The following is a 49,389-nucleotide window of genomic DNA, read 5'->3' as shown; positions in this document are numbered from 1 at the left end:
CACTGACGGGGTCATCTTCCCGGACTCGACGCGGGAGATCGTGGACACGTTGAACCCGGCGAGTGTGGCGAGACTGCGGGCGCTCAGTCCCTTTTCTTTGCGATACGAGGCGACCTCTTCACCGATCGCCCTGGTTGCGGCGTTGCCGCTGTTGCCTGCCATGCAACACATCATAGTCACATGACCCTCGCATTCGCTACCCGCGTTGCCGCCGTTGCACAGCATCGGTATATTGTTGCGCAACGGGTTTGAACTGGGAGAACGAGGGGGTTCCTCATGTTTCCTGCCGCCTGCATTTTCATATGCGTGCTAGGTGTTGCATGGTCCGCTCAACAGCTCTACTGGGCGGTGTCACGGTGACTGCCCTCAAAGGCACCCTCAAAGGCGCCGTCTGGGCGGGCCTGCTGCGCCCCGGCTACTCGCACATCCATGACCCGCAGTACCGGGCGCTTGACGTCGCGCGCTGCGGCGCCGTGCTTCGGCCTGCCGACGACGGCGAGCGGCTCCAGCCGTGCCCCGCCTGCCACGGGGGCGAGTCATGAAGCCGTGGATGCACAGGCGCGACGACGAAACCGAGCAGGACCGCAGCAAGCGGCTGACGCGCACCTGCTGTTGGTGCGGCCGGGAGGACGAGGACTTCCCCGCCTCCGACGCACACGAGATGCGCTGCACGCACCAGCCCAGCCCCGGACGACGAACCGCCACCCCTGCCGCGAAGGAGAACCAGCCGTGAGCTGCCGAATCCGAATCCTCGCCGACCTCGACGGAACCCTCGTCGACCCGCAAGGGTCAGTCTTCGACTGCTACGCAGCTGCGTTCGCGAAGAAGCGGCACAGGAAGTACCCCGCTCTGAAGCTGCCCACCGGAATCACCGCATGGGACCGACTGCGGCGGAACCTCATCGCAGCCGAAGACGAACACGACGACGACACGGTGAAGGACTCAGTCCGGGCGATCGCCGCCTTGGCCAGCCAACGTCGCCGATCATGGATGCCCCTCATCCAGCCGCGACAAGGAGCAATGGAGTTCCTCCGCCAGGCATACATCAGCTCTCACTTTGACGTATCGATCGTCAGCGCGAACATGCTGCTGCCGGGGATAGACAAGCTGGCCGCGATCGGAGCGGAAGGCTTCGTCGATGTGGAGGCGTCCGCGTGGGGCGACGAAGCATGGGTGCGCGGCGATACAGCGCTGCTGTCGCTCGAGCGTTCTGGCACCGATCCCCGTGACGCAGTGGTGTTCGGCGACACCGTGGAAGACATCCGGGCCGGGCGTCACGCTGGCACCCGTGTGGTGGTGGTCTGCGGCGGTGCGGACCCGCGGGAGGACCTGGAGGCAGCCGGTCCGGACGCGATCCTCGATGACCTCAAGGACACCGACCTCCTGATGGACGCACTCCTCGGCCACGCCCCGTCGAGAGCGCTGGTCGCCGCGTGACCGCCGTGATGCCCCGCCGCTGGCCGACGCCCACCGAGGCCCGCGTCCTCGCGAGGCTGGCCCGGGGGATGGCCCCGGCGGCGATCGCGGACGACCTCGGGATGCCAACGCGAACGGTCGAGAGCCACCTCCGCCACGCGCGCGAGCGGCTTGGTCTGGACCGCCGCGCCGAACTCCGCACCTGGGCGGCAGCCCACGCCCCCGAGCTGCCGGACGCCTGATCCCACGTCCGGCACCACGGCCCCGCCTGATCCCCCGCAGGCGGGGCCGTGGCACGTCCGGGGATCGCGTCTTGGCTCCGCCGGTTCGCCCGGCGCGAGAGTCCCGCGTTCGCTGCTTCAGCACCCGGCCCAGCGCTGGACGTCCGCAGCCGACCGCGCCCGCTCCTGCTCGACCACCTCGGGGTGTGCACGGTCAAAGTCGCCGAGGGCGCGGTGCGCCGCAGCGATGGCGAGGTCGTTCTGCGCCTTCCGTCCGCGGTAATACCCGGCAGGGTTTCCCGCGTCGTGGGCGCGTGCCCGGTCGTCGCTGTCCGCATCGATCGCGCTGGTGATGCGGCGGACCAGCGCCTCCCTCTGGTCCACCAGGGGCATCTCCGGAGCGAGCCGAGGCTGCGCCGCCAGCCTCTCCGCCTCTGCCGCCTCCGACGTGGTGAGCCCGAGTCGCCCGAGTCGGTGGGTGATCTCGGGGGCCGGTGGGCGCGGGTGCCGCTCGAGGACGCCGCGGGCGAGAGTGCTGCCGTCGGCGAGTTTCGCGGCGAGGACTCCTCGGTGGTCTCGCACGATCGTGACGGTGCGTCCGTCGCGGAGGGTTTTCTTCAGCATCTCAACTCCAAGTTTGTCTACACCTTGTGCGACAAACTCTAGTTGATGTACGGTCGGTACGTCAACACAAAGTGCGACAAACCGAAGGGTTGATCATGACCTACACCGCAGGCGCCAGCTGGCACATGACCCGCCTCGACGACGCCACCATCACCTGGGTCACCGTCACCGGCCGCAAGGGCGACTCCGCCCCGAAAAACGCCCGCGTCCACGCCGTCGTCACCGGAGACGACACCCCCGCACGCCGCATCCTCAAGGACGGCACCGTGCTGCCGATCGGCGATGGCGGGCAGCGCGGTCTCACAGTGTTCGGCTGGGACGTCTGGAGTCGACCCGCGCCCGACCGCGTCACCGAACTCGTCCCGGAGTTCGCGCCCTACATGGCGGCACTCCTGGCCGGGCGGGGGACCACCCTGCATCGGTTCACGTCGGGCGACAACACGATTCTGTCGCCGCGCGAGGTCGCGGCCCGGATCGGCGTGCAGCCCCGCACCATCCACCGATACCGGGCACGAGGGGAAATGCCCGCCCCCGACACCACCGACGGCGGGGCAGCGTGGAAGCCCTCGACCATCGACGCCTGGATCGAGGGCCGACCAGGTCGCGGAAAGCGGAAGTCGGCGCCCTGATATGCTGTGTGCGCGGCTTCGGCCGCTGGCTCCACCAGGCTGGCCTGGTGTGAGAGTCCCGAGAGATCGGGGCGCGGATCGAAACGTCTACCGTCGTGTGTCTGCGACGATCGGACATTGCGCCACGTGGGCTTGCCCGGGTGGCGAGTACCGGCCCAGGCCGGGCGGATCTCAATACTCCATTTTGCAGGGCGAAGCCCGCAAGAGAGAAGACCCCGAACCGGACCGGTTCGGGGTCTTCTTCGTTTCGGCCTTGATCGCGTCGGCCCTGTTGCCGATACACAGGGGCATGGATATCGACACCGTGGGCGAGCAGCTGCTCGCCCAACAGATCACCACCACCTATGTCGGCGGCCCCGTGGACGGGGCGACGCGGGAGATTCCGCTCGACGAGGCGTTGGCGCTCGCTGCGGCGCAGGCAGTCGACGACGTCAACCGGCACCCCGAGACGCGAGAGCGGGTTCGACCGTCGGCTCCCTACCGGATGGTGATCGACGCGGCTCGACAGGACGAGGGCGTGTCGCTGGACCCGGAGGAACACCGACCGCCTCGAGCGCTGTGGGTCTACGCGGGGCCGCTGGAGACCATCCTCTGACGAATCCTCCCCGCCCGTGCGGGGGTGATCAGTACGACCGCCGTCCGAGGACGCTGCCGCTGCACGGCGGGTGATGCCAGGTGTCCCGGCCCGCTCCGGCGTCCAGGCAGCGGACGCAGGTCACGGTGCGATGCCCGAGGAGTCCGGGGGTGCAGTCGCAGGGATGCCAGCCGACAAGAAGCCAGCCGGGGACGAGCGGGTGGCCACGGTCGCAGCGGGTCGGGTAGGCGGGCTCGGTCACCGGGACAGCGTGTGACCTGCGGGGATGTGATCGCCATGAGGGCGACATCACCTGATCCCGAACTGTCCGACCCGCCTGAGATGCTACGCAGAGATACAGATCGTTACTCCCCGCCAGGAGGAATTGATGCTAGTCCTCGACGAGATCAACGAACTCCGCTCCCGGCCCGACTCGATCCGCGACGCCGAGGGGACCGGAGAAGCGCTCATCGGACGCATCCCCGATCCCGACCCAGGTCCCTACCCGTACCCCGGCGACACGGTGTGGCTCGTCGGGACCTCCACCCGAGCGTGGTGGACGCGCTGCGAGCACTGCGCGAGGTGCCTGGTCGACGAGCTGACCGACACCGACGAGGAGGAGCGCGCGTGACCACCCGCCGAGATGTCACCTACGTGACGTGGCACGACCTCACCGGGGACGACGGAGAGCACATCACCTGGGCGCGAACTATCGATGAGGTCGGCGACGTCGACGTGGATGTTAAGAGGATGGCGCTGGGCTTGGCCGGGCAGCGCCTGGCCGAGACGATGACTGAGCATGGATACCGCGTCCGCTGGGTGCGTAATGAGATCGGCGCCGACGTCGACAACGGCACGCACGACACCGAATGGCACCGGGCACGCATCCGCGCACTCGTTCCTGATGTGGACAGGTGGGCGGTCGACGCCATCCCGCAAGCACGGAAGTTGCTGGCTGAGATCACCGCCGAAGTAGACGCCGAGGCGAAGCGGGAAGCGGCGGCAGAGAAGCGCGCGGCGGCACGGGCGCGGCGTGGCCACTGCCAGAACGACTACTGCGACGACGACTCGCGAAAGGTCGCGCTCAAGGAGATCATCGACGGCACCGGGCGGACCGGTTACGTCTGCGCGGCCTGCGCCGCCATGCCCGAGAGCTGCGAGGTCAGCCCCCCGCTCGAGTGAGGGCGAACATGCCGAAACGCCCCGCACCACCAGACGGTGATGCGGGGCGTTCGCATGTCGACCCCCGCGCCAGCGGGGAGAGTCGCTGTACTGGCCCGACGCGAAGTGTCAAGTGGGGCCACCCCCACCGGGGTGGGGACGATGCGGCCAGGCTACTCCACCGGCTCGACGTCCTCGACCGACAGCACCCGTGGCGTGTGCCGCGCCGTCCAGCCCGCCGCGAACGTGACCAGGCCGGACACGCCGCCGCCAACGAGGGCGGTCACGGCAGTCACGATGGCCTCGGGCGCGGGCCCGCCGAGGTACGTGGTGATCAGGCCGAGGACGAGGCCGGTCAGCGTCGCCGCGATGGTCGCCGACTTCACCTTCGCCTCTACAGGCGCGGCCGGGGGTGCGTGCGTCATGCTGCTCCTTCTGTGGTCAGTCGGATCTCCACCGACTCGATTGCGTCCTTGATCCGCTCGATCAGCTCGTCCGCATCGACCGGACCAGAAGCAGCGAGCGCCGCCACCGTCGCAGTGAGCGCGGCGACCTCGGTGCGCAGGCGATGAACCTCCAGGTACATCTCTCCGGGGAGCTTCTGGTTCGCCTTCCCAGGGGTGAGCGCTGCGAGCACCGCGCTGCTCGTCTTCCGCAGTTCGGTGAGTGCCAGCCAGATGTCGCCGGGCGGGTGCGAGTTGGACAGGCCCTGGCGCAGGGTGTCGCGGATCTCGAACAGGGCGGTGCGCTCGTCGGGAGTCATGTCGTCGTCCTCCAGGTCGTCGTCTGATGCGGCGAGCCGGTTGATCTCGCCGATGCGTGCCTGCGCGTGGCGTCCGGGACAGGCGGTGGAGGCGCCGGGCGCGTCCCGGTGCCCGCCGTTCAGCTGGTTGGCCCGCCACCAGCCATGGGCCGCGCCGTGGCGGAGCAGCCAGGCGACGGCGCGGATCTGCTGGTCGGTCATCTGCTGGGTCTCGTAGTTGCCGATCAGGCAGATCGCTCTTGAGATGTCGTTGCGGCCCCCGGTGTGCGCCCCCTGACGGCCCACGGAGTGGCCCTCGTAGATCCGGCCTGCCGAGTCCACGACGAAGGTGTAGCTGATGCCGCCCGCGAACCGGGACTGGCCGACGGCCTCCAGCGTCCGCACCGCTGCGGCGCCGGACCCCGAGGTGACGCTGTGATGCAGCCACACCTCGCGGGCAGGGATCGGTGCAGCCCGAAAACCGTCCGGGAAGCGGGCGCCCCACGAGGCGCGGCTAATGATCTGCACGGTCACTCCTCCCGATCAGAGAGAGCGGCATCGACGCGATGCACGGCATCCTTGATGCTCGAGCCGCCGTTGTGCTTCAACTCCCGCGTCCGCTCCTCCACTACCCCCAGGCGGTCCTCGAGGGTGCCGACCCGCTGCATCAGACCAGGCCGTGCGGGGTGCCCCGGTCTTGCGGGTTCGCCGCTGAGGTCGTCGATCAGGTGACCGAGACGTCGTAATCGCGGGCCCGCCCAGCGGACTGCCCGCGCGAGGACGGTGACGACCACGCTTACGGCGGCCAGCCACCCGGCGGCCTGAGCGATGGTGAGATCGGAGAGCCAGTCAGGCATGTGTGTGCTCCGTGCTGTTGGGCAGCCTCCCCCGAGCACTGCTGTTGATCAGATCAGGTTCGCGGGATCAGCGACGTCGTCGCGCTACACATCGGGTCCCACACCGCCAGCGCCGCGTCATACAGCTCCTCATCGGTGGACTCAGCGGTCACCGCACCGGCCCCACCGACGTCGCCGACGGCCAGCGCCCACCCCATCGGCGTGATCCACGAATCGGGATGCTGAAGGATTTGTTTCGACAGGTCGCGCTGCATGTAATCGGCGTGCGGGTTGGCGATGACCGCGACATGACGAGCGGCGCGGATGATCGCGACACCAACGCGCTGCCGCCACGCCGGGTCCTGCACGAGGTCGGCTGGCGGCATCGGCTCGGTCTCGTCGGGAGGGTCCACGGGGGGATCTAACGGTGGGTCCACAGGTTCGGTCATGACGTTCCTTCCGGTTCAGGCAACTCTGCCGAGGACCAGCCACGCCCCCGGTGCGGCCAGGATGATGACGACGTGCCCGACGGTGGGCGTGTAGGTAACAAGCCGTGGCAGAGTCATTGCTGTCCCTGCGACCGTGACGACGAGCTGGGTGCCCGAGGTTCCGGTGACCACCCCGGTTCGCACGAGACCCGATGTGGCGTCGGCAAACCGCTGTTCAATGGCATCGGCAGGGTCGGTCATGAGCCCTCCATGGGCAGGTCGAGCGAGCGGGTGGCGAGCTGCTGAAGCCCGACTCCCAGCGGCGTGACGACGCGATCGAGGATGTGCACCTGCGGGGTTCTTCCTCCGGCGAGTCGTACAACGTCGCCCGGCTCCAGGCCGGGATTAGTGATGGCGCGCAGCGTGACCTGCGCGGCGACACCTCGTGCGGTCTCGAGGATTGAGGCGGCTGCGGCTTGGGCCTGCGCGGTCGAGGCGAGCAGAGGAGAGCTGTAGAAGCGCGGCTTCCTGCCGAGCGGGCCGTTGTACCGGGTCGGCGACGCCGGGTCAGTGTCCGTCGCCGTGCCGACCACCGGCGTCGACCCGTCCGTGCGTTCGCCGGTCGCGATCACGCGGTTGTAGACGCGGTCGCGGGTCAGCTCTTCCTCCGCCTCGACGAGAGTCCCCCCTTCGCCTTCGGTGATCGTCCATGCCGCCGGGTCCGACACCTGCGGCACGCGGCGGATTGTGAAGCGCCCAAGCTGGTCGGCGCACACGTCGAGGGACGCGGACTTGGCAACCGCTTCGATGCCGTCGGCCCACCGCTCCCGCTCGATCTCGATTCGCGGCACCGTCACCGTCGACCCGGATAGGTCGATCACCTCAGCCTGCGGCAGTGTCTGCCGGATCAGCCTCGTGATTTCCGAGACCGCCGTGACCCCGGAGAGGGTCTGCGTTGGAGACTCGAACCGGTCCTGTGCGACGAGGTCGGACCGGTCGACCAGCTCGATGCGGACAGGTCCGGACGTCTGCGGCCTGCGACGGTGACCGGAGGACAGCACGCCGGTGATCAGCGGAACCCACTCGATGTCCCCGCCCCCCACGTGCACGCCGTACTCGACGAGCATCTCCGATCCGAGGGGCGAGAGGACGGCTCTAGGGTGGTCCGGCCACAGTGATGGGTCAGCCAGTTCGACGCGGGCCGTCCGCCGCACCTGCGATCCCGCGTCTGCCACGACGTCGCCGCCGGATACCGGAAGGTCGGACAGGATGCCGTACTCGGGCGAGGACACGGTGGCGCGAACCGTCACCTGGTGCGAGTGCGCGAGTCGTTGAGCCATGCGCGTCGGCAGAGGCCACACGCGAACCTCCTCAGGCGACAACCGCAGGTGCGTCGACCTGCGCCCACGGGGCCGACAGCATCCGGTAAATGTGCTGGACGATGTGGCCGCGCGGGTCCTCGGTGAGGTCCCCGAGGCTGATCCACAGGTAGGTGCCCGGCCGGTAGCCGTGCGGCGTCCGCCAGAGCACCGGGGACAGGTCGTCCAGCATGGACAGCAGCGCGTCGTAGGTGGCGCGGTCGAAACACGGGACAGCGATCGACCCGGCCATGCCGCGCCTTCGCCCGTCCGACACCACCACCGGCAGTCTGCGGCCGATCACATCCCACGCGGCCTGCCGTGCCCCGCGCTCGACAACCGGGGCCGCCGACGGCAGCACCGCGATCGGACGAGACGGGAAGTCCGGGTGCGTCAGCCACGACCGGCCCTCGGACGGCAGCAACACGGACTCGGAGCGCATCCGACCGCCGTAGACGCTGGTCGGCGAGTACACCTCGTACCTGACCAGCTCGTCCAGCGGCGCCTCGCCGTCGTCGATGACGACCACGTCAGCCAGGATGGACGGGGACAGGTGGTCGACGCCGAGCCACTGTCCGCCCAGCGTGGAGCCGTCGAAGAACCCGCCTCCGGGTGCCTCCTCGATCAGGATGGCCGTCACATCCGCGTATCCGCCGGGGATGCCGAGGATCTCGATGTCGATCGTCGCCCGCACGCCGGTCGGGGACTGTGGCGGTTGGAACTCCTGCCGCGCCCACTGGCCGACGCTGCGCGCCACCTCGTCGGACGGCAGGCGGTCGACCCTCGTTGCGACGAGCGTGCCCGCCGCGTTGTGCCAGCGGGCTCGGACCTGCACGCCGAACGCCGGGTCAGCTGGCCACTGGCTGAGCCGCAGATGAAACGACACGTTCCACGGTCCCTCCATCCAGCCGGGTGTGATCACGACCGCATCGCCAAGGGTGCTGCTCGGCGAGGGGGTCATGCGCACGGCGGTGGTCACGCCGGGCAGTCCGACATCGTCGACCGCGACCCGTTCCAGGGCGGTGTCGTCAACCGGCGCGAACCCAGCGAGGGAAATGGCGGCCGTAGGGTTACCGGCAGCGTTGAGCCGGGTCGTCCCCGGTGTAGCCGGGTACGCACCGCGAACTGGGGTACGGGAACCGTCCGCCCCGATCCGCAGGATCTGCACGGTCTCAGCCCATGGCCACCACGCCCACACCCGCATCACGCCCGCATCGGAGATGGGCGCGGCCAGCACACCGCCACCCGGATACGGGTCCGGCAAGCGCAGCCCGCCGAGTGTCCGCAGGCCGAGTGGGGCCGGTCCGATCACCCTGTCGTACGTCCACCGCCTCGTCCCGCCCGGCAGCGGCGGCGGCTTCGTGTGGTCGATCGGCGGCATTCGACCGGAGACGTCGCCGTGCCCGTACGCGCCTGTACCGAGCGGTGCAGTCACCCGACCTCACCACCCGGTCGCGATATATCCAATGCCGAACGCCTGGTTCGGCGCAGCGGAACCGGGCGCGGCGATAGCCCGCACCGTGAACCCGGTCGCACTCTCGGCGTGGGCGACGAAGTGGCCCGAGAAGGCGGCGAGGTTGGAGTTCGTACACACGGCTACGTTGGTGTTCGTTCGGAATGGGACCCGGTACGTCACTACGAAGTCGCCGCTGGCGTTGGTCGTCCCCGCGACCTGGCCGCTGCGGATCTGCTGGATCGACGTGTCCGGCGGGACAGCCCCGCCCCGCCGGGGGCCGATCTCATGGTTCGGGCTGGCGAAGTTCGTTGGAGTCACCCAGGCTGGCCCAACCCGTTCGAAGACCTTCCCATCCACCCCGGACAGCGCACGCATCCCGGTGTGCGGGTCAGCTGGCAACGACGCCCGGTCCGGCACGCCGACGATGAGGTCACGGCGCAGCGGCGCGCACAGGACCTCCGTCCCGGCAGGCCACGCCTGCGCCGACGTCTCCTCCCTGCCCCGGATCACCGTGACCGCCGATGATCCCGCCTCGTGGCCGGTCACCCAGACCACCTCGGCGCGGCCTTCGGCAGGCAGATGGAGGGTGAGCGGGATGTACGTCGAGGCGTTGTAGGCGCTCCCCAGGGCCGCGAACGCATCGCTCGTGATCGTAGTATCGGACAGCGCCACCGGGGTGAGGATCGTCCCGATGGTGAAATCCCTGGTCAGCCTGTTCTCGTAGGCCATCGTTCACACCCTCCTTCGGCGCGCGATGGCGCTGCCGGTCGCTCGATTCGATGACTGGATCTCGCCGCGCACGACGCCGAGGAACTCGCCGGAGTCGAGGTAGAGGGACCCCACGAGTTGCGACGGACCCGCTGGAACCGGGTCCGGCAGGCGGGACGCTCCGCCCGTGCTGGCGATTCCGCCGGTCGCGTAGCGGCGGAGGATCTGATAGCCCATCCGAGAGGCGGTCTCGGCGAGGATCGCGGCGGACCGCGCCGAGGAGTTGATCGGGATGAAAGACTCGTCTCCGTGCATCCGATCGCCCACGATGCGCCAGGTGTTCGGCGGGACGATCTCGGCGACCGAGCTGGACATCGGGGCGCCGTATGTTCCGAGGATGCCGCCGCGTGCCTGCGTTCGACCTGGTCCGGACGGGTACGAGTACGTCGGCACGCCACCGGGGCCGATACCGACGGTCGCTACGGTGAGCGTGATCGTCCGGCCGTCGTTCCTTCGGATCAGATCAGCGATGCTGCCGTCGGCCGGGCCGGTGTTCGCGAACACCTCGATTGAACCGTCCGGGAGCGTCCGCACCCGGTAGCCGAGGTCGATCAGGTCGTTCCGCTGCTGCTCGGTCGGCACGTCGATGCGAACGAACTCGCCCTCCGGGAGGTCGGCGAGGCGCTGCCGAAGGTCAGACGTCCGTGCCAGCGAGTCCAGCATCCCCGGCTGCTCGATCGCCGTGAGCACCATCTCGGGCGTCAGGCTGAGCGTGTCGATGTACTGCTCTGCCTGGTCTCGGGTGGCGCCGAGCTGGACCATCTCCCCGATCAGGGTTTCCCTCGTCCGGTCGACTTGCCCCGTCAGATACTCAGCGGCTGCCGCCTGCCCTTCCCGTGCCGCGATGTCCTCGTATGCCACGGTCGTGTGTGTCAGCAGGGCATCCCGCGACCGGAACACCGAGTCCTGAAACCGCCGTCCGGCCTCGGTGGTGACGTCGAGGCGACCCGCCTGGTTGAGCAGTGCGCCACCGCTCTCCTCCAGCGACTCCCCGAGCGATCTCGATGCCGTCCCGACGTTGCCGAGAGCCGCCTCGAGATCAGCGAGGCTCTCATCGAAGTCCCGCTGCCCGCCGGACAGCGCATCCAGCGCCGTGCCGAGCGCGTCGATACGCTGCTCCGACGTGGACGCCGCAGAGCCGAGCGCCTCGATCGCGGACTCCAGCTCCCGCGACGACGAGGTGTTCTCGCCCATCGCGGTGGCGGACTCCCGCACTCGATCGGCCGCCTGGTCCAGCTCGGAACGAGTCGACCCAAGAGCGGCGGCCAGCTCGTGCGCCGGTCCGATGCCGCTGCGGACGTTGTCGATGAGTCCCTGCATGGCAGAGGTGTTGACGGGCCCGTTGACCAAGCTCATGATCTGGTCGTAGGCATCGACGTTGCCGAGAGCGGCCTCGCGTAGCTGCTCCCAGGTTCCGCCGTACTGCTCGACGCCACGCACCCAGCTGCCGTAGCGCTCATCGGCTTCGGACGTCGCGTCCGCCTGAGACCGGATCGCCGAGTTCACCCGAGCAATAGCGGCCTCGTTGCCGAGCATGGCCTCGGTGACCATGCTGCTGGACAACCCGAGGGACCGAGCCGCGTCATCGAGACCGGTTTCCGCTACCTCGGCGGCCAGCATCTCCCGAGTGGCGCGGGTGACCGCGCCGGTTTGTTGGTCCAGGGTGGACGCCAGTGTCTCGATCCTCGCCCGGTGCTCCTCCGCAGCCTGCGCGGCCTGCCGCTGGCTGTCCGCCAGCATCCCGAGACCGATCGCCGCCGCGCCGATCGCCAGACCCCACGGCCCGCCGAGCGCGGACACGAGTCCGCCGACGCCGGTTCGGAGCAGGGACAGCCCGCCTGCGGCGACGCCCGCAGCCTGCGAACCGACGGCCTGCACCGCCGGGGTCAGGCCCTGACGGAGCGACCCGGTGAGTCGATCTGACTCCGCCACGAGCTGCTGCTGACGACCGAGCCAGACGGCTGCTCCATCGCGGGCCGCCGTGTACGCCGTTGCCATCCGGCCGATCGCCGGAACCTGCGAACCGATCGCACCGATCGAGTCGTAAGACTCGCGCTGAACCTGGTTGTGCACCCGTGCCACGCCCGTCGTCGCGTCAATCTGATCGCGGACGCTGGCGAAACCGGTTGCGCTGTCCCGAAGGCTCGCTCGCTCCATTGCGGCGAGGGACTGCTGGAGGCGCATCTCCTCCTGGAGGCGGGTGTACGCCGTGGACAAGCGATCACGAACCGACGACGCGAGTCCGTCCACCTGCGGTCGGACGAGACGCAGCAGCAGCATCGCCGCGACCGCGCTCTGCACCGGACCGGGGAGCGCCGCGAACCCCGCGACGAGCGATGCGGCGATGTCCACGATCGGCCCGAGGGCCGTCACGGTCACCGTCGCCGCGTCGGCGGCGAGACCGAGTCCCGCACCGAACGCCGTCAGCGGCGCACCGCTCTCGGTGAGCGCACCGACGAGTTCACCGGTCGCCTGTGCCAGGGGCTCCAGCTCGTCAACGGCCGCGCCTGCGACCTCGGTAAACCCATCCCAGGCGGTGATGCCAATGTTGAGCGCCTCGTTGAGCAGGGGCCCGATCTGATCAGCGATCGGCCCGAGGAGCCGATCGAGCGCGTCCTCGACTGCGTCGCCCCGCTCCGACAGTGCGTCGGCGAGCTGGGGGCCGAACGTCTCGGCAACCAACAGGCCGGTCTCGATGCCTTCGGCGATGGACTCCCCGAGGGGCTCCATCCGCTGGGCCGCCGACCGGACGAGCGCCTCCAGCGGCTCGTCGATCGCGTCATAGATCCGCAGGCCCGCGCTCTCCGCCTGCGATGCGAACTGCTCCATAGCGCCAGGCAGACCGAGCATCTGAGCTGCGGCGACTTCGGCAGCGCCGCCCTGGCGGCCGACGGCCTCCGCCATGGCATCAAAGGACGCGGCGCCCTCCGTCGCCAGAGCGTTGACGGCAGCTAGCGGTTCGCGGCCGAAGGCGGTCGCAGCCGCGCCCGCGAACTGCTCGTCAGTGAGCCTCGCTTGCGCATCGGCGAGCTGGCCGATGACCTCCTGGAATCCGACGAAGCGACCTTCTGCGTCGAACGCCGTGAGCCCCAACGTCTCGATGGCGCCCGCAGCTTCGTTGCTCGGCGCGGCGAGCGAGACGAGGATTCCACGAAGGGCTGTACCAGCGGTTTCACCGGAGAATCCGGCGTTGGACAGCTGCGCGATCGCCGCCGCCGTGTCCTCGATGGAGATGCCGAGGGACTGTGCGACGGGGCCGACGTACCGCAGTGCGTACGCCATGTCGGTGATGCTTCCGGCGCTCGCGTTCGCCGAGTTGGCAAGCACGTCCGCGACCCTCGACGCCTCGCTTGCGTCGAGCTGGAACTGACTGAGGGCCGCTGCTTGGATCTCGGCGGCCGTGGCTGCGTCTACCTGCGCCGCCGCAGCGAGCTGGATCGTGCCCCGCGCGGCCTCCATTGCCTCTTCGACGGTGAGTCCACCACGGGCGAGTTCGAGCATGGCCGCAGCCGCGTCCGCCGCGCTCGTCGCCGGGAGGGTGAGGTCAGACCCCAGTTCCTCGGCTCGGGCGCGGACGGACTCCATCTGCTCGCCGGTCGCCTGGCTGACGGCCTGGAGAGTGTTCAGATTCGAGGTCAGCTCATTGCCGAGCGAGATGATCGACCGAAACGCGACCCCTGCGCCGACGACTCCAGCAGTGATCGCCACACCGATGCCACGCGCGACAGCACCAGCGGCAGATCGGGTGCGCTCCAGGCCAGACCTGAGGTCCTGCGGGAAACGACGGAGATCGGGCACGACCTCGATCTCGATCTGACCACCGGCCATCGTTCGACCTCCGATCAGACGTGCTCGATCTCGATCCCGAGACGACGTGCCCACTCATCGGGGGCCAGGGATTCGCGGGTCCGCTCGATGGCGGGCGCGGTGTGCTTTTCGACGGCCTGCTTGTACTGAGACCAGTGCGACTCGGCGATGTCCGCCGGGCGTAGGCCGATGGGCGGGATGATCGGGTGTTTCGGCGGACGCACCCCGGACCGTCGAGCCTCGGCGCGCTCCCGGCGAACCTCGGGGTCTTCCGGGTCGGTCGTCGACCGCACCCAGTCCGTGTCCAGCCAGTGATGCATCGCCTCGTACAGCCGGGCGGTGTTCTCCTCGTGGTGGGACCACGGAGCGGGGAGCTGCCGCACGAGCGCCACGAGATCCTGTGCGGGCAGCGCGGTCAGGCAGTCCCGGAGGTCGAGTCCGTAGTGTCGGCGGAATCCTGCGAGGCAGGCGTCCCAGCCGGGGCCGACGACCCAGGCGAGGACGCCTCGGATTCCCCCAGGTCGATTCCCTTCAACAGGTGCTCGACCACGGCGTTCTTGAATTGTCGGTTGGTCTCAAGCTCAGCTGGTTCTCGGTAGGCCGCGTGCAGATCCTCGGCACGGTCACGATCGAGAAGCGAGTACGTGAGCAACCCAAGCAGGTCGCCCTTCCTCATAATCTGGTCGACCTCGATGACCTCGTCAGCCGAATACACGGCACGGAAACGGAACGACCGGCCACCGATCTTCAGCCGCCGGTCGTTCAACTTCCGCTTCGAGAACCACTCGTCCAAGTCGAGGACTTCGTTCGGGGCGCCTTGCATCATCTACTCCTCGTCAGCCCAGCTCGACCGTGGCGGTTGGTGGGGTCACGGACAGGGACTCCGCTTCCGCAGCGGGGACGGTCACCGCGCACGTCCCGGACTGGCCGGAGTGCGCAGCCGTGATCGTGGCCGCGCCCTCGGCGACGGCGGTCACGAGTCCGCCGGTCGACACGGTGGCCACCTCGTCATCGGACGACGTCCACGTCGCGGTCGAAGTAACGGTCTGGGTGCTGCCGTCGCTCATGTTGAGCGTCGCGGCAAGCTGCTGCGTTGCCATTTATCGCCTCTCTCGTGGGGGTTTCGGTGACGCCTAGCCGAGCGGAAGCACGACTGCTGAGGGCGCCACCGTCAGGGAGAAGGGACCGGGGGAACCGACGCCAGCGGGTCCTCGGTCGTGAACACACGGATCGCCCGTCCACCGCCGTCCGGCACGAGTGGAGTGATCTCCAGGTCCCATCCCTGTACGTCATCGGCGTTCAGTGCCTCGGTGGGCCTGTTCGCCAGCTCACCGTTCTCGACGTAGTACGCCTTCGCGGTGTCACCGTCGACCACGCGCAGAATCAGGGCGAAGCGCTCGTCGTCGCCCTCAACCCACTCGAATCCGCCAGCGCCTTCCTCGGTGGTTCCACCCGTGAGCAGCGTCATGGCCGTGGCGATACTGAAGTCCACCGGCCGGAGTCGGATCACCGGTTCCTCGTTACCCCTGGTCTGGCGGTAGGTGCCGCGCGAGTTCCAGATCGTGTGCCGGGTGACCTCGGTGGTGCGTTCGACCTCGAAGCCAGCCTTGATGCCGCCGAAGGCATCCCAACCGTCCAATGCCTCGGCGAAGATGTCGTCAGGAAGTGCGGTTCCAGCGGGCGCCCGGAATGCGTCGCCGTCGAGCCAGACCCGCGTAAGCGCTGGGTCCGCGTACTGAGACATGGTCTCCTCCTGCTTCCCCGCGAACGCGGGCAGGCGGGCGCCTTGCATGGAGGTGGTTCGGGCGCCTTGCGGTGGTGCGAAGTCATTGGGGTCCGGCCTGCCTGGCAAGGCGCCCGCGAAGCAGGCAGGCCGGAGTTAGAGTTTCGTCATGTGACGAAAGTCGTCGAGGGTGGTTATACCGGGGAGATTCGGACGTGAACCGTCAGCTCGGCCCGGATAACGGCCCGATACACGGGCAGCGACGGCCCACGGGACACGTCCGGGGACAGCTCCATCGGCCCGTCGGTGATCCGCGCCGTGAAGTGAAGGTCCCCCCATGCCGCGTTCCGCGCCGTACTCAGCACCCGAGCCGCCTCCGCAGCCACCCGCCACGCGAGCGGCTGCGGGGATGCTGACGTCCCGCCGCACCAACCGTCGATCTGGATCAGCGGACGGAACACCGTCGATGACTGGTCCATCTGGTAGTTGCCCGCCGCCTGTACCGTCGCGTACGGCCGGGTCACGTCCGAAGGAGCCCGAGGAGTCACCCCGCCGGGGCACGCCTCGACGAACACGGGGTCAGCGAGCAGCAGGGCTCGGATCGCGCCCGGAATCCACGGCAGCGTCACCTCGGCGTCCAACCCGTGTACCGACCGAACCTGCGGGCGGAGTCCGTCAGCGAAGCGTGCGCCGGGGTGTCGCTGGTCCCGTACTCCTTGTAGATCGCCTCGTCGTCGGTGTCCTCCGCGAACACCCGATCGCCCTCCTGTCGAACGCCCATGCCATCCCGGTACTCGCCGGTCAGCACAGGAGCGTCCGATCGTCCACCGGCCACGACGGCCTCGGCGATCGTCCGTCGAGGTGGCGTCGAGCTGCGATACGCCTCCCGTCGAGACTGCTCCGGATACACCGTGATCCTCATGCGTCCGGGCATCACGTCACCCCCTGCATGTCGGAGATCCAGCGGACGGCGCAGGAAGTGAAGTTGTGCTCGCCTGCGAGGTTCCGCCGGATCGCGGGCTTGCCGACGACCTTGTGCCGCGAACCGTCGCGCGGGTCGATCACCGTGGAACCCGCCGTGATCGCAACCTCGGGCGGGACCATCACGGTCGAGAGTGACTGCACCGTCTGCTGGGTGGCCAGCATCTCCGTTTGCCAGCCCACCTGAGCTACGGGGGCTGCCTCGATGTAGCCCCGGTCGGTCATCTCGATCGTCGGCGGACCGTCAACGGCGTCCCCGGTCAGCGGGTCCGTGATCCGAGTCGGGGTCTCGACGATCAGCGGAATCCTCATGAACGTCGGGAACATCGCCTCACCCCGGAATGATGGAGAACGCCCGCTCGGCGTCCTCTTGCGGAGTGATATCGGCGAGTTCCGCCGTCATGATGTACAGACCGTTCGCGGCAGCCGTGGTCAGCGCGTACGAGTGCTCCGGGACGGTCTCCGATTGGAGCCCGAGCCGGGTCTCCGCCGCCGTCGCCGCACGCGCCACCATCTGAATCACGACTGCGCGAACCGCGCCCGCCCGGACACGGTCGGACGCGATCCACTCGTCGATTCTCGGACGCCGCGCCCGGATCAGCTCGGATGCGTCATCCAGGAGCGCGGCGATCCGCTCGTCAGAGAGCCCCGAGCTGTACCGCGCCCGGAACTCTTCGACCGTGGCGAACGGCTCGTCCATCACGCCTCCTTGATGACTCCGCGCTCGACCAGCTCGGCCATCAGCTCGTCACGACTGAGCCCGGCGCCGTCGACACCGTGCTGCGCGGCGAAAGCCCGCCACGCTGCACCGCCGGAGCCAGCGCCCGATCGGGGAGGCGGGCTGGCAGCAGAAGGCACGGGCGGCGCTGTCTGCTGCGGGGCAGGCTTACCGCCGGTTGCCCACGCCCGAGGATTTCGGATCTTCACCGCCGCCCATTCCGGTGGCGGCGAACCCGGGCCGAACCGATGAGGCCTACCCCGTTCATCGGTCACCCACACTGTCCGTGCGAGTTCAGGCATCTGACCTGCTCCTCTCGGTGACTCCCACCCCTATCCCAGAGGGATCGAGGCGCTCGACGGGGTCACCGTCAGGGAGAAGGGTCCGGCTCCGGGTCGTCGCTCAGCACCGACGCCACGAACGACAGGTCGGGGTTCGGCAGGATCGGCAGGACGATCGCCGCTGCCTTGGTCCACAGTGACACCGGGTCGGGCTTGCGGTAACTACCTGCGACAATGCCCGGCTGACCGCCCTCGGCGAGACCGAACGATGGCTCGGTGGCCTCGGCGGTCGTGCCCCATAGGGTCGTACCCAGCCGGTCGTTGCCAGGCAGGAGGATTACCAGGTCCTCGGGGATCACCTGCGTCGCCGTGCCGTCGACTTCGACCTGAGCCTCGTAGATCTCCATGCGTGGCAGGCCGTACGCCACGAGCGTCGACTGCATGGCCTCCTGCGACACGATGTTTGGCGTCCCACCAACCGCCGTCGCAGCGAGTTGCCGGAACTCCTCATTACGCATGAGGGACTGCACAACGCGATCAGACGTGAGGATCACGCCCGGCAGCCGGCCATTGTGCTGCCGGTACGACGCCTTCCACGCCAACAGATCCGTCAGTGGGGTCGACGCCGGGTCCGACCACGGGACCGCCGCCACGACCGTATGGTCGGCCCGGCGTCCGAAGTCGATCGTGGACACGACGCCGTTCTCGTCGAGGACGATCCGGCCCGTCGCTAGTGCCTCACCTCGAGCCAGCTCAACTCGCGCCGAGATCGCCAGCACCAGCTCGTAGGTGTCGTTGTAGATCGAGGCGATGATCGGGTCGTTGCTGGTGAGACGGCGCAGCTTGATTCGTTCGTACTCGCCGAGCATTCTCTTCTCGGAGATCGGGGGCAGTTCGCCCATGATCCGCTGGATGCCCCGACGACCGGAGATGGGCGACTCGGCGTCGTAGGCCCGGTACTTCGCCGTCTTCGCGAGTCCCGCCTGGTCTCGGTTGACGCGGAAGTCGATGTCGTCGATGGTCCGGTTACTGAGGAACCGGGACAGGGTGAATTGGTTCTGCTGGAGGTCGCGAAGGGCCTCACGAGCGAACCCGGTGAGAGTCACCGGATCGATATAGTCCTTGATCAGGTCCATGGTTCACCTCCTCACATGAAGACGATCTGGCCGTGCAGGTCTTCTTGCGCGGCTTCGGGCAGCTCCACGGGCAGCTTCGACACGATCACACGGCCGTGCTCGTACATCGCGCCCTGCACATCGACGTCGCGACCCTGAGATGGGGCGGGGACGGCCATGAAGAGGAACCCGATTAGAGTTCCGTCCGTCGCATACGGCCCGTACAGGCCGCTGGGAAGCTGCTGAAGGGGAAGCCCGGAGAGGAAGAACCCCTCCGGGAAGTGAGTGGCTGCGGCGAACGCCGAGGTGTCGAGGGTGATGGAGCGAGTCATGCTCGTCCCGTGCTCGGAGCCCAGCCACGACTGGTCACCGACCCCGAACGACTCGCCGCGGATGCTGAGATCCATGGTCGTCCTTACTTGTTGGTTCCGAACCGATCGGCGTAGGCCGCGGCGCCGCCTTCCAGTGTCGGCGTCGAGGACTCTGCGGACCTCTTGCCCTGCGCGGGATTCGCGGCGAACTGCGGGGCGGCCTTGAGCGCGACCAGCTCGGATACGGTCTTGGCCTGCGCCGTCAGCTCCTCTTCGGAGCTCGCGGTCAGCAGGTGGTGGTAGTCCCGCGGGATGTCGTGCTCGGCGGCGACGGACAGCCGCAGGCGCGTCGCGCGCTCCGTGGCCAGCTCCGCCTGGAGCCGTTCCCGCTCGGCGGAGGCGCGCTCCAGATCGGACTTGTCGCGGTCCTCGAACTCGCGGACGCGGGATTCGAACTCCTTGAGCTTCCGCTCAGCCTCGTTCGCCCGCTTCCGTTCGGCGGACAGTGCCGCCTTTCCGGGGTCTCCCAGGGACTCCGTGACCGCCGTCGCGGCGGCCTCGGTGGTGCCGGACTCGTCCGGCGTAGGTGCATCGGTATCCGGCATCGCGCCGTCCTCCACAGTGGATCTGGACCGACCATCGCGGCAGGTCAGATGATGTATCCGAAGCGAAAGAGCTGCCGTAAAACTTCGTCTCGGCTCCAGCCCTCCAGCTCGGCGGCTTGGTAGATCTCGTCCGGCATCAGCCGGGGAGTACGGGCACGGCGGTTACGACCATCGCGGTCGGTGCCCGCTTCCTCGGCGAGGCGCTGACCGGCAGTGCCCCGCGTTGTCGTGCCCGTTGTTGTGGCTTGCACGGTCCGGCCGTACGCCGTCACCGTGGTGATGCCGGATCTCGCGTTGACGACCTGCGAAATATCAGCGCCGTCTCGGATCGCCTGCGCTCCTGCGGAGGTGAAGATGCGGTCCTGCTCGGCATCGCTCAGCGACCGGAAGTAGGTCGCGGGGTCCGTCGACCAGTCGTCTCCGCTGTCTTCGGCCTGGGGAACGTGGCGGCAGTCGCACCTCGGGTGCCGCCGGAACGCCGTCACCCGCCGGTACACGCGGCCAGCGAGGATTGCGCATCGCGCACAGCTCGGCGGCACGAGCATCCGCACGTAGCCCGTTGCTGCACGTCGGGACCACATCGCCGCCGATACCGCCGACCGTCCCACGTCCTGCATCCCGGTCAGGGCGATCGACTGCGCCACCCATCGGGCACGATCGATGCCGTCCTCGATGCGAGCGACCGACGTCGGGGCGTAGACGAGCAGTCGAAGCCACGATCCGCCGCCGTCGGTGAGGTCGGCGAACGCGGACGGGTCGACTTCGCCATCCGAGCGCGGGTCCGCGCCCTGCATGTCGAGCACGTCGGACAGGTAAGCGTCGGCCAGTGCCGCAGCAAGGACCTGGAGCCGAAGGAGTTCGTCGCCGATCAGGCGGACCCGGTCCAACCATGCGTCCGGGTCGCCCGACCACCCGTCCATCGCCTCCAGGACCAGCGACAGCGCGTCAGCTTGGTACGCCTGCTGCTGGCTGGCGTGGGACTGGGCCACCTGCGCCACCGAGGATGGAAGCGGCATCCGGAACCCCCGTCACATCCAAAGCGCGGACGTCATCGGAGATTCTGTTTCGGTTCTCCGCTGCTCGACGGCGCATTGCACGACGTTGTTCGGCGGTGTAGCCCGCATCCTCCCGCGCCTGTTCGTCGTCGGCGAGGCCGGATTGCAGCGCCTTCGTGGCTGCGTCGATCCGAGCCGCACGAGTCGGAGTGGCAGGGTCGCGCCACACCGTTTCGAGCCGGGTTGCTGCGGCCGGGCCTTCGCCGCGCATCTCCCACGCGATTCGCATTGCCCGTTCCCACGTTCCGCCGAACCGGATTTGTCGTCGCTCGGCGCGCTTGATCAGCCGGGCCTCGGCGGCGCGGATCGAATCGGCGGAAGCGGGGTTGTCAGCAACGAATCCCATGTAGCTCTGCGGAAGTCCGTAAAGGCTGGCCGCAGTCTGGGCCATGAGCTTGATCGTCTCGATGAAGTTCCGCAGATCAGAAGCCGGGAACTGCCCCAACTCGATCTGCGGAGGAGTCTCGCCGCGCTGCGCTGGCCGTCCGGGAACTGCCCACACGGCTCCCGTGCCGACCTTCCACGTCGGAAGTTGCCGACCTTCCTCGTCGACGAAGTCTTTCTTGCTGACTCCGATGGCGTACTTCCTCGGAAGGGCATGGTGCTCGACGGCAGCCAGCAGATTGGTCGCAGTTTGGTTTGCGGCGTCAACCAACGGACGCATTGCAACGAGATCTGATCGGCCCTTGCTTTTTCGCGCTCGATTGAGCATCGGAAGCAAGGGGACCAACGGACTGGCCTGCGGGCTCTCCGCCGCCGGGGACCAGCGCGAAGACTGCGAACCAACCGGTTTCCCCAGCTCGAACTCGATCAACCGGCCAGGGAGCATGAGGGTTCCCCGGTTGTCGATCTTCCCGTCCGATGACCAGACCTTCAACCCAGCAACAACGCGCCGCGTACCTGGATCGACCTCAACGGCAACCTCGTCGCCATACTCGATGGTGATCTTCGGATACGGTTCGGCTGGACCGACCATGACGTACGACGTGGACGTGACAAGCGCAGCGAGGTGCGCTTCCTCAGACTCTTCGTCCAGGTCGTTCCATTGCCAGATGTCGTGCAGCGCCTCGCTGGCCTCGTCATCGTCACCGAGTCGAAAGCCCTCGACGTCCAGACGCTCTTCGAGGGAGTCGATAACAAGTTCGGGCCACGCGATCATCAGCGGCGGGAACCGGTACTCCTGCTCCTGCAAGATCCTGGCCACGAACGCGAGCGGCTGTTCGTTGTCGTAGTACTCCCACCACTTCCGGCCGGACCACTTCTGCTCCAACCGCTTCTGATTCAGTCGGGAGAACCACTCTTCGTCGGTGAGGTCCCAGAGGGCCACGCGGACCTCCTCACATGACGATGACCTGGTTGGATTCGTGTCGGGACGATGCGGTTTCCCACGCGACGATGTCGTGACGTGCGCCGTTGGACAGGACGGCCGCCGCGTAGGCGTCGACCTTCCGGGGAGAGTCGCGGCGCTCCTTGCGGAACGTGATTCCGCTCGGCGTGTCCTTCGCGATGGCGTTCATGACGTGCCGGGTCAGGCCCGGATTCTCGACGTGGAGCAGACGTCCCTCGGCAAGATCGGCCAACCACTGGGCAACCATCGGGCCGATGCGGGCATTGGACATCGGCAGCCGCTCGACGCGGCCCGGCCACTGGACAGACCACGATTCGACCTCGGTTTCCCAGAAAGCGGGGTCGCACCACATCAACTCGACGTTGTACGACTCGAAGGCGCGCATTACGGCTGCCTCGACCTCGTCCCGCGGCACCGTCCAGTCCGGATCGGACCGGTCCGCTTCCCACATGGCGAGGAGCTGTTGCAGGCCGGTGTCGAGGTCGGTGGCGACGAGAGCGGTCGCGTCGTCGGAGATGGATCCGTCGAAGCCGAGCGTGACCCGACTCCCCGAGGGAATCGGCTGCTGTCGGGCTGCTTCGCGCCACTGCTGCGGCGGCACCAAACCCTCGCCGGACATGCTGACCCATTGGTTCATCCGGTACCGGCGGAACGCTGGCCAAGCCGTTCTCTTCGACGAGGACTTCAGGTCGTCGAGCCTCAGCAGCCCTTCAGCAAGGTTCGGGTTCGCGGCCCGCCACGCCTGCTCGTCGTCGATCGGTGCGTCATCGGCCCCAGCCCACCAGAACAATCCGAAGGTCTCGTCGTCGACCTCGCCGCTCGCGACCTTCGAGCCGTACTCGTACAGACGACCGAGTAGGGAGTCGAGAGTGGAACCCGCGGTCGTGATGGCCACGACCAGCGCCTCCTCGCGAGCACCTGAACCTTCGGTGAGCGCCTCCCAGAGGTCGTCACCAGCTCGGCTGTTCGGTCCGGACGGCCAGACGTGCACCTCGTCGGCGATCACCAAGCTCGGGTTGAGCCCCTGTGCGGCACCACCGTCAGCGGACAGCGCCCGGTACACCGAGCCCTTCGCCGGGACCTCGATGGCGTCACGGTAGACCTTCGCGACGCGTTTCAGCGGTGCGCTCGCCAAGACCTGCTTGCGGGCCTCGCCGAACACGATTCGGGCCTGCATCCGGTCCTTGGCAGCGCTGTAGACCTCCGCGCCCGGCGGCCCGAAGAACAGGTGATCCAAGGCCAGTGACGAACCAAGAAGCGACTTGCCGTTCTTCCTCGCGAGCCCGACGATCGCGACGCTGTAGCGAAGCAGTCCGTCGTCCTTGCGCTCCAGCAGCGAGCGGCACAACCACTGCTGCCAGCGGGTCAACGCCAACGGCTGCCGGGCCTTCGGTCCCTTCGGAACGGTCAGCAACGTCTCGGCGAAGTCTCCGACATCATCGCCACCAGACCGGCTGTACCGAGACGGCGTCCAGATCGACGGGGCCCACTGGGGGTCAGGCGGACTCAGCGGCACGGTCGGCCCGGCGCTTCGCGAGATCGTCCATCGGGTCGGCCACGCGCACCTCGGCGAGCCCGAGGCGAGCACGGTCCGACGGGGTCAGCCCGCACGCAGCCAGCCATGACGTGATCTGGGCATCGAGGGCGCGGAGCTGCGTGACGGACGGATGCGTGACGACCTGCCCGTTCGCCGTGGTGTACCAGCGGCCTTCAGTTCCCGCGGCTTCTAGGTGTTCGCGCAGCGCGTGCCGTTCGTCCCATGCCTCGCAGAGCTGGCGAACGACAATCGGGTCCGAACCAGGAGCCATCCACGTCCGGGCGCCCGACCACACAAGCCGCCAGACCTCACGACCCTGTTCCCCCAAGGAATCCGGAGCGTCCGGGATCGTCCCGTCCGACGCGATCCCTTGGCCGGGCATCGGGGACGCAGGCAGCGGACGGTGTCCGGGGTTTCCCGCAGCGCGTTCGCGCTCAACGGGTTTACGGGGTCGGCCAGCGGCGCGGCCGGTCTTGGGTTGGGGCATGGCGTCCTCCTCGGCATCGCGCCGAATCAGGGTCGGACGGCATCGCGCCGAACCGAAAGAAGGGGCCGATCAAGGCCGGGGTTGGTTTTTGCGGGTGCGAGCGTCCGCCTTGCACGGGGCGGGGCTCCTGCTGGCCGGGGCGGAGGGGTTCCCCCCACCCCCCTGACCTGCGGTGATGCAACTCGATTCGATCTCGATTCGATCGACCGACCTGTTGTTGCAGGTCAGCGCGCGGCCTTGCGCCCGTTGCAGGACCTGCACAGCACGGTCAACGCCTGCATTGGATCGCCTCCGCGTGCGATGGGCACGGGGTCGTCGGCGGTCAGGTCGGCTGCTGCGTGTGGCGGTGTGCCCCAGCCTGGGCAGTGGTCCCCGTGCTGGGTGCGCCATGCTCGGACGGCGTTGGTTCGTCGTACTCTCACTGCCGTTGTTCGTGCCACCTTGGTTGGCGTGGTGCGTGCCAGGTGGGCGTCACGGGCCTGGGCGTGGGTGGGGCATCGGGACAGGCGCACCGCGTGGCCCCGGCATCCGGGTACTACGCACGGGGTTGGGGCTCGGCGCATCGGGGCTCCCTCGGTAACCGCAGGCGTGCGGGGTGCGATGCCTCGGGTGAGTCCCGCCTGCCGATCGGAGTACCGATGTCCCGCCGCCGCCTGCTCGCCCTGCCTGCTCTGCTCCTGCTCGCCGCGTGCACGGCGGAGGCGGACGAGCCCGCCCCCCTGCCGTCGTCCCCGGTGTCCACGGTGGATGCCGCACCCCGGACGTACCCCACGGATGGGGGGACGCTGCTGGCGGTGGAGTCGGACTGGCGCCCGCACCTGGAAGGCATCGACAACCCGGCTCGGGCAGAAGCCTGCTACGACGAGGGGTGGACGGAGCCGCGGTGCGGCCGGTACCTGGCCGGGGTGGTGCAGGACGTGCGTTCGGTGACGGACATGGCGGCGCAGGCTGAGTGGCCGTCGATGACGACTGCTGCGTCGAACCTGTTCGCCTCGTACGAGGAGTACGAGGAGATCGGCTGCCACGAGGCAGAATCGGCGGACTGCACGCGGCTGCGTACGGAGGTGCTGACCGGGCCGTCGTTGGTCCTGCTCGGCTACGAGGTTGACCTCGCAGGCTGATGCTCAGCAGCGAGCCGTTGCAACCACGGCGGACAGTCCAGCGAGAACAGATCCCATGATCGACCGGTGTGCGCGACGCAGCACCAGGTCGTGACGGTGGCGTAGCGACGTCCGTCCCGGCTGGTCGTCCACTCGAAGATTGCGGTGGCGGTGTCGTCGGGAGCAGCGGTGGTGACGTCGAGTTCGACCTCGGTGTGCGAGCACACGATCCGCATCCAACCCCCCGATGTCACTCCCTGTATCGCATTATTTGCTAGTGCGAGTACCAGCCCGGTGGTCTGATCTACTCAGCGTGACATTCGGGCTCGCCGTCCTCGCGGTTGCGGAACGATCTGACGTTGACCAGCGGATATGAGGTCATGTTCTGCCGCTCGCCGCCGTAATCCGAGCGCGTCCACACCCGAAGCACGTCGTCCGTTACGTCATGGTGGGTGCCGCCGTGTCGGGTCTCAGTGCCGTCGATGTGGGTGACGATCATCTTCCGATAGCGCACGGCAGGCTCCTCAGTCGATCCACTCGACGGTCGTCAGTCCGCCGTGTCCGTGGACGGCCTCGACATCGGCCAGGCCGCCAGTCCAGTGGACGTTCGAGACGCGCTCGCCGCGCCAGTGGACGGTGGCGGTGTCGTCGGGCCAGAGCACGCCGTCTGCGACGTGGCCGGTGCCGGACGGGCCGGTGACGTCGACCGCGCGGATCAGACGGAAGCGGCGGGGAAGGTCGTCAGGAATCACGTTCGCTCCTCAGCGGCGGCGGGGGTTGACCGGTCCCGTGCCGCCAGACCGGGACCGGCCGTCCATCCCCGCCAGAGGGTGGCCAGATCCCCGGCAGGCCAGTGGCGTGCTCACGGGGCGCAAGGAAGGCGGGGCTGTAGACGACGAAACCCCGCACTCGGCGGGGTTCGCGTGGCATCGGGTAGATACACCGATTGCGCAACATAATCAGACTAGTGTGTCAAGCCCTTCGGCGCAAGTGGACACTATGCGGCTATTTCCGCAGGTCGATTGAGGTCTAGCACGTCCGCGACCCGGTATACGCCGGGCGAGACGGCGGCGAGCCGCCTTCGGGACGCCCACGTGCGTATGCGCGTCGCCGGGATGTCGACGCCGACGGCGCGGAGGGTGGCGGTGATCTCCGCTGCTCCCCCGGTGAGGCCGCGCACTGACTCGACCATCCAAGCGAGACGCTGTTCGACGTCGTGTTCGGCTCCGCACTCCCGGCACGTCGCGGTTGTCCGTCCTTCGATGGCGCGGACGTCGGCGCGGCAGTCCCCGGTGTCGCAGGGGCCGATCCAGCGCCGGTCGGGGCCCCGGTCGATGATTCGCCACGCGGCGGACACGGCGTCGTGGATGTCCTCGGCGAAGGCGGCAGCGTCCTCGTGGGTCGCGAGCCACGTTGGGCGGGGTCGGGTGGACAGCCACGTCGAGAGGCCGGTGAGGGTGTGGTGAACGCCCGCGGGGAGGAACACATGCGTGCCGGGGTCGGGCTGGTGGACAGCTCGGACCGCTCGGGCGAGGGCGGCGAGCAGCGTCCGCTTGATCGCGCTGGCGTCCTCGTGGAACGACACGACCGTCTCCGCTGACCGTCCACCTGAGACCGGCCTCTGCGCGGCCTGCCGGGTGATGGTGATCTCCAGCTCGCGGTCCAGCTCCGGCACCTGCCCGAGGGCGCGCGTCAGGCGGGCGACGCAGCGCGGGCACAGGGCGATGTCAGTGGGGGCTTCGCAGGCAGAGCAGGTGTTCACTGTGGACCTCCCAGGCGCGGCGACCGGATCAGCGTAGCGCCCGTTCGGGTGATTGCACGCGAGGCGCGCTCGTGTATGTGCCCGTGTCGCCACCAGATGAGGGGGCGGCACGGGCACGAGGGCACCACATCTAGTCGGCGGGCGGGACGTCCTTGCGCGGGTCGGGTTGCTCAGCGTCCGTCTCCTCGGCGGCGGGTGCGGCGGCACGGCGGGCTTTGCGGATCTCGGCACGCCGCTGCCGATCGTGGTCGCGGAAGGTCTGCTCGAGGTTGTCGAAGAATTCCTGTCCGTTCATGGCGCTCTCCTTGGCGGGGTTGTCGCGTATCAGTGTCCCCTGCGCTGCCGCCCCGGTCTGTGGGAGCACCGGGGCGGCAGGGGGGTCAGCTTCCGTAGGGGCGGATGCCGCCGAGGTCGGTCTGTGCTCCTAGGACGGTTCCGCAGGGCCAGGCGGTGTCGCAGCCCGGTGCGGCGCACTGTTCGCCGTCGGGCCGATGTTCATCGAGGAGCCGGTGGATGACTCCACCGTGGGTCCGTCTGAACCTGCTCTGTTCCTTGTCGTCCCGGCGGTCGGACGCCTTGAGGAGAGCCAACCGGTAGTAGGCGAGTTCCTGATCATTCGTCATGAACTCAGTGTCGAGGGCGTGTGTCACCGGTGAACCCGAACGGACGGTTATGTCCTGTTCCTAGGAGCGCGGACATCTTTACCTGCGTTCCTTGCGGCACGCTGAGCTGTTCGTAGCTCGTCACCCTGACCAGGGAAAGACCGTTGAATTCGGCTAGGTAGACCAGGCTGTCGTACAACCTGTTCCAGGTCTCGGCCAGGACATGGTCGTCCGGGTTCGGCGCGATGACGATCTCATCCCCGGCTGTCCAGCCGTTGTCCACCGGGGTTGGGGTGAGCCGTTGGATCGCGGCGCGTGTCCTTGCCAACTCGACGGGGGTGAGCTCGGCGCGGTCGACGAACCTGCGGAGCTCGTCGATTCGCCACGAGGTCGGAGCTGCTGCGAGCGGCTCCGACCACCGACGCCGGTGGGCGCCCCGTTCGGTGACGAGGTAGTCGATCCGTCGGGGTGCCTGCCAGATGGGCATCTCGTCCACCCAGGCCATGTTGACGGCCGCGCCCATCCACCGGGGCCGGTAGTCGGGCATGGGATCGGGGTCCGGCGGGCGGCCCGCCCGCCGGGCTGACAGCCAGTCCCGCAGCTCGCCGCCGAGCCCTCCACCCTCGGCCTCGCCTTCCGACCGGGCGGCGTGCCACCTCTCCTGGCAGGTGTCCGAGCACCAGTAGTAGGAGGCGTCGCCCCGCAGGCGGCGGGAGCAGGTGGCGCATTGGTCGAGCTGGAGCTCGGCGGCCCGCTCGTCAGCCAGCGCGCCATCGATCGCCGCAACGATGTCGATCATCCCTGCTTCTCCTTCTCCTTCTGCTTCCCCCGGCTGTCCGCGATCAGGGCGGCCAGCCAGCGGCCGGATTCCGCCATCGCCTGGTCGCGGGCTTTGCGGCCTCGTCCCCGGCGAATCGGGGTCGGCCAGCTCGGGGCGATCGTCGGGATGTTCGTCACGGCAGGTCTCCTCGGATAACGGGGACAGCAATGGCGACGCACACCGCCGCCGATGCGGTCTGCACCCACCACGGGGCACCAGCCCAGAGGGAAGCGAGCGACAGGAGGGCCACGGCCATGGCGGTTCGGTCGGCGATCACGACGCCTCCCCGAGGATGATCTGGGCCAGGTCCGTGCCCGGCAGGGACTCCCGGTAGGCCTGTCGTGTCGGCGCGGCCTCGACGTCGAGACGATCCGCCTCCGCCCGCAGGAGTGCGGCGAGCGGGGCGGCGGCCGACGGGGCGAGGCCGAGGACCCACGCGACCCCCAGGGCGGGGGTGGGCGGGACGTCGGTCAGGCTGTCCAGCCGGGCGGCGGCCCGCCGGAGGAGGTTGGTGGTCTGCTCGGTCACGACGACTCCTCGGGTCCGAACAGCTGGGCGAGCGGGACCGGCTCCGGGGCGGGCCCAGTCGTTTCCTCTGGCTCCCAGAGCGGCCGGTACTCCCCGAGACGGGCGGTGACCGTGATCCGGCGTGATCCGTCCGACAGGGTCTCGACGGCGCGGACGATGTCATGCGCCCGACCTGCGGACACGTTCACCGCCACCGCCACGACGTCGTCCACATCGGTGTGGGCATAGTCCCCCTCGGGGACGTCGACCACCGCGGTCATCGTGACGCGGATCGGCGGGCGGCTCACGATGCCCGCCTCTCCGCGGTGTCGGGCAGCAGCCCGAGGCAGTCCAGCAGCACCCGGCAGTCGGCCGCGTCCGTCGCGGCGGCGGCCACGGCCAAGCGGGCGCGGGAACGCTGCTCGTCCGGTACAGGGTGGACGGCGACATTCTGAGGGCGCATTGGGAAGTCAGCCATCACACACCTCCGTCATGACGACCATGCCGCCGGGGATGCCGAGGTCATCAGTGGGCATCGCCTCGAACAGCGCGGACTGATCCGGGTGGCGGGGCGGCGGGACGTCACCGGGGTCGAGGAGCGGGCCGCCGCACTCCCAGCCGCACTCGCCGTCGAGGGCGGCGGCGTGCTGCTGCTCGCCGCAGGTGTGGCAGGTGACCTGCCAACAGGGCAGCGCCTCCTGTCGGACGATGCCGTGTCCCCGGCCGGGGTTGATCACCCGCACGGCGTCGGCGCGGGTCAGGCAGTGCGGGTCCTCCCAGGCATCGCCGTAGTCAACCCACCAGCACGGCTCGGGCAAGCGTACCGGGGAGGGAGACGTGTCGGGGTCACTCGTCATCGGTCGGCTCTCCCTGGTGGATGGCGACGAGGTCGCGCAGGACGTCGCCGAGCGGTCGGTAGTTCGCCTCGATCGACTCCGTCTCGGTGCGCCCGGTGTAGACGACCGCCTCGCCGTCGATGTCGGATCGGCCGATCACGATCTTCGACAGGTCGACGCCGTGCTCGGCGAGGATCGCGCGGATCTGGGCGATGGGGTCAGGCATCGGAGGTCTCCCCTCGATACTCGGCGAGGTCGGCGAGGATTTCGGCGCGGAGGGCGTCGTCCTCGTCCTCGGCGCTGCGGAACCGGGGGGCCTCGATGACCCTGGGCCTCGCCGGGATCGCGGCAGCCCAGGCGGCGACACCGGCGGGAGGCGGGGCGAACGCTCCCAACGAGTCGATGACGTTGCCGCCGTCCGAGGTGAGTGCGTACCAGGCGCGTTCCTCGGACCACGCCAGGCAACGCCCGGAATCCAGTGTGATGCCAGCGTCGAGGAGGTCGCCCTCGTCGGCGTACCAGGTCTCGACCGGCATTCCGGCGGCGGTGAGGGCGGACGCGCACGCCTGGATGTAGGCGTAGTGCGGGGTGTCGGTGCTCATGTCCCCTCCAGGGGTGAAGGGCCGACGCCGGGTGGTCCGGCGTCGGCCGGCGGGTCAGGCAGGGGCGTGCAGGACGATGAGGTCGGAGTGGCGGATCAACTCGAACTCGTCGGCGGCGAACCGCACCAGTGCGTCCTCCGCTCCCACGGTGATCACGGTGCCCCGGCGGGTGAGGCCGGTGGCGCGGTCCAGGTGCGAGACCGTGTCGCCCGGCGCGAAGGGGCCGGGCGCGTCGACGTCCTCCCGGAGGGCCTGGTCTCGGTACACGGCCAGCAGGTCGCGGCCGATCTGGGTCAGCTCGCACGGTCCGCCACGCGGGGAGACGATGCGTCCCTCCCAGAGGAGGTATGAGGCGGAGGCCTGCCCCTGCGGGTCAAGGAGGACCGGGCCGACCGGCTGCCGCGCCCACCACACGTCGTCGGCGTCGCAGGTCAGCAGTCCGGCCTCGACCCACGCCAGGATCTCCCCCTCGGTGTGGGTGCTCATGACGTGGCCTCCTTCGCATCCACATCGAGGATGCGCAGGTGATCCTTGCTGATCGTGAGACTGTTACGATTCTCCATGTCGGATTCCTCCTAGGTGTTATCCGACGGTCGGGCGGGTGATTCGGACACCCGCCCGACGCCTATTTCACTGGGCCGATTCTACCATTTCGAGTTCGGCATTCGCATTCGCCGACATGACCCGGATATGCACTCCGGGGATCTCGTCGAGTTCCGCGAGCCGTTTCCGCGCGCGCAGTTCCGTTGCCTGCGAATCGTCCGCGATAGTGCCCGCCGAGGTGAGCGCGTCGAACACGGCGCGGACGAGTTTATCGAGGTCAGGACGCTTAACTGCGGGCGGTGTCCGCCGCTTCGGCGTGCTCGTCGGCCGGGGCATCACGAATTCCAGGTCGACGGCAACGGGTTCTCCTGCGCCGTGCCGGGTCATTCCCGAGGCCGCCCACCGAATGGATTCCCGCCATGGCTTCACCGCTTTCGAGGACTCCACGAGGATTCCCCGTCCGACGTGGCGTTTCGAACCCTGCGGGGCGGGATGGCCGGCCACGAACACCGAATCGTTCACTTCCCGACTCCGATCGGGGTGTACTTCTTCTTCATCTCGTCGTGGGTCTGCACGGGGTCAGCCATGTCCGCCGCCGATCGCACGGCGCACGCGAGTGATCTCCAACTCGCGGCCGGGCCTCCCGGCGAGCGTGGCGACGAGTTGCAGCTCGACGGCGACAAGCATCGAGGCGTAGATCTGCGCTACGAGTGGCATCGCCTCGCGGTCAGCGACGTCCTGCGGGTCGGTGGACAGCACCCGGCGGTACAGCTCTTCGCGGCTGCGGATCTTCTTCGGCTGGGTCACTCGTCCTCCAAGGTCGTCGGGATCTCGACGGTGATCGTGGCCTGCGCGATCATGCGGGCCACCTGCTCCACCTCGGCGAGTGTCAGATCGCCGAGGTCGGTGTCGCCGGCGCCCTCGGCGATCGCGTCGGGGTCGTCGTTGTCTCGGGCGGACGACAGGATCAGGTCGGTGGCGAGTTCGCGGAGCGCCACCGTCCGGGGTCCGCCGGACAGCCGGGCGAGCAGCTCGGCCGCCTCAGAGTTCGGGCAGCTGCCCCCCGCGTCGGGCACGCCGTGGGCCTGGCATCCGCCGTGGTGGTCGTACCAGCACGGGTCGGGGTCGGTGAGGTCGTCGAGCAGGCGCAGTGCGGTAGCGAGGTCGGCCTCGACGGTCACGACTCCTCCCGCACGTCGTCGCACAGTCCCGCTGCGCGCATCTCGGCGCGCAGGCTGGCGACGGTCGTGCCGTCGTCCGGTAGGACAGGACGCGGGTCCTCCCGCACGTACTCGACGGCGGTGACCTCGCGGGCCACGACCCGGTACGCCTCGGGGCAGGGGTCCTCGTAGGCGTGCTTCCCAAGGCCCTCGGTCCACTCGGCGGCCAACAACGCGCCGTCCGTCAGGCGCCACACCTGGCGGCGTCGGACGTAGTACGGACGGCCGTTCTCCAGCCGGACGATGCTGTAGTCGACGGATCGGGCGCCGGGGTCGACGCGGTCTACGACGTCGGACGCGTACTCGTTGGTGTCGGCTACGACGGCCGCGACGATCTGATCTGCCTGGGTGCTCACTGGTCACACCCCCACCGGCAGATGCCGCAGTGGAGCCCCAGGCAGTCCCGGTCCTCACAGTGGGTCTCGATCAGATAGTCGCCGTGGCAGGCGGGGCACTCGGTGACGTGGTCGTTGATCATGAGGTCCTCTCTGTTCTCGGTGTCCACCGCCGCCCCGGCATCGGGGTCCGGGGCGACAGAGGGCACCGGCGTCAGTCAGTCGGCAGGATCACGGCCACGGACGCGCCCCGGATCAGTTCGGACACCCGGCGGTGCTGCTCGTCGGACAGATCCCCGCCCAGGTGGCCATCCGCCATCTCGCCGATCGACAGGTACTCGACGTCCCTGGCGTGCTCGGTGATCACGTACGTGGCGTACTCGCGTAGCTGAGCCTCGGTGTAGGTGGTGTCGCTCATCGGCTTGGCCTTCCCTTGGTCAGGTGTTCAGGACGTCGGTGACGAGGTCGTTCAGGTCCTGCTGGAGCTGGCGGGCGGCGACCAGGAGACGCGCGAGGCGTTCGCCGACTTCGCCTTCGGTTGCGGCGGCGGCTGCGGCGAGGGCGTCGATGGCGTCCTGGAGGTCGATCGTCTCGACGGCGTGCAGGTGCTCGGGGGTCATGGCGGGTCCTTTCGGTTCGAGGTCAGGGAGGTCGAGTCGGTGGATGAGGTAGCCCACCTCCTCGGAGGCGGCGTAGTTGTTCCGCCTCGCCCACTTCGCGAGGTCGGCGATCCATCCGAGTGAGCCGGTGGAGTCGATGACGAGGGTGGCCCCGGTCTTCCGCGCGGCGTGGCCGACGCGGCGGGCCTCGGCGACCACGGCGGCGGCGGCCGTCGGGCTGTGGCAGGTCAGGATGTGCTGCGCAGCGGTCAGCATCAGAACGGCACCTCCTCGCGGTTGCCGACTGCAGGTGCTCCGCCCCACGGGTCGTCGGCGGGGGCCTGCGAGGGTCGCGACGGCGCCGCTCCTCCCCGCTCGACCTTGCGCACGGCGGCCGTGGCGTACCGCAGCGAGGGGCCGATCTCGTCGACCTCAAGCTCGACGACGGTCCGCTTCTCGCCGTCCTTCTCGTAGCTGCGCTGCCTCAGCCGTCCGACCGCGATCACGCGGGTGCCCCGGCTCAGCGACTCGGCCGCGTTCTCGCCCGGCTGCCGCCACAGTGAGCAACGGAGGAACAGGGCGTCGCCGTCCCTCCACTCGCCGCTCTGCTTGTCGAAGGTGCGTGGGGTCGAGGCGATGGTGAACGACGCGACCGCGTCGCCCTTCGGGACGAATCGGAGGTCGACATCGGCGGTCAGGTTCCCCACCACGGTGATCGTCGTTTCGCCTGCCATCAGGTGCTCTCCTTCGTCGTTTGTTTGCGTCGGGCGTCGAGGACGTCCTCGCGGTATGTGGTGAGGACGTCGATGTGCTGCTCTACCTGCACGCAGCCCCGGTCGTAGCCGCCGAGTCGGTGCTCGGCGAGCAGCTCGGCGGCGAGGATCAGCGCGTGGTCGAGGCCGTCGGCCCGGTCGAGGGTGGTGATGTCGAGGCCGGTGGTCTCGGCGAGCAGTTCGGCGGTGGACTCGATCTCGTCGTCGCTCATCGGGCGTCCTCCGGGGTCAGCAGCTCGGTGACGTCCCGCCACGGCTCCACGAGCCGCTGCTCGATGCGCGATCCCGGCGCCTGCCGGTGCAGTGCAGTGGCGTGCCCGACCGTGCTGGCCGGGTGCACCTCCACGCCGATCCCGTCGGCGGGCCTCACGAGGACGCGGTATTCGACGATCACGTCGGCTCCGGCTGGAACATGCCGATCCATCCGCACGCGCACTCATACGCCGTGATCGTGTGGACCTCGGCGGGCAGCCTGACGCCCTGCACGGTGCGGCAGGAGTCGCAGGTCACCCGGTAGACCACGGTCGGCGGGTTGGTCTCGGTGGCGGGCTGGGTCATCGGCCCTGCTCCTCTCGGTGTGCGCGGGCGTGGTGTGCGGCGTGGACGGGGCAGGTGGGGTCCATCCAGCCGTCGGGGTCGCCACCGCCGGGGCACGAACAGGTGGTCCTGCTGGTGTTGGTCACTGCGATCACGGGGGTTCCTCTCGTCTCGTCGCGGGTGTCTGGTGCCCCGGTGCGCTGCCTGATGCGCGGGCGGGCGGGTCCGTCCGGGGCTGGTGGGTCAGTCCTCGTCGTCGAAGTCGTCGTCCTCGTCTTCCTCGTCGTCTTCGCGGTACTCGGCGGGGATCTCCGGCAGGGTCACCTCCCACACGGGACCTGAGTAGGAGATCCCCATAGGCGTCCCGTCCTCGTTCAGAGATCCATCGCCGAGCCCGATCCGGTCGTCGTTGATCTCGCCGTCTGCCTCCATCACGACGAGGCCGCCGGGAACCGTCTCGCCGTCTGCCCACATGCGCGGGGCAAGAGCGGCGGCGATGGTGTCGGCCCACTGGTCGATGGCGTCCTCATCGATGCGGTACTCGTAGTCCTCTTCCTGCAAGAACTCGTCGTTCTTCGCGACGATGACGGCCTTGATGCGGGACTGGAGCGAGTCGGTCATGCGGCTTCCCTCCGTCTGTCTGCCTGTCTGGCGGACTCCACCGACCCCGTACGAGACGGGGACGACGGGGAACGTCAGCGCTGGCGGTCGCGGCGGGCATTCTCGGCCCATGCGTCGTCTTCTTCGGCTTCGGTGAGGACGACGGTGGTTCGGACGGCGTGCACCTGGACCACGCGGGCCACCGTGTCCGCGTGGTGCCACGTCTTAGTAGCTAGCTCCGCCAGCGCCTCGGCGACGGTGTCGTGGCACGTGGTTCGGAGATCGAGTCCGAGACGGACGTTGGTGATCTCGATCTGGTAGTAGGTCTCTTCGCGCTGCATCTTCAGCCCTTCGACACAGTCCTTTGTGGACGGTTGGTGTCCGCTCCCGCCCAGGTCGGGGTCACCGGGCGGGAGCGGAGGTGCGGGGAGGGTCAGCTGCCGAGGACGGCGAGCGAGGCGGAGCCCCGGCGGACGCACACGATCAGGGCGGCCAACTGGTCGTCCGTCAGGGACGGCAGCCCCGTCGGGTGGTCGGTGGCGACCCGGCGGACCTCGTCGAGGAGCACACCGTCGACGGCGTCGGACTCGGCGAGCAGGGACGCGGCGCGGGTCTCCTCCGCCGTCGGCCACAGCGGGCCGTGAGCGGCGTCGTGGGCGGCGTCCAGCTCGCGCAGCAGGCCGCGCTGGCCGACCGTCGTGGTGGTCACGCCGTCGGGTCGGGTGACCTCGGCGAGGTCACCGTGGCGGACGACGACGGCGACGATCTGACCGGCGGAGTAGGCGATCTCGATGTCGCGGTAGGAGTCGCGGGTGATGCGGTTCGAGTGATCCAGCAGAGCCGGCATGATGTGTGTGCTCCGATCTGCCCCCAGCAAGGGGCGGAGGCGGGTGTTGTGTAGGACCGGCCGGGGCGGCTTACTTGGAGGTTGGACGCCCCGGCCGGGGCACCCCCACGGAGGTGGGGAGGGGGTCGGTCAGGCGGTGGCGTCGTCGAGGATGACGCGGGCCGCCGTTCCGTCGGTCGCGGTGCTTGCGGCGGTGCCGATCAGCTCGGTCGTCGCGTCCATCCACGCCACTGCCTCGGCTCCACCTTGGGAGGCTCCGACGGCGGCCCGGCGCGCTGCGGCGTCGTTCCGGGCGACGATGACCATGGCGTAGGCGGCGTCGGGCGACGGGCCGTCCATGGAGCGTCGAATCAGGTAGATGTTCATCAGGTCACGCTCCGATCTGCTCGATGGCGGCCAGTAGAATCGCCGACTGGTCGAACTCGCCGACGGTGCCCTCCCGCTCGGCGCGGGCGAACTCCGCGTCCATCGCCCGCGATGCCTTCGGGTACCTCGTTTCCAGCTCCGTGGTGATCCGGGTGCGGAGGAGCCACGCCGCGCCATCGGTGTAGCCGTCCAGTGCCGCCAGCGTGGCGATCAGGACCGGGCTGGTGGTGTTGCTCATCAGATCGTCCAGCTCCGTGTTCAGCGCGGCTGCTGCGTTCATCTCCGCCTCCGTGGTGTCGCTCTCTCCGTATGCCAACAAGTTTGGCCTACCCGGTTGTGGTTGTCAAGTCGTTTGGCGACTCCAGTTGGCAAAACAGTTTCGCCAACCTGGTTGTGAGACCATCACGTCATGACAGACACCGCCGATGACCTCAAGAAAGCCGCCACCGCCTTCCGCCGCGCCGAAACCGTCCTCGCGAACGCTCGAACCCGGCTCGCCGACGCGATCCGCGCCGCTGACGCTGACGGCGTCCGCCAAGCGGAGATCGCCCGGATCACCGGCTACACGCGGGAGAACATCCGACTGATCGTGCGAGCCCCCGCCGACTAGCCGCCCGGTTGCCCGCAGGACGGCCTGCGGGCACACCCGGATCATGGCTCCAGTTGGTTCGACATGCACACAATGCGCTGGTAGTGGCCCTGGAACGCACCGACCACCACCCCCGTCGGCCCCTGCCGCTGCTTGGCAATGATGATCTCGATCTCGCCCGGCTTCAGATCGTCATCACGGTGCAACAGCAGGACGTTGTCGGCGTCCTGCTCGATGGCGCCGGACTCGCGCAGCTCCGACATGAGCGGCTTCTTGTCCTGCCGAGTCTCCGAGTTGCGATTGAGCTGCGAGGCCACCACCACGGGCACCCCGAACTCCTTCGCCATCAGCTTCAGTGCCCGGCTCATCTCGGACACCTGCTGCTGCCGCTGCGACACCCTCGGGTCGTGGTGCTGCATCAGCTGGAGGTAGTCGACGACCACAAGGCTGTACGGCTCGCCGCGACGGGCGGCGTCGGCGACGTATCGACGGATCTTCGCGACCCCGCCAGACACCATCTCCGTCACCCGCAGAGGACGGCCCTTCGCCTTGCCTTGGGCTTTCGCGACCTTCATCCTGTCGGCGTCAGACAGCTTCTTGGCGACCAGGTCCGAGAGGTTCACTCGCGCGTCACTCGCCATGATCCGCAGCATCAGCTCACGCTTGGACATCTCCAGCGAGCAGATCAGCGCCGGGGACCCAGCGGCGGCGACGTGCGCGGCCAGCTGCACACCCAGCACGGACTTGCCGACGCCGGGGCGGGCGGCGACCACTGTCACCGATCCCGGCGTGATCCTCAGGAGCCGGTCCAGGTCGGCGAGCCCGGTGGGCAGACCCGGTTCCTCGGTGGGGTCGTCCAGCCAGTCCGAGGTTTCCGAGTAGAGGTCGTCGAGGTCGGAGAGGTCGTCATCGGCCTGGCCGTGGACACCGAACAGCGCCTGCTGCGCGGCTTCGAGGACGTCTTCGACCGGGGCACCGTCCCCGCCGAGCATCCCGACCTGGGTGATCTGCTGGCCTGCGGCGACCACCCGGCGGAGCATGGCCTTCTCGGCGACGATCGCCGCGTAGTAGGTCGCCGAGCCGCCGACGGGGGCGTCCCCGAGGAGCCCGACCAGGTAGGGGCGGTCGCCGACGCGGGCGAGCTGCCCAACGGCGTCGAGTTCGGCTGCCACGGTGACCGGGTCGGCGGGGTCGCCGCGGTCGTCGAGGCGGCGGATCGACTCGTAGATCACCTGGTGGGCGAGCCGGTAGAAGTCGCCTCCAGCGATCATGTTGGCGACGGCGCCGATGACCCGGTTGTCGAGGAGCATCGCGCCGAGGACGCCCCGTTCGGCGGCCTCGTCCTGCGGGAGGGTGTCGGGGATGGCGGGTTCGGTCATCACAGGTCTCCGGCGGGTTCGCGGCGGTCGTGTCCGCCGAGCTCGATCTGGTGGCACATCTGCCCGATGCGGGATGCGATCCGGTCGCCGAACTTCGGGCGCAGCTCGGCGGCGGGCAGGTTGGTCGTGATGAGCATCGGGAGCATGTGCGTGTACCGGTGGTTGATCAGGCGGTAGAGCTGCTGCTCCGTCCACTCCGAGGTCTTCTCGGCTCCGAGGTCGTCGAGGAGTAGGAGCGGGGTTCGGGCGTAGCGTTGGTAGGCCGCCTCAGGGTGGTCGCTGCCGCGTTGCGCGGCGTAGAAGTCGGCGGCGGTCACGGCCTCCCAGGACAGGCGCAGCCCGGACGCGGAGAGGGCTCGGATGATGCCGAAGGCCGTCCAGGTCTTGCCGCTGCCGACGGTGCCGAGGAACAGCAGCGACGGGGCGCACTCGACCTTCGGCACGGGGTGACCGGTCGCCACGGCCTCGGCAACGATTCCAGAGACCCATTTCCGGGCGCTCAGTTCGTCCACAGTGGCCGATCGGTACCGGGCGGGCAGGGATGCCCGGAGAAGCTCCCCGGCCTTCTCTCGGGACTTCTGAACGTGGGTCGGGTCGAGGTGGTCAGCGTCGAAGTCCTCGACGCGGGCGATGGTGGTCATGGGTCAGATCCGTCCTCGGAATCCGGCGGTGGGAGCGCGGTCCTGGTGGGGCTGGTGCCCGCCGGACACGGCGCGGAGATGGCGGTGCGGCGGGAGTTCGTCGGCCCACTGCTCGTCGTTCAGCCATGTCGAGGGGTGCGGAACCCAGGTGATGTCCCGGCCCCGGTAGTGCTCGCCGTAGGCCTCGGCGGCGGTGATGATCTCCTCGACCGGGGTCGACTGGGCGGCCTTCTCGAACGCCGTCCTGGCACGGGGCTTCTTGGCCTTCTTCGGATAGGCGGCCCAGAAGCGGTCGAACGCCTCGGGGTCAACCTGCGCCTTGGCGGCCTGCTTCGGCTTTGTCTTGGGAGGGGTGGTCGGCATCCCGTCGAGTGCGGCCTGGCCGTCGGACAAACCCGGCTGCGGAGCGGCCGGGGTGTCTGTTCCAAGAGAAGAGCCAAGAGTAAATACAAGAGGGGGGTCGGATTTCCGACCTGTCCGAGCCGGATTTCCGACCTGTCCGAGCCGGATTTCCGACTGCTCCGTTTGGGTGAGGACCGGTCGGATTCCCGGCTGGTCGACCGGTCGGATTTCCGACCTGTCCGCCGGGGTCGTGTGAAGCTGGTACCGGTTGGACTGCGACGAGTTCCCCTGCCTGATCTTGGTGAGCCAGCCGTCGTCGATGAGGCGCTTCACGCCGGCCTTCGCCTGACTCAGACTCATGTCGGCGTCGACGGCGATCTGCTCGGTGGTCGAGTCGGAGACCCCGGTCTTGTTGTCGGCACGCATCGCGAGAGCCGCGTAGGCGCGGGCGGCGGGAACTCCTGCGACGAGTTTCGGGAAGATCGCCGCAGGGATCATGATCCGAGGGACGTTGCCCTCCCTGATCCAACTCATCGGCCACCGCCGGGCGGCACGATCTCGCCTGCGGGGACGAGCAGCGCACAGATGGCGCGAACGGAGTGCAGGCCCGGATACGCGAGAGCGCGGCGGGCGGTGTCGGGAAGTACCGACGGGTGGCTGAGTGCAGTATGCTGATGCACAGGCATACTGACGTCACCCCCTTCATCGTCGCAGGATGGATACGGGGTAGGCCCGGATGAGGTGTTGACGCACCTCTCCGGGCCGCTTTTCTTTTGTGGCTCGATCATACCTGACGCGCCCTCGAGTTCGGCATTCCGACTAGCGCATTGCGCCGTTCCCATGGTGGCACGGGACACGAGGCCGCCGAATGGGCTACGCCGATTCTTGGTTCCCATTCCGCACCTCTTTCCCTCGCCGCTGCTGGTCAGGTCCGTCACGCTGCTCGGTCTCGTCTCGCCCGTCCGGACATGTCGGCGGCGGCCCACCTGATCGCCGCGTCCTCTGGGTGCTCGACAGCGATTCCTCCCTGGTCAGTGAGGTAGGACGAGCCGAAGCGGAGTAGGACGAGCACGTCGGACGGCGGCAGCGGCGAGGCCTGTCTGATCAACCACCCGTCGGCCAACGCCTGCGTTCGGTTCGATTCCACCCATTCGTGGCACGAATGACAGAGGTGCACCAGATTGGATGGATAGTTGGTATCTGCTCGGCATGTGCCGCCCATTCCTCGGGGCCTCCGGTGATGAATCTGGTGTCCCTCTCGGCAGCACCTCTCGCACAATCCCCCCGAACGTGCGAGAACCAAGTCGGCCTGCTGTTTCGTCGGCCCGGTCTTCTTGCTCATGGCCTGCTCCCCCTCTCCTGTCGGGCAGCCACGGCGAGCCGCCAGCGCGAGGCTGGCGGCCACCGTTGGTCACCCGGTCGGGCGGAGGACCGGCGTCAGCTCCTGATCCGGCAGGGGTGGGTGGATCACATCGAAGGTCGGGATGGTCGACGTGACGCCGTCCTCCTCAGACGGCGCGGGAATCAAGCCCTGGTAGGTCAGGCCGACCTGAACTCGGGTCGGGGCCGACGGGTGCGGAGAGAACGTCTCGAACTTCCCCTTGCGGCGGCGGGCCACCGAGACGAACGCCTTCGCCGCCTCCAGCGGGAGAACCCGCCGCGGGCCGACGACGTCCTCCTCGCCCGCGACGTGCTCCTCTGCCAGCGCGGACCAGACGCTCCTCGGGAACTTGGCGAGGTTCCCGGCGGGGAACCGCACCTGCTTCTGCTGCTCGTCGACCTCGAACAGACCGGGGTCGTCGACCCGGCTGATGAGGATGCGGCCCGCGTCGGCGGTGATACGCAGGAAGGTCGTGATCTCGTTGCGCCGCTCCTCGACCAAGAGCGGCTTGAACGCGGCGATGGTCATCGACACGCCGTCGTTCGGCAGCAGGACTGGGGCCAGCGTGCCGTCGGCGACCTCACGGCAGTGGCCGATCAGACCGGTGGTGGATGACGTGGAGGTGCCGGACAGCACGGTGGTCCGGCCGACGTCGATCGGGTCGTCGGCGAGCGCGGTGTGCACCAGGATGCAGCCGGTCGCGACCTCGGGGTTGTCGTCGCAGGTGTGCAACAGGTCGGCCAGCATTCCCAGCAGGGCGCTCGTGGGCAGGGTCACGGACATGGCGGGGTCTCCTTCGCGGGGAGGGCGGGGTTGGGTCCGGGGCAGGGTCGGCAGCGCGGGTCCACGTGCACCACCAGCCCGGACGTGGTGATGGCGCGGGCGGGCTGCTGGCACGCGGCGCAGGCGATGCCGTGCAGCGGGATCGGGGACGGGCGGCGGGTCGGCCTCACAACGCCACGCCGAGGGACGCGACGACAGCGCGGATCAAGAACTCCGCCGCAGGCGGGGTGACCCCGTTGCCGAGCTGTTTGATCTGTTCGCGGCGTGTCCCCAGCACCCGGTACGACGGCCGGAACGCCATCGCGGCCTGCACCTCCGGGCTGAGGAGCATGCGGAACCGCGACTGCTCCACAGACCGATCAATGACCTCGACCAGGGCGTACCGATCCCGAGTCGTGAGCGTGCCGACCGGTCGGGACACCGGCACCGCCGACTCCGACGACCCGTAGTACGGCACCAGCAGACCCTCGGTCTCCCGCGTCGTGCGAGTGCGGAACGGGGCGGTCACCGGGCTAGCGGAGGAGTTCCACGTGCCCCCGGCGGGGACGAGGGTCGGCACCCCGGCGTGCCGCTCGAGCCCGGCCCGAATCCGGGCCAGCGTCGCCGGGCGGAGCGGGCGATTCCGCTCGCCGATCACCTGCCCCTGCACGGACCAGTCGATCGCGTCGGACGCAGGAGACACGTGCGGCTCGACGATGCCGTTCCGGCACTCCACCCTCGGGCACCGGTACACATACTGAGCCCGATACCGACCCCACCGCTCCGTCTTCTTCCACGCCTGCACGGCCCGGACCCGACGATCACACGGCGCGCACCAGGCCTCCGGGCGGATCTCGAGGTCCGGGGCGGGGTTGCCTTCCCGCCAGAGCACGACGTACAGCCGGTCCCGGCTCTGCGGGGCCCGCGGTGCAGCGACCGACGGGGCGTGCATCGAGTTGAGGTACACCTCGTGGTGCCGGTATCCGAGCAGCCGCATCGCGTGCAGCCACGCCGGGTACAGCGGCCAGAGCGCGGCATCGACGACGTTCTCCACGATGATCGCGTCGTAGCGGTGGTACTCCGCGAACCGCGGGACGTCCCACATCGTGGCGCGAGAACGTTGCGACGCCTCGTCGGACAGCGTCTCCCCGAACAGGTCCGGCTCCTGGTGCGCACGAGGAACACCTCGAGCCTGGGAGTGCGCGGTGCATTCCGGGCTGGCCCACAGGATGTTCGTCCTCGGGTAGCGGCGAACCTCGACGTCGTGCTCAACGCCGGGGAAGTTCGCGGCGTGCGTCTCGATCGCGAGCGGCCAGTGGTTGGCCGCGATCCGCAGCTCAACTCCGGGGACGACGCTCGCGCCGAGCCCGCTCCCACCCGCACCGCAGAACAGATCGGTCACCGTGATCACGCGGCCACCTGCCTCGGACGCGAGGTCAGGTGCCACCAGCCGCACCAGTAGCACTGGTAGACCGCGCACTCCCTGCGGCGCTCATCCCCGGCAGCAGCCTGACGGCGGCAGGCGTCCAGCTCGGCGCGGGCACGCTCCTCGGTGGACCAAGCGAGCTTTTCGGATCTGCAGTAACGGCTCACGCCGCCACCTCCCTCAGGTCCTCCAGCAGCACCAGCGGCGACACCCCGGACGCGAGGACGAGGAGCGCATCCCCGTGGCAGGGGACGTCCAGGGCGCACCGGCAGGCCAGGTCGCGCCCGGCGAGCACCGGGATCAGCGCGAGGTGGTCGAGTCGGCGCTTGGCGAGGTCGTCCAGGACGACGGACCCGGCCAGCCACGAGATGTAGAGCTGGACGGCCGCCGCAGCTGCGGCGGACTCCGTCTCGGTGGTGCCGTACACGGTGGGCACGTCACCCGCCACGCCCACGGCCCACGGCCGGGACGTGGACCAGCGCGGCCAGGGCCACGTCGCGAACGGCGACGGCAGGGCGGTGTCGATGTCGACCGCGCCCGCCGTGTCCGCCCGCAGCTGGGTGAGTGTCAGACGGCGGGCGGTCATGCCGCACCCGCCATCGCGTACGCCTGCCGAACCAGAGCGCCAAGCGACTGCACCGTCGCAGCGACGTCCCGCACCGTCCGCAGGTGATCCTGCGCCGCCTCCCGTCCGGTCTGCGCCAGCCGGTACGCCCTATACTCCTCAGATGCCCGGTCGTCCACCCACGCATCCCGCTCGGCGGTGGTCGTCCCGCCGCGCGTCACCCGAGGGGCGTCGGGGCTGAGCATCGCCCGGCGGTGCACCGACCGGTAGTCCAACTCCGCCATGGTCTCGACGTCCCGCGCGACGCGCAGGCTCCTCTCTGCCCGCGCGAGATCATTGACGCAGGCGCGGAGCTTGCGTTCGATGTCGACGGGAGACAGCGGCTCGTAGGGCGCGCTCATGCCGCACGCTCCTCGGACTCGACGTGCTCGGTCAGCCAGGTCTTGAACTGCCGCAGAGCCTTGACCGACGCCGATCGGATGTCCTGGCCGGTCTGGCCCGAGAACCCGTCGGCGATCTGGGGCAACGTGAAACCCCGCTTCTGGCCCAACGCGGCGATCTCGTTACGCAACTGCGACGCCTCGTCGACCGGGGCAGCGGCCTCGACGGCAGCTGGTGCGCTGTCCACGGGGGCACCTTCCTTGCGCCACAGGTCCAGTGACACCCCGAACCTCATCGCGGCGTTGCGGATGGCGTCTCCGATGATCTCCTTGACCGCGTCCCCACCCTTCTTCCCCTCGGCGTGCCCGTACCCGAGTCGGGTCACCCCCGCGACCGTCAGTCGAATCCACATGCCGCCCTGTTCATCACGGGCGGGCAAGCCCTTCTGGTCGAATGCCACCGGCTCCCACGTCCACTCGGGGTCGACCTGGAGCAGTCGGTCGGTGGCGTCGGCGTGGCCTACGAAGTCGAGGTGCATGTGGGCGCTGGTGATCCACTGGGTGCAGACCCCGCACTTGGACTTCTGGTGTTTCCCGCAGGACTTCCCTTGGGCGTCTCGACATGCCGGGCATGTAATGCGGGGAAGTTTGCCGATGCACTCGGCCGGGAACGGCGCGCGCAACGCGGCCTGCTGCTCTGGGGTGATGCTCATGCGGCCCTCCGGGCAAGATTCAGGTAGGTCTTGTAGTCGAAGGCACGGCTGCCCCGTGGCTCGTCGTCGGCGGGGCGCAGTGCCCGGAGCAGTTCGTGCAGCTCCCACGGCTCCCGGTCCGCTGTCACCGACACGGCGAGATCCGTCCGGGCGTGGACGGCCACGACGTGCGGCTCGTCCAGCGGCACCGACACTACCACCAGCGCCGCGTCGGGCGACAGGTACGACACCTCAGCCCAGCCGGGGACGCGACGGCGAACCATCGCGTCTACCAGACCAAGCAGGTCGTCTCCGGGAGCGAGAGTTCGTCGGTGGGTGACCGTCAGGCTCATGCCGTCCGCCTCGTCCCGTTGTTGCGACGCTTCAGCGCCCGCCGCTCGTCCTCGGACATCGCGCCCCACACCCCGTAGGCCTGCCCGCTCTCCAAAGCCCAGCTCAGGCACTCGGAGGACACCGGGCAGCGGCGGCAGACGGCCTTCGCCTCATCGATCTGATCCAGCGCAGGTCCGGTGCTTCCCACCGGGAAGAACAGCTCGGGGTCCTCGTCGCGGCACGGCATCACCGGGGACGCCATCCAGGACGAGGGCGGCGCCTCACGCACCGCCGGTCCGACATGCGATCGGGCCCGCTCCGCGCGACGAACCTGCGCCGACCTCTTCTCCGCCCGCAGGCAATCGCCGCACCGACGTCGACCCGCCGAGTCCAAGACCACCGACGCCTCAGTCACCTCGTGGCCCGCCGCGCACCGACCGTTCGGCCACATGTGGCTGTACACCACCGCCGCAGTCACGACACACCGCCGACAGCCCGCGCCCGACGAAGCTGCGCCGCACCGGTTTTCGCGCTGTAGTACCGGCCGCCCACCACACCCGACGGCGCCACATCCGTCTGCGACATCGCCGTCGCGTCACACTGGGACCGCACCGGGCACCGGCCGCAGATCGACAACGCCTCCCGCACCCGAGGCAGACGAGCGGGACGACCACCGGACCGGCGGGACTCCTCGTCCGACGCCTCCTCGAACAGATCGGGTTCGGAATCACGGCAGGCCGCGTCGTTGCACCAACTCCCGGTGCGCGGACGGTGCTCGAACGCCTCCACCGTCTCCGCCGCCAGCTCGGCGGCGGCGTTGTACGGCACCGGGGCAGGGCGTGGGATCGGACGCGGTGCAAGGCCGCGCAGTGTCGACTGGCGACGGGACCGGCGGGTGACCGACCTGGTGCAGGCGCGGCAGCGCGGCGAGCCCGACTTCTTGATCATGATGTTGTCGATGGTCATCGGGTGGCCGTTCGAGCAGTGCCCGTCAGGCCGCCGAGCCGTCACGTATAGGCCGTTGACCAGGGGCAGGTCCAGGGTGGCGGTCATGCCGCGCCTCCAGTCGCCCGCATCGCGGCGGCACGCTCGCGCAGCTCACGCCGCTTCGAGGTCAGCCGGGCCAGACGGTTGCACTCCAGGGCGCGGTCGGGGAACACCGTCATGTCCTTGCGGATCTGGTTCACCACCTGCAAAAACCGGTCGATTCGGACGCCGTAGCGCTCACGGATCACGACGTCGGCGCGGGCGGCCGTGAGGCCTTGGGAGTAGAGGTCCAGCACGGCCCGCTTCTGCTCCGGCGTGACCGGCGGCCACTGCTCGGTGGCGTTGTCCCGGTCCTGCTGGCGGATGCGCGCCAGCTGCGCCTCCGTGGCCCGTGCCACGGACTCCCGGCGGCTCACGTCCCGCTCTGCGTCTCGGGCGATACGATGGTGGTTGATCATTGAGACCTCAGTTCTCGTGATCATGGGGTCGCTCAGTGGCTGCTGAGCGGCCCCGCTTCATGTGTGGGGTCAGGCAGCGCGGCGGGTGTCGCGTCGAACCGACGCGGACACCGGAGTCGGCGGCGTCGTCGGCGCGAGCAGCAGGCGGAGAGCCGCACGGGTCTCCTCGGACAGCGGCGGGGCCGCCGCCGCGCTGGCACGCGCCGCTGCCAGCGCTCCCGCGCACAGAACCGGGCGGGTCATGCCGCTGCCTGGTCGTACTCGCAGGCACACCGAGTCGTGATCCGTTCAACTGGGATGTCAAGCGCCCGAGCGATAGCAACCTCCAGCGCGGGCGAGGCGTTGCGCCGCCCGCGTTCGACGTTGCTGATCGTGTCCTCGTGGACTCGGTGTCCCGCGATCGTGATCGTCCGAGCGAGCGCTCGAATCGACATGCCCGCGCTGCGTCGGAGGGAGCGAATCTCCCGTCCGAGGGTTCTACAGTGCGTCGTCATGTCTGTCAGAGTAGACGGACTCTGTCAGATTAACAACCCAGTACTGACAGATTATGCGCCCATGTGGTCTGACCTGCTAGACCGACCAGCCGGATCTGCCGCTCCGACGCGACCCGCGCACTCCGCACACGCAACAATCAGTGCCATGTCCACCCCCGCCACCCGCCGCCGCCTCGCCACCCTCCTCGACGACGCACGACAACAACTCGGACTCAGCAGGACCGCACTCGCCCGGAAGGCAGGGGTCTCCCTCGACCCGCTCAAATCCCTCCTGGACGCCGACGACGTCACGATCAGAGACGCCAGTGCGCGCCGCATCGAGGAGGCCGTCGAATGGTCGGCTGGCACCATCCCCGCCGTACTCGACGGCGACATCACCGACCCACGCCCGATTGAGCCGCTCCTGCCGGGCGGCACCATCGACGATGTCGATGTCGATCACCTCATGTCGAGGCTCGATGACGACCAGGGCGAGCTCACTCCGACCGAGGTGGCCGCCGCCCTGCGTGTACTCAACGTGATTGCGACTCGCCTTGGCGACGATCGCCTACGCATGTGGGTGGCGGGCTGGGAAGCAGGCAGGCAGGCGAGGGACAGCAGGTAGTCACGCAGAGCGCCGACGCTCAGGGCAATCGGGCGAAATCCCACGCGACACCCCCGGATGTTGTAACGCACAGCACCCATCTGGGGGATACTCTCCCTACCGGGGGATAGTCGCGAGGGGGAGCTTTGATCAAATTATCCGCAGCAATTTGGGCCGCCTGCACAGCTGTGGTGGGAATTCTCGCCGCCATCGGCGACAGCAATTCCCACTACGCCGATGCGTGGGAAACATGGTGGGATCTAGCGCTCTCCGCGTGGATCGCCAGCGCCATCCTCGTCGGCGTCGCAATGGTCGGCACGCGGATCGAGACGCTAGTCAGAGCGAGAGATGAACCGGCCCCGACCAGCGACGTCTCCCCCGGAGACCTCGCGATCGCGCTACGGTTGGCCGACCGCCGGCACCGGCCCCCGGCGCTGGTCATCCTCCACCCGGCCGCAGTTCGCCAACGTTCTAAAATGATTCAGGAAAGCACGGCCGGGCGGCCGGGAGCGTCCTCGGAATAATGTGCAGCCAGATAGGAAGGGCGCGAAACTAACAATGGTCCACCTATGTAATGTTAGGACGACCTAACCTAATATTCAGTCCTTCCAGCGCAAGTCGATATCCTTCCACCACTCCTTGCTCGGTGCTCGCCGCCCAGGCGACGCAGGCATCACCCACACGTCCACCAGGCGACGCAGGATCGCCCGGCGGCGCTCCAACGAGTACCCCGGCATGCCGCCATCCTCGGTGCCGAACCACTCACGCCGCACATCCGTGCCGACAATTGCTGCTAGCGGGTCGGCCTCCGACGCCGCCGCAAGTTCGTCACCGACCACCGTTATGCGGTGCCGCGCCCGCTCGGTGCCGAGCAGCATCGCTGACCTCGTCAGCGCACCGTCGGCGTAGTCCTCGGCCAGCGCCTCGAGGACTCCATGGAGGCGAGCCAGCTCCGCGTGCAGCGCGGCAACATCGATCTCAGCTCTCGCGTGATCCGGCCTCCGCAGCAACTTCACCGCGTCCGGCCGGGACAGCCGCTCGATCAGCGCCTCCTGCACCCACGCATCCAGCGCCGCAGCCTGACGGGTCACATGCCGAACGCCAGGCAGCCGATCCACTTTCGGTGCACACGCGTACTTCGCCTGACCTTTCCCCCCAGCCACCGGCATCCCCCGCAGCGTCGGCTGCCCGCACCCGCCACAGATGTACAGCATCGCGCCCAGCCAGCGGGGCGGACGGCCGCCCCGCTCCACTGACCGCGCTCCCCGCCGCTCGAGGACATCCACGCACGCCCGCCACTCCTCTTCGGACACCGCAGGAGCCCACCGCCCGCGACCCACAATCTGACCTTCGTGCGACATCAGCCCGCAGTTTCGAGGACGCATCAAGATCTGCTTGACCGTCGACGCAATCCACTCTTTCCCCCGCGTCCCCCGTGATCCCCTCGCGTTCATCTGCCGCGCGATCACCCGCAGCGAATCCCCCTCGACGACGGCCTGGGTCGCCCAGCGGATCTCCGCTGCTTCTGCCGCCCGCAGCGACTCGCCGTCCAGCTCCCAGCCAAAAGGCCGTATCCCCCCGGCCCACCTCCCCTCCCGGCGGTTCGCCGCCTGCCGGAGCGCCAGGCGCTCCCCGGTCTGCCGAGCCTGCGCCCCCGCCCACGCCGTAAACGTCCTCGCTGCGGCCTGACCGACCGCCGTCGAGAGATCCATCGTCCCCGCGCGCACCGTGTGCGTCAGGATGCCGCGAGGCTCGCAGATGTCGATGTAGTCCTCGAGTTCACGGTTGTTGCGGTGCATCCGGTCTGAGTGCCACGACAGGACTACGCGAGCGCTATCCCGCTTCAAAATCTCCAGCATCTCGTAGTACTCGGTGCGTTTGCGCGATCCGGTCGTAGCGCTGATGTCGTTGTCGAGGTACACGCCCACGACGCGGACACCCATACGGCGGGCCAACGGGAGAATGTCCCAGAGCTGATTGACCTCCCCATCCGCGTCGTGATCACGATCTCGAGAGATCCGCAGGTAGACGACCCCTGTCGTGTCGCCTGGCGGCAGCGCGTACAGCGCGTCGATGAGATCGGAGGGTAGTGGCTGCGCTGGAAGTCTCACTGCGCTAGTATGCCAGTTAGCATCGCAACTCGATTA

Annotated in this window: 86 protein-coding genes (1 of these 86 only partly in view); 11 read left to right on the top strand and 75 right to left on the bottom strand. The window is 68.8% G+C overall.

Translation table 11 applies throughout. From position 1 onward, the window contains the following. Positions 1-162: the 5' portion of a helix-turn-helix domain-containing protein gene (locus UA75_RS31415; RefSeq protein ID WP_075740758.1), read on the bottom strand. Its footprint begins 678 nt before the window's first position; 162 of the gene's 840 nt are visible here — the first part of the coding sequence; it begins with the start codon at positions 160-162; the stop codon falls past the left edge of the window. Between the two features lie 194 nt (positions 163-356). On the opposite strand from UA75_RS31415, the gene UA75_RS34225 reads away from it, so the two are divergent. Genes UA75_RS34225 through UA75_RS31395 form a run of 4 tightly spaced genes read left to right on the top strand, consistent with a single transcriptional unit; the run spans position 357 to position 1,658 of the window. Continuing rightward, a complete protein-coding gene (locus tag UA75_RS34225; RefSeq protein ID WP_075740757.1) occupies positions 357-542 on the top strand; it encodes a hypothetical protein in 186 nt (61 codons plus the stop codon). An 8-nt stretch (positions 543-550) separates the two neighbouring features. Continuing rightward, on the top strand, positions 551-733 hold the full coding sequence (locus tag UA75_RS34220; RefSeq protein WP_075740756.1) for a hypothetical protein: 183 nt from the start codon (positions 551-553) through the stop codon (positions 731-733). After that, positions 730-1,437, top strand: coding sequence for an HAD family hydrolase (locus UA75_RS31400; protein ID WP_075740755.1), 708 nt, complete (start codon positions 730-732; stop codon positions 1,435-1,437). The genes UA75_RS34220 and UA75_RS31400 overlap by 4 nt, the downstream gene beginning before the upstream one ends. Continuing rightward, positions 1,434-1,658 carry a response regulator transcription factor gene (locus UA75_RS31395; protein WP_075740754.1) on the top strand — a complete coding sequence of 75 codons (225 nt, stop codon included), beginning with the start codon at positions 1,434-1,436 and terminating at the stop codon, positions 1,656-1,658. Before UA75_RS31400 ends, UA75_RS31395 begins: the two co-directional genes overlap by 4 nt. Before the next feature lie 117 nt (positions 1,659-1,775). On the opposite strand, the gene UA75_RS31390 is transcribed toward UA75_RS31395, so the two are convergent. Next, positions 1,776-2,261 (bottom strand): hypothetical protein, encoded by a 486-nt coding sequence (locus UA75_RS31390; RefSeq protein ID WP_075740753.1) that lies wholly within the window; start codon positions 2,259-2,261, stop codon positions 1,776-1,778. A gap of 95 nt (positions 2,262-2,356) precedes the next feature. On the opposite strand from UA75_RS31390, the gene UA75_RS32340 reads away from it, so the two are divergent. Next, the gene (locus UA75_RS32340; protein ID WP_083690699.1) at positions 2,357-2,890 is read left to right on the top strand and encodes a helix-turn-helix transcriptional regulator; all 534 of its coding nucleotides are present in this window, start codon (positions 2,357-2,359) and stop codon (positions 2,888-2,890) included. A 289-nt stretch (positions 2,891-3,179) separates the two neighbouring features. After that, a complete protein-coding gene (locus tag UA75_RS31380; protein ID WP_075740752.1) occupies positions 3,180-3,485 on the top strand; it encodes a hypothetical protein in 306 nt (101 codons plus the stop codon). Between the two features lie 28 nt (positions 3,486-3,513). On the opposite strand, the gene UA75_RS33645 is transcribed toward UA75_RS31380, so the two are convergent. Beyond that, a complete protein-coding gene (locus UA75_RS33645) occupies positions 3,514-3,726 on the bottom strand; it encodes a hypothetical protein (RefSeq protein WP_157434192.1) in 213 nt (70 codons plus the stop codon). A 126-nt stretch (positions 3,727-3,852) separates the two neighbouring features. Between UA75_RS33645 and UA75_RS31375 the strand changes: the two genes are divergently transcribed. Together UA75_RS31375 and UA75_RS31370 are read left to right on the top strand one after the other, a co-directional pair. Then, positions 3,853-4,095, top strand: a complete 243-nt coding sequence (locus UA75_RS31375; RefSeq protein ID WP_075740751.1) for a hypothetical protein — start codon at positions 3,853-3,855, stop codon at positions 4,093-4,095. Continuing rightward, complete coding sequence (locus tag UA75_RS31370; RefSeq protein WP_075740750.1) at positions 4,092-4,646, top strand: hypothetical protein; 555 nt, start codon at positions 4,092-4,094, stop codon at positions 4,644-4,646. The genes UA75_RS31375 and UA75_RS31370 overlap by 4 nt, the downstream gene beginning before the upstream one ends. Before the next feature lie 152 nt (positions 4,647-4,798). Here the strand turns inward: UA75_RS31370 and UA75_RS31365 are convergent, their stop codons facing one another. From UA75_RS31365 to UA75_RS31250, 24 genes are all read right to left on the bottom strand, one after another. After that, a complete protein-coding gene (locus tag UA75_RS31365; protein WP_157434191.1) occupies positions 4,799-5,050 on the bottom strand; it encodes a holin in 252 nt (83 codons plus the stop codon). Next, the gene (locus UA75_RS31360; protein WP_083691017.1) at positions 5,047-5,895 is read right to left on the bottom strand and encodes a peptidoglycan recognition family protein; all 849 of its coding nucleotides are present in this window, start codon (positions 5,893-5,895) and stop codon (positions 5,047-5,049) included. Before UA75_RS31360 ends, UA75_RS31365 begins: the two co-directional genes overlap by 4 nt. 2 nt (positions 5,896-5,897) lie before the next feature. After that, positions 5,898-6,224: a hypothetical protein gene (locus UA75_RS31355; protein ID WP_075740747.1), complete on the bottom strand. Its 327-nt coding sequence runs from the start codon at positions 6,222-6,224 to the stop codon at positions 5,898-5,900. A 53-nt stretch (positions 6,225-6,277) separates the two neighbouring features. Continuing rightward, on the bottom strand, positions 6,278-6,589 hold the full coding sequence (locus UA75_RS31350; RefSeq protein ID WP_157434190.1) for a hypothetical protein: 312 nt from the start codon (positions 6,587-6,589) through the stop codon (positions 6,278-6,280). A gap of 78 nt (positions 6,590-6,667) precedes the next feature. Beyond that, positions 6,668-6,892, bottom strand: a complete 225-nt coding sequence (locus tag UA75_RS31345) for a hypothetical protein (RefSeq protein WP_075740745.1) — start codon at positions 6,890-6,892, stop codon at positions 6,668-6,670. Next, positions 6,889-7,971 carry a DUF5047 domain-containing protein gene (locus tag UA75_RS31340; RefSeq protein ID WP_157434189.1) on the bottom strand — a complete coding sequence of 361 codons (1,083 nt, stop codon included), beginning with the start codon at positions 7,969-7,971 and terminating at the stop codon, positions 6,889-6,891. The genes UA75_RS31345 and UA75_RS31340 overlap by 4 nt, the downstream gene beginning before the upstream one ends. 31 nt (positions 7,972-8,002) lie before the next feature. Further along, a complete protein-coding gene (locus UA75_RS31335; protein ID WP_157434188.1) occupies positions 8,003-9,424 on the bottom strand; it encodes a hypothetical protein in 1,422 nt (473 codons plus the stop codon). 6 nt (positions 9,425-9,430) lie between these two features. Beyond that, a complete protein-coding gene (locus UA75_RS31330; protein ID WP_075740742.1) occupies positions 9,431-10,174 on the bottom strand; it encodes a hypothetical protein in 744 nt (247 codons plus the stop codon). Positions 10,175-10,177: 3 nt separating this feature from the next. Beyond that, positions 10,178-14,041 (bottom strand): phage tail tape measure protein, encoded by a 3,864-nt coding sequence (locus tag UA75_RS31325; RefSeq protein ID WP_075740741.1) that lies wholly within the window; start codon positions 14,039-14,041, stop codon positions 10,178-10,180. 14 nt (positions 14,042-14,055) lie between these two features. Continuing rightward, positions 14,056-14,412 carry a hypothetical protein gene (locus tag UA75_RS31320; protein WP_075740740.1) on the bottom strand — a complete coding sequence of 119 codons (357 nt, stop codon included), beginning with the start codon at positions 14,410-14,412 and terminating at the stop codon, positions 14,056-14,058. A gap of 23 nt (positions 14,413-14,435) precedes the next feature. Continuing rightward, positions 14,436-14,846, bottom strand: coding sequence for a hypothetical protein (locus UA75_RS31315; protein WP_075740739.1), 411 nt, complete (start codon positions 14,844-14,846; stop codon positions 14,436-14,438). 10 nt (positions 14,847-14,856) lie between these two features. Next, a complete protein-coding gene (locus UA75_RS31310; RefSeq protein ID WP_075740738.1) occupies positions 14,857-15,120 on the bottom strand; it encodes an Ig-like domain-containing protein in 264 nt (87 codons plus the stop codon). A 71-nt stretch (positions 15,121-15,191) separates the two neighbouring features. After that, positions 15,192-15,764, bottom strand: coding sequence for a hypothetical protein (locus UA75_RS31305; RefSeq protein WP_075743818.1), 573 nt, complete (start codon positions 15,762-15,764; stop codon positions 15,192-15,194). A 173-nt stretch (positions 15,765-15,937) separates the two neighbouring features. Beyond that, entirely contained in the window at positions 15,938-16,384 is a 447-nt protein-coding gene (locus tag UA75_RS31300) for a hypothetical protein (RefSeq protein ID WP_075740737.1), read from the bottom strand. Continuing rightward, positions 16,369-16,677, bottom strand: a complete 309-nt coding sequence (locus UA75_RS31295) for a hypothetical protein (protein WP_075740736.1) — start codon at positions 16,675-16,677, stop codon at positions 16,369-16,371. Before UA75_RS31295 ends, UA75_RS31300 begins: the two co-directional genes overlap by 16 nt. Next, complete coding sequence (locus UA75_RS31290; protein WP_075740735.1) at positions 16,677-17,051, bottom strand: hypothetical protein; 375 nt, start codon at positions 17,049-17,051, stop codon at positions 16,677-16,679. Before UA75_RS31290 ends, UA75_RS31295 begins: the two co-directional genes overlap by 1 nt. A gap of 4 nt (positions 17,052-17,055) precedes the next feature. Then, complete coding sequence (locus UA75_RS31285) at positions 17,056-17,424, bottom strand: Gp19/Gp15/Gp42 family protein (RefSeq protein WP_075740734.1); 369 nt, start codon at positions 17,422-17,424, stop codon at positions 17,056-17,058. A 388-nt stretch (positions 17,425-17,812) separates the two neighbouring features. Then, positions 17,813-18,859 (bottom strand): major capsid protein, encoded by a 1,047-nt coding sequence (locus tag UA75_RS31280; RefSeq protein ID WP_075740733.1) that lies wholly within the window; start codon positions 18,857-18,859, stop codon positions 17,813-17,815. Positions 18,860-18,870: 11 nt separating this feature from the next. After that, positions 18,871-19,245 carry a hypothetical protein gene (locus UA75_RS31275; RefSeq protein WP_075740732.1) on the bottom strand — a complete coding sequence of 125 codons (375 nt, stop codon included), beginning with the start codon at positions 19,243-19,245 and terminating at the stop codon, positions 18,871-18,873. Between the two features lie 8 nt (positions 19,246-19,253). Beyond that, a complete protein-coding gene (locus UA75_RS31270) occupies positions 19,254-19,754 on the bottom strand; it encodes a hypothetical protein (protein WP_157434187.1) in 501 nt (166 codons plus the stop codon). Between the two features lie 44 nt (positions 19,755-19,798). Further along, positions 19,799-20,743, bottom strand: a complete 945-nt coding sequence (locus UA75_RS31265) for a hypothetical protein (protein ID WP_157434186.1) — start codon at positions 20,741-20,743, stop codon at positions 19,799-19,801. Continuing rightward, positions 20,700-22,136, bottom strand: coding sequence for a phage portal protein (locus UA75_RS31260; RefSeq protein WP_075740729.1), 1,437 nt, complete (start codon positions 22,134-22,136; stop codon positions 20,700-20,702). Before UA75_RS31260 ends, UA75_RS31265 begins: the two co-directional genes overlap by 44 nt. 10 nt (positions 22,137-22,146) lie before the next feature. Continuing rightward, a complete protein-coding gene (locus UA75_RS31255) occupies positions 22,147-23,571 on the bottom strand; it encodes a terminase large subunit domain-containing protein (RefSeq protein WP_075740728.1) in 1,425 nt (474 codons plus the stop codon). Positions 23,572-23,653: 82 nt separating this feature from the next. Continuing rightward, positions 23,654-24,076, bottom strand: coding sequence for a phage terminase small subunit P27 family (locus UA75_RS31250; protein WP_075740727.1), 423 nt, complete (start codon positions 24,074-24,076; stop codon positions 23,654-23,656). Between the two features lie 743 nt (positions 24,077-24,819). On the opposite strand from UA75_RS31250, the gene UA75_RS31240 reads away from it, so the two are divergent. Further along, on the top strand, positions 24,820-25,302 hold the full coding sequence (locus UA75_RS31240; protein WP_075740725.1) for a hypothetical protein: 483 nt from the start codon (positions 24,820-24,822) through the stop codon (positions 25,300-25,302). On the opposite strand, the gene UA75_RS31235 is transcribed toward UA75_RS31240, so the two are convergent. The 32 genes from UA75_RS31235 to UA75_RS31105 form a co-directional block, all read right to left on the bottom strand. Further along, the gene (locus UA75_RS31235; protein WP_157434185.1) at positions 25,278-25,535 is read right to left on the bottom strand and encodes a hypothetical protein; all 258 of its coding nucleotides are present in this window, start codon (positions 25,533-25,535) and stop codon (positions 25,278-25,280) included. The genes UA75_RS31240 and UA75_RS31235 overlap by 25 nt on opposite strands. 50 nt (positions 25,536-25,585) lie before the next feature. Beyond that, entirely contained in the window at positions 25,586-25,795 is a 210-nt protein-coding gene (locus tag UA75_RS31230; RefSeq protein ID WP_075740723.1) for a hypothetical protein, read from the bottom strand. Between the two features lie 10 nt (positions 25,796-25,805). Next, positions 25,806-26,033, bottom strand: coding sequence for a hypothetical protein (locus UA75_RS31225; protein ID WP_198044263.1), 228 nt, complete (start codon positions 26,031-26,033; stop codon positions 25,806-25,808). Between the two features lie 245 nt (positions 26,034-26,278). Continuing rightward, on the bottom strand, positions 26,279-27,043 hold the full coding sequence (locus UA75_RS31220; RefSeq protein WP_075740722.1) for a hypothetical protein: 765 nt from the start codon (positions 27,041-27,043) through the stop codon (positions 26,279-26,281). A gap of 130 nt (positions 27,044-27,173) precedes the next feature. Beyond that, positions 27,174-27,338, bottom strand: a complete 165-nt coding sequence (locus tag UA75_RS33640; RefSeq protein WP_157434184.1) for a hypothetical protein — start codon at positions 27,336-27,338, stop codon at positions 27,174-27,176. An 85-nt stretch (positions 27,339-27,423) separates the two neighbouring features. Beyond that, on the bottom strand, positions 27,424-27,666 hold the full coding sequence (locus UA75_RS31215) for a hypothetical protein (protein WP_075740721.1): 243 nt from the start codon (positions 27,664-27,666) through the stop codon (positions 27,424-27,426). A 4-nt stretch (positions 27,667-27,670) separates the two neighbouring features. Next, on the bottom strand, positions 27,671-28,444 hold the full coding sequence (locus tag UA75_RS31210) for a hypothetical protein (protein ID WP_075740720.1): 774 nt from the start codon (positions 28,442-28,444) through the stop codon (positions 27,671-27,673). Then, positions 28,441-28,602, bottom strand: coding sequence for a hypothetical protein (locus tag UA75_RS33635; RefSeq protein ID WP_157434183.1), 162 nt, complete (start codon positions 28,600-28,602; stop codon positions 28,441-28,443). The genes UA75_RS31210 and UA75_RS33635 overlap by 4 nt, the downstream gene beginning before the upstream one ends. Before the next feature lie 136 nt (positions 28,603-28,738). Then, a complete protein-coding gene (locus UA75_RS31205) occupies positions 28,739-28,993 on the bottom strand; it encodes a hypothetical protein (RefSeq protein WP_075740719.1) in 255 nt (84 codons plus the stop codon). Continuing rightward, positions 28,990-29,280, bottom strand: coding sequence for a hypothetical protein (locus UA75_RS31200; RefSeq protein ID WP_075740718.1), 291 nt, complete (start codon positions 29,278-29,280; stop codon positions 28,990-28,992). The genes UA75_RS31205 and UA75_RS31200 overlap by 4 nt, the downstream gene beginning before the upstream one ends. Further along, entirely contained in the window at positions 29,277-29,450 is a 174-nt protein-coding gene (locus UA75_RS34215; RefSeq protein ID WP_198044296.1) for a hypothetical protein, read from the bottom strand. Before UA75_RS34215 ends, UA75_RS31200 begins: the two co-directional genes overlap by 4 nt. Then, on the bottom strand, positions 29,443-29,829 hold the full coding sequence (locus UA75_RS31195; RefSeq protein WP_157434182.1) for a hypothetical protein: 387 nt from the start codon (positions 29,827-29,829) through the stop codon (positions 29,443-29,445). The genes UA75_RS34215 and UA75_RS31195 overlap by 8 nt, the downstream gene beginning before the upstream one ends. Beyond that, the gene (locus tag UA75_RS31190) at positions 29,819-30,034 is read right to left on the bottom strand and encodes a hypothetical protein (RefSeq protein ID WP_075740716.1); all 216 of its coding nucleotides are present in this window, start codon (positions 30,032-30,034) and stop codon (positions 29,819-29,821) included. Before UA75_RS31190 ends, UA75_RS31195 begins: the two co-directional genes overlap by 11 nt. Continuing rightward, positions 30,027-30,410, bottom strand: a complete 384-nt coding sequence (locus UA75_RS31185; RefSeq protein ID WP_075740715.1) for a DUF6292 family protein — start codon at positions 30,408-30,410, stop codon at positions 30,027-30,029. Before UA75_RS31185 ends, UA75_RS31190 begins: the two co-directional genes overlap by 8 nt. Positions 30,411-30,464: 54 nt before the next feature. Further along, the gene (locus tag UA75_RS31180) at positions 30,465-30,896 is read right to left on the bottom strand and encodes a hypothetical protein (RefSeq protein WP_075740714.1); all 432 of its coding nucleotides are present in this window, start codon (positions 30,894-30,896) and stop codon (positions 30,465-30,467) included. A gap of 144 nt (positions 30,897-31,040) precedes the next feature. Beyond that, positions 31,041-31,475 carry a RusA family crossover junction endodeoxyribonuclease gene (locus tag UA75_RS31175; RefSeq protein ID WP_075740713.1) on the bottom strand — a complete coding sequence of 145 codons (435 nt, stop codon included), beginning with the start codon at positions 31,473-31,475 and terminating at the stop codon, positions 31,041-31,043. 57 nt (positions 31,476-31,532) lie between these two features. Continuing rightward, positions 31,533-31,760: a hypothetical protein gene (locus UA75_RS31170; RefSeq protein ID WP_075740712.1), complete on the bottom strand. Its 228-nt coding sequence runs from the start codon at positions 31,758-31,760 to the stop codon at positions 31,533-31,535. After that, positions 31,757-32,134, bottom strand: a complete 378-nt coding sequence (locus UA75_RS31165; RefSeq protein WP_075740711.1) for a hypothetical protein — start codon at positions 32,132-32,134, stop codon at positions 31,757-31,759. The genes UA75_RS31170 and UA75_RS31165 overlap by 4 nt, the downstream gene beginning before the upstream one ends. Beyond that, positions 32,131-32,529, bottom strand: a complete 399-nt coding sequence (locus UA75_RS31160; protein ID WP_075740710.1) for a hypothetical protein — start codon at positions 32,527-32,529, stop codon at positions 32,131-32,133. The genes UA75_RS31165 and UA75_RS31160 overlap by 4 nt, the downstream gene beginning before the upstream one ends. Further along, positions 32,526-32,717: a hypothetical protein gene (locus UA75_RS31155; protein ID WP_075740709.1), complete on the bottom strand. Its 192-nt coding sequence runs from the start codon at positions 32,715-32,717 to the stop codon at positions 32,526-32,528. The genes UA75_RS31160 and UA75_RS31155 overlap by 4 nt, the downstream gene beginning before the upstream one ends. Positions 32,718-32,722: 5 nt before the next feature. Then, positions 32,723-32,926, bottom strand: coding sequence for a hypothetical protein (locus UA75_RS31150; RefSeq protein ID WP_075740708.1), 204 nt, complete (start codon positions 32,924-32,926; stop codon positions 32,723-32,725). Positions 32,927-32,945: 19 nt separating this feature from the next. Beyond that, positions 32,946-33,383 carry a hypothetical protein gene (locus tag UA75_RS31145; RefSeq protein ID WP_075740707.1) on the bottom strand — a complete coding sequence of 146 codons (438 nt, stop codon included), beginning with the start codon at positions 33,381-33,383 and terminating at the stop codon, positions 32,946-32,948. Continuing rightward, positions 33,383-33,841, bottom strand: a complete 459-nt coding sequence (locus tag UA75_RS31140) for a single-stranded DNA-binding protein (protein ID WP_075740706.1) — start codon at positions 33,839-33,841, stop codon at positions 33,383-33,385. Before UA75_RS31140 ends, UA75_RS31145 begins: the two co-directional genes overlap by 1 nt. Then, positions 33,841-34,092, bottom strand: a complete 252-nt coding sequence (locus tag UA75_RS31135; protein ID WP_075740705.1) for a hypothetical protein — start codon at positions 34,090-34,092, stop codon at positions 33,841-33,843. Before UA75_RS31135 ends, UA75_RS31140 begins: the two co-directional genes overlap by 1 nt. Continuing rightward, a complete protein-coding gene (locus tag UA75_RS31130) occupies positions 34,089-34,274 on the bottom strand; it encodes a hypothetical protein (protein WP_075740704.1) in 186 nt (61 codons plus the stop codon). Before UA75_RS31130 ends, UA75_RS31135 begins: the two co-directional genes overlap by 4 nt. After that, a complete protein-coding gene (locus UA75_RS33630; protein ID WP_157434181.1) occupies positions 34,271-34,438 on the bottom strand; it encodes a hypothetical protein in 168 nt (55 codons plus the stop codon). The genes UA75_RS31130 and UA75_RS33630 overlap by 4 nt, the downstream gene beginning before the upstream one ends. After that, on the bottom strand, positions 34,435-34,572 hold the full coding sequence (locus UA75_RS33625) for a hypothetical protein (RefSeq protein WP_157434180.1): 138 nt from the start codon (positions 34,570-34,572) through the stop codon (positions 34,435-34,437). The genes UA75_RS33630 and UA75_RS33625 overlap by 4 nt, the downstream gene beginning before the upstream one ends. A gap of 88 nt (positions 34,573-34,660) precedes the next feature. Continuing rightward, entirely contained in the window at positions 34,661-35,038 is a 378-nt protein-coding gene (locus UA75_RS31125) for a hypothetical protein (RefSeq protein ID WP_075740703.1), read from the bottom strand. A 74-nt stretch (positions 35,039-35,112) separates the two neighbouring features. Beyond that, positions 35,113-35,358 carry a hypothetical protein gene (locus UA75_RS31120; protein WP_075740702.1) on the bottom strand — a complete coding sequence of 82 codons (246 nt, stop codon included), beginning with the start codon at positions 35,356-35,358 and terminating at the stop codon, positions 35,113-35,115. Positions 35,359-35,450: 92 nt separating this feature from the next. Then, complete coding sequence (locus tag UA75_RS31115; protein ID WP_075740701.1) at positions 35,451-35,864, bottom strand: hypothetical protein; 414 nt, start codon at positions 35,862-35,864, stop codon at positions 35,451-35,453. 129 nt (positions 35,865-35,993) lie between these two features. After that, positions 35,994-36,230: a hypothetical protein gene (locus UA75_RS31110; protein ID WP_075740700.1), complete on the bottom strand. Its 237-nt coding sequence runs from the start codon at positions 36,228-36,230 to the stop codon at positions 35,994-35,996. A gap of 4 nt (positions 36,231-36,234) precedes the next feature. After that, positions 36,235-36,510 (bottom strand): hypothetical protein, encoded by a 276-nt coding sequence (locus UA75_RS31105; RefSeq protein WP_157434179.1) that lies wholly within the window; start codon positions 36,508-36,510, stop codon positions 36,235-36,237. Between the two features lie 129 nt (positions 36,511-36,639). Between UA75_RS31105 and UA75_RS31100 the strand changes: the two genes are divergently transcribed. Then, entirely contained in the window at positions 36,640-36,840 is a 201-nt protein-coding gene (locus UA75_RS31100; RefSeq protein WP_075740698.1) for a hypothetical protein, read from the top strand. 41 nt (positions 36,841-36,881) lie between these two features. On the opposite strand, the gene UA75_RS31095 is transcribed toward UA75_RS31100, so the two are convergent. The 15 genes from UA75_RS31095 to UA75_RS31030 form a co-directional block, all read right to left on the bottom strand. Then, complete coding sequence (locus UA75_RS31095) at positions 36,882-38,198, bottom strand: replicative DNA helicase (RefSeq protein ID WP_075740697.1); 1,317 nt, start codon at positions 38,196-38,198, stop codon at positions 36,882-36,884. Beyond that, positions 38,198-38,839, bottom strand: a complete 642-nt coding sequence (locus UA75_RS31090; protein ID WP_075740696.1) for an ATP-binding protein — start codon at positions 38,837-38,839, stop codon at positions 38,198-38,200. Before UA75_RS31090 ends, UA75_RS31095 begins: the two co-directional genes overlap by 1 nt. A 3-nt stretch (positions 38,840-38,842) precedes the next feature. Next, the gene (locus UA75_RS31085) at positions 38,843-39,715 is read right to left on the bottom strand and encodes a hypothetical protein (protein ID WP_075740695.1); all 873 of its coding nucleotides are present in this window, start codon (positions 39,713-39,715) and stop codon (positions 38,843-38,845) included. A 400-nt stretch (positions 39,716-40,115) separates the two neighbouring features. Then, positions 40,116-40,328 (bottom strand): hypothetical protein, encoded by a 213-nt coding sequence (locus tag UA75_RS33620; RefSeq protein ID WP_157434178.1) that lies wholly within the window; start codon positions 40,326-40,328, stop codon positions 40,116-40,118. 264 nt (positions 40,329-40,592) lie between these two features. Next, on the bottom strand, positions 40,593-41,345 hold the full coding sequence (locus UA75_RS31075) for a hypothetical protein (protein ID WP_075740693.1): 753 nt from the start codon (positions 41,343-41,345) through the stop codon (positions 40,593-40,595). Between the two features lie 166 nt (positions 41,346-41,511). Further along, the gene (locus UA75_RS31070; RefSeq protein ID WP_075743816.1) at positions 41,512-42,735 is read right to left on the bottom strand and encodes a DNA cytosine methyltransferase; all 1,224 of its coding nucleotides are present in this window, start codon (positions 42,733-42,735) and stop codon (positions 41,512-41,514) included. A 178-nt stretch (positions 42,736-42,913) separates the two neighbouring features. Next, positions 42,914-43,336, bottom strand: a complete 423-nt coding sequence (locus tag UA75_RS31065; RefSeq protein WP_075740692.1) for a DUF4326 domain-containing protein — start codon at positions 43,334-43,336, stop codon at positions 42,914-42,916. After that, entirely contained in the window at positions 43,333-43,716 is a 384-nt protein-coding gene (locus UA75_RS31060; protein ID WP_075740691.1) for a hypothetical protein, read from the bottom strand. Before UA75_RS31060 ends, UA75_RS31065 begins: the two co-directional genes overlap by 4 nt. Then, complete coding sequence (locus UA75_RS34210; RefSeq protein ID WP_198044262.1) at positions 43,713-44,408, bottom strand: hypothetical protein; 696 nt, start codon at positions 44,406-44,408, stop codon at positions 43,713-43,715. The genes UA75_RS31060 and UA75_RS34210 overlap by 4 nt, the downstream gene beginning before the upstream one ends. Continuing rightward, the gene (locus UA75_RS31050; RefSeq protein ID WP_157434177.1) at positions 44,405-44,740 is read right to left on the bottom strand and encodes a hypothetical protein; all 336 of its coding nucleotides are present in this window, start codon (positions 44,738-44,740) and stop codon (positions 44,405-44,407) included. The genes UA75_RS34210 and UA75_RS31050 overlap by 4 nt, the downstream gene beginning before the upstream one ends. Further along, a complete protein-coding gene (locus tag UA75_RS31045) occupies positions 44,737-44,982 on the bottom strand; it encodes a WhiB family transcriptional regulator (protein ID WP_075743815.1) in 246 nt (81 codons plus the stop codon). Before UA75_RS31045 ends, UA75_RS31050 begins: the two co-directional genes overlap by 4 nt. A 212-nt stretch (positions 44,983-45,194) precedes the next feature. Beyond that, positions 45,195-45,773, bottom strand: a complete 579-nt coding sequence (locus UA75_RS31040; protein WP_075740688.1) for a WhiB family transcriptional regulator — start codon at positions 45,771-45,773, stop codon at positions 45,195-45,197. Continuing rightward, the gene (locus UA75_RS31035) at positions 45,770-46,189 is read right to left on the bottom strand and encodes a hypothetical protein (protein ID WP_157434176.1); all 420 of its coding nucleotides are present in this window, start codon (positions 46,187-46,189) and stop codon (positions 45,770-45,772) included. The genes UA75_RS31040 and UA75_RS31035 overlap by 4 nt, the downstream gene beginning before the upstream one ends. A 45-nt stretch (positions 46,190-46,234) precedes the next feature. Next, complete coding sequence (locus tag UA75_RS33615; RefSeq protein WP_157434175.1) at positions 46,235-46,408, bottom strand: hypothetical protein; 174 nt, start codon at positions 46,406-46,408, stop codon at positions 46,235-46,237. Beyond that, positions 46,405-46,659 (bottom strand): helix-turn-helix domain-containing protein, encoded by a 255-nt coding sequence (locus tag UA75_RS31030; protein ID WP_075740686.1) that lies wholly within the window; start codon positions 46,657-46,659, stop codon positions 46,405-46,407. The genes UA75_RS33615 and UA75_RS31030 overlap by 4 nt, the downstream gene beginning before the upstream one ends. 145 nt (positions 46,660-46,804) lie before the next feature. On the opposite strand from UA75_RS31030, the gene UA75_RS31025 reads away from it, so the two are divergent. Next, positions 46,805-47,263, top strand: a complete 459-nt coding sequence (locus tag UA75_RS31025; protein ID WP_075740685.1) for a hypothetical protein — start codon at positions 46,805-46,807, stop codon at positions 47,261-47,263. 578 nt (positions 47,264-47,841) lie between these two features. Here UA75_RS31025 and UA75_RS31020 read toward each other — a convergent pair. After that, entirely contained in the window at positions 47,842-49,353 is a 1,512-nt protein-coding gene (locus UA75_RS31020) for a recombinase family protein (RefSeq protein ID WP_075740684.1), read from the bottom strand. Positions 49,354-49,389: the final 36 nt, after the last annotated feature.

The organism is Actinoalloteichus sp. GBA129-24, from assembly GCF_001941645.1.
In the GTDB taxonomy this organism is placed as follows: Bacteria; Actinomycetota; Actinomycetes; order Mycobacteriales; family Pseudonocardiaceae; genus Actinoalloteichus_A; species Actinoalloteichus_A fjordicus.
Note: the sequence above shows the minus strand (reverse complement) of the source record. Positions and strands in the feature narration are given on the sequence as shown.

What these genes read in the sequence shown, in the direction of transcription:
- UA75_RS34220 (WP_075740756.1), top strand. Translation starts at nt 551, where the DNA reads ATGCACAGGCGCGACGACGAAACCGAGCAGGACCGCAGCAAGCGGCTG.
- UA75_RS31390 (WP_075740753.1), bottom strand. Translation starts at nt 2,261, where the DNA reads ATGCTGAAGAAAACCCTCCGCGACGGACGCACCGTCACGATCGTGCGA.
- UA75_RS32340 (WP_083690699.1), top strand. Translation starts at nt 2,357, where the DNA reads ATGACCTACACCGCAGGCGCCAGCTGGCACATGACCCGCCTCGACGAC.
- UA75_RS31380 (WP_075740752.1), top strand. Translation starts at nt 3,180, where the DNA reads ATGGATATCGACACCGTGGGCGAGCAGCTGCTCGCCCAACAGATCACC.
- UA75_RS31375 (WP_075740751.1), top strand. Translation starts at nt 3,853, where the DNA reads ATGCTAGTCCTCGACGAGATCAACGAACTCCGCTCCCGGCCCGACTCG.
- UA75_RS31365 (WP_157434191.1), bottom strand. Translation starts at nt 5,050, where the DNA reads ATGACGCACGCACCCCCGGCCGCGCCTGTAGAGGCGAAGGTGAAGTCG.
- UA75_RS31355 (WP_075740747.1), bottom strand. Translation starts at nt 6,224, where the DNA reads ATGCCTGACTGGCTCTCCGATCTCACCATCGCTCAGGCCGCCGGGTGG.
- UA75_RS31350 (WP_157434190.1), bottom strand. Translation starts at nt 6,589, where the DNA reads ATGCCGCCAGCCGACCTCGTGCAGGACCCGGCGTGGCGGCAGCGCGTT.
- UA75_RS31345 (WP_075740745.1), bottom strand. Translation starts at nt 6,892, where the DNA reads ATGACCGACCCTGCCGATGCCATTGAACAGCGGTTTGCCGACGCCACA.
- UA75_RS31340 (WP_157434189.1), bottom strand. Translation starts at nt 7,971, where the DNA reads ATGGCTCAACGACTCGCGCACTCGCACCAGGTGACGGTTCGCGCCACC.
- UA75_RS31330 (WP_075740742.1), bottom strand. Translation starts at nt 10,174, where the DNA reads ATGGCCTACGAGAACAGGCTGACCAGGGATTTCACCATCGGGACGATC.
- UA75_RS31325 (WP_075740741.1), bottom strand. Translation starts at nt 14,041, where the DNA reads ATGGCCGGTGGTCAGATCGAGATCGAGGTCGTGCCCGATCTCCGTCGT.
- UA75_RS31315 (WP_075740739.1), bottom strand. Translation starts at nt 14,846, where the DNA reads ATGATGCAAGGCGCCCCGAACGAAGTCCTCGACTTGGACGAGTGGTTC.
- UA75_RS31310 (WP_075740738.1), bottom strand. Translation starts at nt 15,120, where the DNA reads ATGGCAACGCAGCAGCTTGCCGCGACGCTCAACATGAGCGACGGCAGC.
- UA75_RS31305 (WP_075743818.1), bottom strand. Translation starts at nt 15,764, where the DNA reads ATGTCTCAGTACGCGGACCCAGCGCTTACGCGGGTCTGGCTCGACGGC.
- UA75_RS31295 (WP_075740736.1), bottom strand. Translation starts at nt 16,677, where the DNA reads ATGCCCGGACGCATGAGGATCACGGTGTATCCGGAGCAGTCTCGACGG.
- UA75_RS31290 (WP_075740735.1), bottom strand. Translation starts at nt 17,051, where the DNA reads ATGTTCCCGACGTTCATGAGGATTCCGCTGATCGTCGAGACCCCGACT.
- UA75_RS31285 (WP_075740734.1), bottom strand. Translation starts at nt 17,424, where the DNA reads ATGGACGAGCCGTTCGCCACGGTCGAAGAGTTCCGGGCGCGGTACAGC.
- UA75_RS31280 (WP_075740733.1), bottom strand. Translation starts at nt 18,859, where the DNA reads ATGGACCTGATCAAGGACTATATCGATCCGGTGACTCTCACCGGGTTC.
- UA75_RS31275 (WP_075740732.1), bottom strand. Translation starts at nt 19,245, where the DNA reads ATGGATCTCAGCATCCGCGGCGAGTCGTTCGGGGTCGGTGACCAGTCG.
- UA75_RS31270 (WP_157434187.1), bottom strand. Translation starts at nt 19,754, where the DNA reads ATGCCGGATACCGATGCACCTACGCCGGACGAGTCCGGCACCACCGAG.
- UA75_RS31250 (WP_075740727.1), bottom strand. Translation starts at nt 24,076, where the DNA reads ATGCCCGGCCAAGGGATCGCGTCGGACGGGACGATCCCGGACGCTCCG.
- UA75_RS31240 (WP_075740725.1), top strand. Translation starts at nt 24,820, where the DNA reads ATGTCCCGCCGCCGCCTGCTCGCCCTGCCTGCTCTGCTCCTGCTCGCC.
- UA75_RS33640 (WP_157434184.1), bottom strand. Translation starts at nt 27,338, where the DNA reads ATGAACGGACAGGAATTCTTCGACAACCTCGAGCAGACCTTCCGCGAC.
- UA75_RS31215 (WP_075740721.1), bottom strand. Translation starts at nt 27,666, where the DNA reads ATGACGAATGATCAGGAACTCGCCTACTACCGGTTGGCTCTCCTCAAG.
- UA75_RS31210 (WP_075740720.1), bottom strand. Translation starts at nt 28,444, where the DNA reads ATGATCGACATCGTTGCGGCGATCGATGGCGCGCTGGCTGACGAGCGG.
- UA75_RS34215 (WP_198044296.1), bottom strand. Translation starts at nt 29,450, where the DNA reads ATGGCTGACTTCCCAATGCGCCCTCAGAATGTCGCCGTCCACCCTGTA.
- UA75_RS31195 (WP_157434182.1), bottom strand. Translation starts at nt 29,829, where the DNA reads ATGACGAGTGACCCCGACACGTCTCCCTCCCCGGTACGCTTGCCCGAG.
- UA75_RS31190 (WP_075740716.1), bottom strand. Translation starts at nt 30,034, where the DNA reads ATGCCTGACCCCATCGCCCAGATCCGCGCGATCCTCGCCGAGCACGGC.
- UA75_RS31185 (WP_075740715.1), bottom strand. Translation starts at nt 30,410, where the DNA reads ATGAGCACCGACACCCCGCACTACGCCTACATCCAGGCGTGCGCGTCC.
- UA75_RS31180 (WP_075740714.1), bottom strand. Translation starts at nt 30,896, where the DNA reads ATGAGCACCCACACCGAGGGGGAGATCCTGGCGTGGGTCGAGGCCGGA.
- UA75_RS31150 (WP_075740708.1), bottom strand. Translation starts at nt 32,926, where the DNA reads ATGAGCGACACCACCTACACCGAGGCTCAGCTACGCGAGTACGCCACG.
- UA75_RS31145 (WP_075740707.1), bottom strand. Translation starts at nt 33,383, where the DNA reads ATGCTGACCGCTGCGCAGCACATCCTGACCTGCCACAGCCCGACGGCC.
- UA75_RS31140 (WP_075740706.1), bottom strand. Translation starts at nt 33,841, where the DNA reads ATGGCAGGCGAAACGACGATCACCGTGGTGGGGAACCTGACCGCCGAT.
- UA75_RS31135 (WP_075740705.1), bottom strand. Translation starts at nt 34,092, where the DNA reads ATGAGCGACGACGAGATCGAGTCCACCGCCGAACTGCTCGCCGAGACC.
- UA75_RS33630 (WP_157434181.1), bottom strand. Translation starts at nt 34,438, where the DNA reads ATGACCCAGCCCGCCACCGAGACCAACCCGCCGACCGTGGTCTACCGG.
- UA75_RS31125 (WP_075740703.1), bottom strand. Translation starts at nt 35,038, where the DNA reads ATGACCGACTCGCTCCAGTCCCGCATCAAGGCCGTCATCGTCGCGAAG.
- UA75_RS31120 (WP_075740702.1), bottom strand. Translation starts at nt 35,358, where the DNA reads ATGCAGCGCGAAGAGACCTACTACCAGATCGAGATCACCAACGTCCGT.
- UA75_RS31115 (WP_075740701.1), bottom strand. Translation starts at nt 35,864, where the DNA reads ATGCCGGCTCTGCTGGATCACTCGAACCGCATCACCCGCGACTCCTAC.
- UA75_RS31110 (WP_075740700.1), bottom strand. Translation starts at nt 36,230, where the DNA reads ATGAACATCTACCTGATTCGACGCTCCATGGACGGCCCGTCGCCCGAC.
- UA75_RS31105 (WP_157434179.1), bottom strand. Translation starts at nt 36,510, where the DNA reads ATGAACGCAGCAGCCGCGCTGAACACGGAGCTGGACGATCTGATGAGC.
- UA75_RS31100 (WP_075740698.1), top strand. Translation starts at nt 36,640, where the DNA reads ATGACAGACACCGCCGATGACCTCAAGAAAGCCGCCACCGCCTTCCGC.
- UA75_RS31095 (WP_075740697.1), bottom strand. Translation starts at nt 38,198, where the DNA reads ATGACCGAACCCGCCATCCCCGACACCCTCCCGCAGGACGAGGCCGCC.
- UA75_RS31090 (WP_075740696.1), bottom strand. Translation starts at nt 38,839, where the DNA reads ATGACCACCATCGCCCGCGTCGAGGACTTCGACGCTGACCACCTCGAC.
- UA75_RS31085 (WP_075740695.1), bottom strand. Translation starts at nt 39,715, where the DNA reads ATGAGTTGGATCAGGGAGGGCAACGTCCCTCGGATCATGATCCCTGCG.
- UA75_RS31075 (WP_075740693.1), bottom strand. Translation starts at nt 41,345, where the DNA reads ATGTCCGTGACCCTGCCCACGAGCGCCCTGCTGGGAATGCTGGCCGAC.
- UA75_RS31065 (WP_075740692.1), bottom strand. Translation starts at nt 43,336, where the DNA reads ATGACCGCCCGCCGTCTGACACTCACCCAGCTGCGGGCGGACACGGCG.
- UA75_RS31060 (WP_075740691.1), bottom strand. Translation starts at nt 43,716, where the DNA reads ATGAGCGCGCCCTACGAGCCGCTGTCTCCCGTCGACATCGAACGCAAG.
- UA75_RS34210 (WP_198044262.1), bottom strand. Translation starts at nt 44,408, where the DNA reads ATGAGCATCACCCCAGAGCAGCAGGCCGCGTTGCGCGCGCCGTTCCCG.
- UA75_RS31050 (WP_157434177.1), bottom strand. Translation starts at nt 44,740, where the DNA reads ATGAGCCTGACGGTCACCCACCGACGAACTCTCGCTCCCGGAGACGAC.
- UA75_RS31045 (WP_075743815.1), bottom strand. Translation starts at nt 44,982, where the DNA reads ATGGCGTCCCCGGTGATGCCGTGCCGCGACGAGGACCCCGAGCTGTTC.
- UA75_RS31040 (WP_075740688.1), bottom strand. Translation starts at nt 45,773, where the DNA reads ATGACCGCCACCCTGGACCTGCCCCTGGTCAACGGCCTATACGTGACG.
- UA75_RS31035 (WP_157434176.1), bottom strand. Translation starts at nt 46,189, where the DNA reads ATGATCACGAGAACTGAGGTCTCAATGATCAACCACCATCGTATCGCC.
- UA75_RS33615 (WP_157434175.1), bottom strand. Translation starts at nt 46,408, where the DNA reads ATGACCCGCCCGGTTCTGTGCGCGGGAGCGCTGGCAGCGGCGCGTGCC.
- UA75_RS31030 (WP_075740686.1), bottom strand. Translation starts at nt 46,659, where the DNA reads ATGACGACGCACTGTAGAACCCTCGGACGGGAGATTCGCTCCCTCCGA.
- UA75_RS31025 (WP_075740685.1), top strand. Translation starts at nt 46,805, where the DNA reads ATGTCCACCCCCGCCACCCGCCGCCGCCTCGCCACCCTCCTCGACGAC.